At 69.6% G+C, this 55,367-nt stretch carries 48 protein-coding genes and 2 tRNA genes (1 of these 50 running past the window's edge); 20 read left to right on the top strand and 30 right to left on the bottom strand.

Annotated features, from left to right (window positions below):
- From ACE3UN_RS15385 to ACE3UN_RS15375, 3 genes are all read right to left on the bottom strand, one after another.
- Positions 1-486 carry the 5' portion of a hypothetical protein gene (locus ACE3UN_RS15385; RefSeq protein ID WP_374675856.1) on the bottom strand. The gene continues 285 nt to the left of window position 1, outside the view, so the window shows 486 of its 771 coding nt (coding positions 1-486); the start codon lies at positions 484-486; its stop codon lies beyond the left edge, outside the window.
- 107 nt (positions 487-593) lie between these two features.
- Positions 594-670, bottom strand: a tRNA-Arg gene (locus ACE3UN_RS15380).
- Between the two features lie 20 nt (positions 671-690).
- Positions 691-1,383: a glutathione S-transferase N-terminal domain-containing protein gene (locus tag ACE3UN_RS15375; protein ID WP_374675855.1), complete on the bottom strand. Its 693-nt coding sequence runs from the start codon at positions 1,381-1,383 to the stop codon at positions 691-693.
- Between the two features lie 50 nt (positions 1,384-1,433).
- On the opposite strand from ACE3UN_RS15375, the gene ACE3UN_RS15370 reads away from it, so the two are divergent.
- On the top strand, positions 1,434-2,111 hold the full coding sequence (locus ACE3UN_RS15370; protein WP_374675854.1) for a hypothetical protein: 678 nt from the start codon (positions 1,434-1,436) through the stop codon (positions 2,109-2,111).
- Positions 2,112-2,120: 9 nt separating this feature from the next.
- On the opposite strand, the gene ACE3UN_RS15365 is transcribed toward ACE3UN_RS15370, so the two are convergent.
- The 3 genes from ACE3UN_RS15365 to ACE3UN_RS15355 all read right to left on the bottom strand — a co-directional run bounded on the left by ACE3UN_RS15365 (position 2,121) and on the right by ACE3UN_RS15355 (position 5,249).
- Entirely contained in the window at positions 2,121-3,347 is a 1,227-nt protein-coding gene (locus ACE3UN_RS15365) for an acyl-CoA dehydrogenase family protein (RefSeq protein ID WP_374675853.1), read from the bottom strand.
- Between the two features lie 65 nt (positions 3,348-3,412).
- Positions 3,413-4,504: a phosphotransferase gene (locus ACE3UN_RS15360; protein WP_374675852.1), complete on the bottom strand. Its 1,092-nt coding sequence runs from the start codon at positions 4,502-4,504 to the stop codon at positions 3,413-3,415.
- A 40-nt stretch (positions 4,505-4,544) separates the two neighbouring features.
- Positions 4,545-5,249: a Crp/Fnr family transcriptional regulator gene (locus ACE3UN_RS15355; protein ID WP_374675851.1), complete on the bottom strand. Its 705-nt coding sequence runs from the start codon at positions 5,247-5,249 to the stop codon at positions 4,545-4,547.
- Between the two features lie 93 nt (positions 5,250-5,342).
- On the opposite strand from ACE3UN_RS15355, the gene ACE3UN_RS15350 reads away from it, so the two are divergent.
- The gene (locus ACE3UN_RS15350) at positions 5,343-6,116 is read left to right on the top strand and encodes a class II aldolase/adducin family protein (protein WP_374675850.1); all 774 of its coding nucleotides are present in this window, start codon (positions 5,343-5,345) and stop codon (positions 6,114-6,116) included.
- 17 nt (positions 6,117-6,133) lie between these two features.
- Here ACE3UN_RS15350 and ACE3UN_RS15345 read toward each other — a convergent pair whose 3' ends face one another.
- The gene (locus tag ACE3UN_RS15345; RefSeq protein WP_374675849.1) at positions 6,134-6,913 is read right to left on the bottom strand and encodes an oxepin-CoA hydrolase, alternative type; all 780 of its coding nucleotides are present in this window, start codon (positions 6,911-6,913) and stop codon (positions 6,134-6,136) included.
- A gap of 154 nt (positions 6,914-7,067) precedes the next feature.
- Here ACE3UN_RS15345 and ACE3UN_RS15340 point away from each other — a divergent pair, with 154 nt between their 5' ends.
- Positions 7,068-8,912: a FimV family protein gene (locus ACE3UN_RS15340; protein ID WP_374675848.1), complete on the top strand. Its 1,845-nt coding sequence runs from the start codon at positions 7,068-7,070 to the stop codon at positions 8,910-8,912.
- A gap of 18 nt (positions 8,913-8,930) precedes the next feature.
- Here the strand turns inward: ACE3UN_RS15340 and ACE3UN_RS15335 are convergent, their stop codons facing one another.
- From ACE3UN_RS15335 to lptF, 5 genes are read right to left on the bottom strand one after another with little or no spacing between them, the layout of a single operon-like run.
- Positions 8,931-10,103, bottom strand: coding sequence for a pyridoxal phosphate-dependent aminotransferase (locus ACE3UN_RS15335; RefSeq protein WP_374675847.1), 1,173 nt, complete (start codon positions 10,101-10,103; stop codon positions 8,931-8,933).
- Entirely contained in the window at positions 10,093-11,040 is a 948-nt protein-coding gene (locus ACE3UN_RS15330; RefSeq protein ID WP_374675846.1) for a CysB family HTH-type transcriptional regulator, read from the bottom strand. Before ACE3UN_RS15330 ends, ACE3UN_RS15335 begins: the two co-directional genes overlap by 11 nt.
- Positions 11,037-11,420: a sirohydrochlorin chelatase gene (locus ACE3UN_RS15325; RefSeq protein WP_374675845.1), complete on the bottom strand. Its 384-nt coding sequence runs from the start codon at positions 11,418-11,420 to the stop codon at positions 11,037-11,039. Before ACE3UN_RS15325 ends, ACE3UN_RS15330 begins: the two co-directional genes overlap by 4 nt.
- A gap of 8 nt (positions 11,421-11,428) precedes the next feature.
- Complete coding sequence (gene lptG, locus ACE3UN_RS15320) at positions 11,429-12,541, bottom strand: LPS export ABC transporter permease LptG (protein ID WP_374675844.1); 1,113 nt, start codon at positions 12,539-12,541, stop codon at positions 11,429-11,431.
- The gene (lptF, locus tag ACE3UN_RS15315) at positions 12,538-13,650 is read right to left on the bottom strand and encodes an LPS export ABC transporter permease LptF (RefSeq protein ID WP_374675843.1); all 1,113 of its coding nucleotides are present in this window, start codon (positions 13,648-13,650) and stop codon (positions 12,538-12,540) included. The genes lptG and lptF overlap by 4 nt, the downstream gene beginning before the upstream one ends.
- Positions 13,651-13,679: 29 nt before the next feature.
- Here lptF and ACE3UN_RS15310 point away from each other — a divergent pair, with 29 nt between their 5' ends.
- From ACE3UN_RS15310 to ACE3UN_RS15295, 4 genes are all read left to right on the top strand, one after another.
- The gene (locus tag ACE3UN_RS15310) at positions 13,680-15,143 is read left to right on the top strand and encodes a leucyl aminopeptidase (RefSeq protein ID WP_374675842.1); all 1,464 of its coding nucleotides are present in this window, start codon (positions 13,680-13,682) and stop codon (positions 15,141-15,143) included.
- A gap of 18 nt (positions 15,144-15,161) precedes the next feature.
- Positions 15,162-15,596, top strand: coding sequence for a DNA polymerase III subunit chi (locus ACE3UN_RS15305; RefSeq protein ID WP_374675841.1), 435 nt, complete (start codon positions 15,162-15,164; stop codon positions 15,594-15,596).
- Between the two features lie 241 nt (positions 15,597-15,837).
- Positions 15,838-16,980, top strand: a complete 1,143-nt coding sequence (locus ACE3UN_RS15300; RefSeq protein WP_374675840.1) for a branched-chain amino acid ABC transporter substrate-binding protein — start codon at positions 15,838-15,840, stop codon at positions 16,978-16,980.
- A gap of 115 nt (positions 16,981-17,095) precedes the next feature.
- Positions 17,096-18,079, top strand: a complete 984-nt coding sequence (locus ACE3UN_RS15295; RefSeq protein WP_374675839.1) for an MBL fold metallo-hydrolase — start codon at positions 17,096-17,098, stop codon at positions 18,077-18,079.
- Between the two features lie 81 nt (positions 18,080-18,160).
- On the opposite strand, the gene ACE3UN_RS15290 is transcribed toward ACE3UN_RS15295, so the two are convergent.
- From ACE3UN_RS15290 to ACE3UN_RS15280, 3 genes are all read right to left on the bottom strand, one after another.
- A tRNA-Ser gene (locus tag ACE3UN_RS15290) sits at positions 18,161-18,251 on the bottom strand.
- A 19-nt stretch (positions 18,252-18,270) separates the two neighbouring features.
- Positions 18,271-19,230 carry an SPFH domain-containing protein gene (locus ACE3UN_RS15285; RefSeq protein WP_374675838.1) on the bottom strand — a complete coding sequence of 320 codons (960 nt, stop codon included), beginning with the start codon at positions 19,228-19,230 and terminating at the stop codon, positions 18,271-18,273.
- A 45-nt stretch (positions 19,231-19,275) separates the two neighbouring features.
- On the bottom strand, positions 19,276-19,719 hold the full coding sequence (locus ACE3UN_RS15280) for an NfeD family protein (RefSeq protein WP_374675837.1): 444 nt from the start codon (positions 19,717-19,719) through the stop codon (positions 19,276-19,278).
- A gap of 71 nt (positions 19,720-19,790) precedes the next feature.
- On the opposite strand from ACE3UN_RS15280, the gene ACE3UN_RS15275 reads away from it, so the two are divergent.
- The gene (locus tag ACE3UN_RS15275) at positions 19,791-22,049 is read left to right on the top strand and encodes an Orn/Lys/Arg decarboxylase N-terminal domain-containing protein (protein ID WP_374675836.1); all 2,259 of its coding nucleotides are present in this window, start codon (positions 19,791-19,793) and stop codon (positions 22,047-22,049) included.
- A 129-nt stretch (positions 22,050-22,178) separates the two neighbouring features.
- Here the strand turns inward: ACE3UN_RS15275 and fabI are convergent, their stop codons facing one another.
- Positions 22,179-22,967, bottom strand: coding sequence for an enoyl-ACP reductase FabI (gene fabI / locus ACE3UN_RS15270; RefSeq protein ID WP_374675835.1), 789 nt, complete (start codon positions 22,965-22,967; stop codon positions 22,179-22,181).
- A gap of 304 nt (positions 22,968-23,271) precedes the next feature.
- Between fabI and rimP the strand changes: the two genes are divergently transcribed.
- From rimP to ACE3UN_RS15210, 12 genes are all read left to right on the top strand, one after another.
- Positions 23,272-23,820 (top strand): ribosome maturation factor RimP, encoded by a 549-nt coding sequence (gene rimP, locus ACE3UN_RS15265; RefSeq protein WP_374675834.1) that lies wholly within the window; start codon positions 23,272-23,274, stop codon positions 23,818-23,820.
- Positions 23,817-25,295: a transcription termination factor NusA gene (gene nusA, locus ACE3UN_RS15260; RefSeq protein WP_374675833.1), complete on the top strand. Its 1,479-nt coding sequence runs from the start codon at positions 23,817-23,819 to the stop codon at positions 25,293-25,295. Before rimP ends, nusA begins: the two co-directional genes overlap by 4 nt.
- Before the next feature lie 61 nt (positions 25,296-25,356).
- Positions 25,357-28,272 (top strand): translation initiation factor IF-2, encoded by a 2,916-nt coding sequence (gene infB / locus ACE3UN_RS15255; protein ID WP_374675832.1) that lies wholly within the window; start codon positions 25,357-25,359, stop codon positions 28,270-28,272.
- Between the two features lie 63 nt (positions 28,273-28,335).
- Positions 28,336-28,701: a 30S ribosome-binding factor RbfA gene (rbfA, locus tag ACE3UN_RS15250; RefSeq protein ID WP_374675831.1), complete on the top strand. Its 366-nt coding sequence runs from the start codon at positions 28,336-28,338 to the stop codon at positions 28,699-28,701.
- A 2-nt stretch (positions 28,702-28,703) separates the two neighbouring features.
- Positions 28,704-29,708, top strand: coding sequence for a tRNA pseudouridine(55) synthase TruB (gene truB, locus ACE3UN_RS15245; RefSeq protein WP_374675830.1), 1,005 nt, complete (start codon positions 28,704-28,706; stop codon positions 29,706-29,708).
- Positions 29,705-31,534 carry a translational GTPase TypA gene (typA, locus tag ACE3UN_RS15240; protein WP_374675829.1) on the top strand — a complete coding sequence of 610 codons (1,830 nt, stop codon included), beginning with the start codon at positions 29,705-29,707 and terminating at the stop codon, positions 31,532-31,534. Before truB ends, typA begins: the two co-directional genes overlap by 4 nt.
- 17 nt (positions 31,535-31,551) lie before the next feature.
- Positions 31,552-32,448: a DMT family transporter gene (locus tag ACE3UN_RS15235; RefSeq protein WP_374675828.1), complete on the top strand. Its 897-nt coding sequence runs from the start codon at positions 31,552-31,554 to the stop codon at positions 32,446-32,448.
- A gap of 28 nt (positions 32,449-32,476) precedes the next feature.
- The gene (locus ACE3UN_RS15230) at positions 32,477-33,601 is read left to right on the top strand and encodes an enoyl-CoA hydratase/isomerase family protein (protein WP_374675826.1); all 1,125 of its coding nucleotides are present in this window, start codon (positions 32,477-32,479) and stop codon (positions 33,599-33,601) included.
- A 41-nt stretch (positions 33,602-33,642) separates the two neighbouring features.
- Positions 33,643-34,644, top strand: coding sequence for a tRNA dihydrouridine(20/20a) synthase DusA (gene dusA / locus ACE3UN_RS15225; RefSeq protein WP_374675825.1), 1,002 nt, complete (start codon positions 33,643-33,645; stop codon positions 34,642-34,644).
- Between the two features lie 96 nt (positions 34,645-34,740).
- On the top strand, positions 34,741-35,832 hold the full coding sequence (locus tag ACE3UN_RS15220; RefSeq protein ID WP_374675824.1) for a hypothetical protein: 1,092 nt from the start codon (positions 34,741-34,743) through the stop codon (positions 35,830-35,832).
- A gap of 115 nt (positions 35,833-35,947) precedes the next feature.
- Entirely contained in the window at positions 35,948-36,514 is a 567-nt protein-coding gene (locus ACE3UN_RS15215; RefSeq protein WP_374675823.1) for a hypothetical protein, read from the top strand.
- Positions 36,504-37,091, top strand: coding sequence for a hypothetical protein (locus ACE3UN_RS15210; protein WP_374675822.1), 588 nt, complete (start codon positions 36,504-36,506; stop codon positions 37,089-37,091). The genes ACE3UN_RS15215 and ACE3UN_RS15210 overlap by 11 nt, the downstream gene beginning before the upstream one ends.
- On the opposite strand, the gene ACE3UN_RS15205 is transcribed toward ACE3UN_RS15210, so the two are convergent.
- The 14 genes from ACE3UN_RS15205 to ACE3UN_RS15140 all read right to left on the bottom strand — a co-directional run bounded on the left by ACE3UN_RS15205 (position 37,072) and on the right by ACE3UN_RS15140 (position 55,236).
- Positions 37,072-37,530 carry a hypothetical protein gene (locus tag ACE3UN_RS15205; protein ID WP_374675821.1) on the bottom strand — a complete coding sequence of 153 codons (459 nt, stop codon included), beginning with the start codon at positions 37,528-37,530 and terminating at the stop codon, positions 37,072-37,074. The two genes, ACE3UN_RS15210 and ACE3UN_RS15205, sit on opposite strands and share 20 nt — an antisense overlap.
- A complete protein-coding gene (locus ACE3UN_RS15200; RefSeq protein ID WP_374675820.1) occupies positions 37,530-40,598 on the bottom strand; it encodes a G8 domain-containing protein in 3,069 nt (1,022 codons plus the stop codon). The genes ACE3UN_RS15205 and ACE3UN_RS15200 overlap by 1 nt, the downstream gene beginning before the upstream one ends.
- Positions 40,599-40,690: 92 nt before the next feature.
- On the bottom strand, positions 40,691-41,578 hold the full coding sequence (locus ACE3UN_RS15195) for a DMT family transporter (protein ID WP_374675819.1): 888 nt from the start codon (positions 41,576-41,578) through the stop codon (positions 40,691-40,693).
- Positions 41,579-41,637: 59 nt separating this feature from the next.
- Positions 41,638-42,969 carry a type III glutamate--ammonia ligase gene (gene glnT, locus ACE3UN_RS15190; protein WP_374675818.1) on the bottom strand — a complete coding sequence of 444 codons (1,332 nt, stop codon included), beginning with the start codon at positions 42,967-42,969 and terminating at the stop codon, positions 41,638-41,640.
- A gap of 10 nt (positions 42,970-42,979) precedes the next feature.
- On the bottom strand, positions 42,980-44,467 hold the full coding sequence (locus ACE3UN_RS15185) for an aldehyde dehydrogenase (RefSeq protein WP_374675817.1): 1,488 nt from the start codon (positions 44,465-44,467) through the stop codon (positions 42,980-42,982).
- A gap of 74 nt (positions 44,468-44,541) precedes the next feature.
- Positions 44,542-45,906 (bottom strand): DUF3138 family protein, encoded by a 1,365-nt coding sequence (locus ACE3UN_RS15180; protein ID WP_374675816.1) that lies wholly within the window; start codon positions 45,904-45,906, stop codon positions 44,542-44,544.
- Positions 45,907-45,935: 29 nt separating this feature from the next.
- Positions 45,936-46,793 (bottom strand): ABC transporter permease, encoded by an 858-nt coding sequence (locus tag ACE3UN_RS15175; protein WP_374675815.1) that lies wholly within the window; start codon positions 46,791-46,793, stop codon positions 45,936-45,938.
- A gap of 58 nt (positions 46,794-46,851) precedes the next feature.
- Entirely contained in the window at positions 46,852-47,781 is a 930-nt protein-coding gene (locus ACE3UN_RS15170) for an ABC transporter permease (protein WP_374675814.1), read from the bottom strand.
- A 10-nt stretch (positions 47,782-47,791) separates the two neighbouring features.
- On the bottom strand, positions 47,792-48,889 hold the full coding sequence (locus ACE3UN_RS15165) for an ABC transporter ATP-binding protein (RefSeq protein ID WP_374675813.1): 1,098 nt from the start codon (positions 48,887-48,889) through the stop codon (positions 47,792-47,794).
- 48 nt (positions 48,890-48,937) lie between these two features.
- Complete coding sequence (locus tag ACE3UN_RS15160; protein WP_374675812.1) at positions 48,938-50,056, bottom strand: polyamine ABC transporter substrate-binding protein; 1,119 nt, start codon at positions 50,054-50,056, stop codon at positions 48,938-48,940.
- Positions 50,057-50,136: 80 nt separating this feature from the next.
- Positions 50,137-51,546 (bottom strand): aspartate aminotransferase family protein, encoded by a 1,410-nt coding sequence (locus ACE3UN_RS15155; RefSeq protein WP_374675811.1) that lies wholly within the window; start codon positions 51,544-51,546, stop codon positions 50,137-50,139.
- Between the two features lie 83 nt (positions 51,547-51,629).
- On the bottom strand, positions 51,630-52,997 hold the full coding sequence (locus tag ACE3UN_RS15150; protein WP_374675810.1) for a glutamine synthetase family protein: 1,368 nt from the start codon (positions 52,995-52,997) through the stop codon (positions 51,630-51,632).
- A gap of 113 nt (positions 52,998-53,110) precedes the next feature.
- Positions 53,111-53,929 carry a gamma-glutamyl-gamma-aminobutyrate hydrolase family protein gene (locus ACE3UN_RS15145; protein ID WP_374675896.1) on the bottom strand — a complete coding sequence of 273 codons (819 nt, stop codon included), beginning with the start codon at positions 53,927-53,929 and terminating at the stop codon, positions 53,111-53,113.
- 5 nt (positions 53,930-53,934) lie between these two features.
- Entirely contained in the window at positions 53,935-55,236 is a 1,302-nt protein-coding gene (locus ACE3UN_RS15140; protein WP_374675809.1) for an NAD(P)/FAD-dependent oxidoreductase, read from the bottom strand.
- Positions 55,237-55,367: the final 131 nt, after the last annotated feature.

Raw genomic sequence — 55,367 nt, 5'->3', positions numbered from 1 at the left:
CCGAGAACGCGCGGTGGCGCGGTTGTCGATGCCCACGCCGGGGCTGCCGCGGAAGTTGCGGATCGAGGTGTTCTCGATGTGGACGTCGCCACTCAGCACGATCACCCCGGCGAGTCCCGTGCCCGCGCCTTCGATCTGCAGCCCGCGCAGGTAGACCATGCTGCCCGTGGGCGCGTTCACGGTGACCCCGTTGCTGGACGGCGCCAGGACGCCGGCTTCACCCGATCCCTCCGAGACGATGGTGATCGCCTTGGTGATGGTGACGGCACCGTAGCCGCCAGGGTCCAGCGTGCTGATCTGGCCGCCCGTGGCCGTCTTGGAGATGGCGCCTGCGAAGGTCTTGCACGGCGCCGTGCGGCTGCACGGGTTGGCGTCGTCGCCGACACCGGACACCCATGTGCGCGTGGCTTGGGCGTGCGCGGCACCGGCCGCGGACACGGCGATCGCCCAGGTGAGGACACGAAGGTGGGACTGCAGGCGCGACATCGGCGGCTCCATGGACAACATCGCCGCGAGCGTACCTCGTGCCGCCGTGCCCGTGCTGGGCAGAGGGGCACGGCGCGCACGTGGGCATGACGCACCGCACGCCGATCTGGCCTGCCCGGAGGGACTCGAACCCCCGACCTGCTGCTTAGAAGGCAGCTGCTCTATCCAGTTGAGCTACGGGCAGCGCGGGCGCGATTCTACGGATCAGCGCCGGGCGAACTGGCGGGCGCCGAACAGCACCTCGCGTGCCTTGTCGTCCGTGATGGGCTTGCGCCGGTCTGCCAGCACCTCCACGCCACGCTGCACGGCCGGCCGCTTGGCGATTTCGTCGAACCAGCCCTTGAGGTGCGGGAACTCGTCCCAGGCGATGCCCTGGTTCTTCCACGAGCGCAGCCAGGGGAAGACGGCGATGTCGGCGATGGAGTAGTCCGGGCCGCCCAGGTAGCGCGACTGCGCCAGCCGGCGGTTCATCACTCCGTACAGCCGTCGCGCCTCGTTGGTGTAGCGGTCGACGGCATAGGGGATCCGCTCGGGCGCGTAGATGCGAAAGTGGTGCGCCTGCCCCAGCATGGGCCCCACGCTGGCCATCTGGAACATCAGCCACTGCAGCACCTCGTACCTGCCTCGGGTGCCTGCGGGCAGGAAGCGGCCGGTCTTGCCGGCCAGGTACAGCAGGATCGCGCCGGATTCGAACAGCGAGATGGGTTCGCCATCGGGTCCATCGGGGTCGACCAGCGCCGGGATCTTGTTGTTCGGGCTGATGGCCAGGAACCGCGGCTCGAACTGGTCCCCGGCGCCGATGTCGACAGGAATGGCGCGGTAGGGCAGGCCACACTCCTCGAGCATGATGTGCACCTTGTGCCCGTTGGGCGTGGCCCACGAATACACTTCGATCATGACCTTGGCTCCTCGACAGTGGCCCCTGGTGGCACTCTAAACCAGCCGACATGCTGAAGCTCCTGCGGCGCTGGATCCGAGGCGGCCCCGACGCGGGCCGGGAGGCGTTGCAGGCCTGGTGCGAGAGCACCGGATGGGCATTGCGCGGCATCCGCGACGAGCCCGGCTTCGTCATCGAGACACGGCCCGGCGAGCTGGCGGGCCGCATCGAATGGGGCCCGTCGCATCGCCACTACCTGGGTGCGCACGAGCTGCGACTGCGTGGCGAGCTGGTGATGCCGGCCGACATGCATGCCGTGGTGATGCCCAAGGCGCTGATGGACACGGTGGAGAGCGAGCTGTTCGCGCAGGCGGTGGGGCGGGTGCGCACCCGCATCGACGACACCCTGCCGGAGGAGGTGCGCTGGCTCGCGGTGTCGCCTCGGCTCAGTGGCGCCCTGATGGGCGGGCTGAAGGTCGACTATGCCGCCGCGAGCAGCCATGTGCCGTGGCTGGCCCATTGGGTGCAAGGCCCGCTCGGCGATGCGCTGGCGGCCCGCGCGAAGCTGCCGCCCGCCGATGCGCCGCCGTTCGCGCTGATCGCCCACCGCGGCCGGCTGACGCTGCGCGTGGCCATGCCCGATCCGGACGTGGCCGGCGTGCAGGCGGCCATGAACCTCTTCGACCTGGCGCTGGAGCAGGCGCGGCTGTCGCCGCCGCCCCCGGATGCGGAGGACGACGGCGGCTGATCCGGCCGCTCAGTGCCGCGGCGGCAGGTGCTTGCCGAGCTCGATCTTGGCGATCGCGTTGCGGTGCACCTCGTCCGGGCCGTCGGCGAAACGCAGGGTGCGCGCCTGGGCGTAGTAGAAGGCCAGCGGGAAGTCCTGGCACATGCCGGCGCCGCCATGCACCTGCATGGCCCAGTCGATCACCTGGCAGGCCATTTGGGGCGCCACCACCTTGATCATGGCGATCTCCGCCTTGGCCGCCTTGTTGCCCGCCACGTCCATCATCCAGGCGGCCTTCAGCGTGAGCAGGCGGGCCTGCTCGATGCGGCAGCGGGCCTCCGCGATGCGCTCCTGTGTCACGCCGTGCTGGGCGATGGGCTTGCCGAAGGCCACGCGCTGCAGGGCGCGCTGGCACATCAGGTCGATGGCGCGCTCGGCCAGCCCGATCAGGCGCATGCAGTGGTGGATGCGGCCCGGGCCCAGGCGTCCCTGGGCGATCTCGAAGCCGCGGCCCTCGCCCAGCAGCAGGTGGCTGGCCGGCACACGCACGTCGTCGAACTGGATCTCCATGTGGCCATGCGGTGCGTCGTCGTAGCCCATCACGCTGAGCGGGCGGATGATCTTCACGCCCGGCGCGTCCATGGGCACCAGGATCATGGACTGCTGCGAATGGCGCGGCGCCTCGGGGTCCGTCTTGCCCATGAAGATGAGGATCTTGCAGCGCGGGTCGCCACCGCCGCTGGTCCACCACTTGCGGCCGTTGATGACGAACTCGTCGCCGTCGCGCCGGATGCTTGCCTCGATGTTGGTGGCATCGCTGGAGGCCACCGCCGGCTCGGTCATGGCAAAGCCCGACCGGATCTCCCCGGCCAGCAGCGGCTCGAGCCAGCGCTTCTTCTGCTCGGGCGTGCCGTAACGCACCAGCACTTCCATGTTGCCGGTGTCGGGGGCGGAGCAGTTGAACACCTCGCTCGACCACAGCACCCGGCCCATCAGCTCGGCCAGGGGGGCGTACTCCTGGTTGCTCAGTCCCGCGCCGTACTCGCTCTCGGGCAGGAACAGGTTCCACAGCCCGGCGGCCCGGGCCTTGGGCTTGAGTTCCTCGATCACCTGCAGCGGCGTCCAACGACGTCCGGCCTGCGTGTTGGCCTCCAGCTCGGCCCAGTAGCGGCCCTCGGCCGGGAAGATGTGCTCGTCCATGAAGGCCGAGACGGCGGCGCGCAGTTCCTGCGTGCGAGGGGAGTAGCCGAAGTCCATGGCGTGTCCTTGGGGCGTGTGCCCGGTGATCGAGAAATGAACGCGGTGCGCGGCCCTGGGGCCGCTCAGGCCGCCTGGGCGAACTGCCAGGCCAGCGCAGCCAGCCGGGGAGCCATGTCGCCCGTTGCGCGGGCGGAGGCACTCGAGGCCGTGCCGTCCACCACGCGCTTGGCAATGCCCTGCGCGATGGCGGAGAGACGGAACAGGTTGTAGGCGAGGTAGAAGTTCCAGTCGGCCATGACGGCATCCACGTCCATGCCGCGGCCCGTGCGCTCGGCCACGCGCTCGCAATAGCGGTGCACGTAGTCGCGCTCGGCGGGGATGCCGAGCGCAGCGATGTCCAGCCCCGCGATGCCGCGGAACAGCCCGGCCGGGATGTGCCAGCTCATGCAGTGGTAGCTGAAATCGGCCAGCGGGTGCCCGATGGTGGACAGCTCCCAGTCGAGCACGGCCGTGATGCGGGGCTCGGTGGGATGGAAGATCAGGTTGTCCAGCCGGTAGTCGCCGTGCACGATGCTCACCTGGCTCTCGTCACGTGCACTGGCCGGGATGTGCGCGGGCAGCCAGGCCAGCAGCTCGTCCATGGCCGGGTTGGGGCCGGTCACCGAGGCCAGGTACTGCTTGCTCCAGCGGCCGATCTGGCGCTCGAAGTAGTTGCCGGGCTTGCCGTAGTCGGCCAGGCCGACCGCGGCCACGTCCACGCTGTGCAGCGCGGCGATCACCCGGTTCATCTCGTCGTAGTGGACGGCACGCTCGGCCGGCGTCATGCCTGGCAGGGCCTGGTCCCACAGCACACGCCCCTGCACGAACTCCATCACGTAGAAGGCGCGTCCGATGATGGCCTCGTCCTCGCACAGCAGGTGCATCTGCGTCACCGGCACGGCGGTGTCACGCAGTGCCGACATGACGCGGAACTCGCGCTCGATCGCGTGCGCCGACGGGAGCAGCCTGGCCGCCGGGCCGGGCTTGCTGCGCATCACGTAGGCACACCCGGGCGTGACGAGCTTGTAGGTCGGGTTGGACTGCCCGCCCTTGAACTGCTCCACGCTCAGCGGCCCGGCGAAGCCCGGCAGGTGGTCGGCCAGGTAGGCCTCGAGGGCCGCCACGTCGAAGGCGTGGCTGGCGGCGACGGGCTTGGTGCCGGTGTACTGTTCCATCGGTCGGTTCATCCCCGCGGCGGGATGAGCCGCCGGGCAGTCAGCGGTCGGTCACCGCCATGAGTTTCTCGCGCGACAGCACCACCAGCCGCGTGGGCTCCACGCGCAGCACGCCGTCGCGTTCCAGCTCCTTGAGCTCCTGGTTCACGCGCTGGCGAGAGGCACCGAGCAGCTGGGCCAGGTCTTCCTGCGCCAGCTGCAGGCCGATGCGGATCTCCTCGCCCTGCGCGATGCCGTAGCTCTTCGCCAGCAGCAGCAGCTGCTTGGCCAGGCGGGCGGCCAGCGGCTTGGTGTTCAGGTCCTCGATGAGGTTGAACATCAGCCGCAGCCGACGGCAGTTCAGGCGCAGCAGCGCGTCGTACAGCTCCACGTGCTGCGACAGCAGCTCCTTGAAATCGGCCTTGCGCACGACCAGCAGCGTCGTCGGGCCATGGGCGTGGGCATCGTGCGTGCGCGGCAGCCCGTCGAACAAGGCGATGTCGCCGAACCAGGTGCCGGGCTCCACGTAGGTCAGCGACACCTGCTTGCCCGAGAGAGACACCGAGCTCACGCGCACCGCCCCCTTGGCCACACCGGTCCAGTCCTCCGCGGGCGTCCCCTTGGCCGCCAGCGGTGCGCCGTCCGCCAGCCGCCGCACGTTGGCACGCGCCAGGATGGCGGCACGCAGTGCGGGGGAGAGCGAGGAAAACCATGCGCCTGAATCGATGTTGTGTCGCTCGTCGATTGTAAGAATGGGGGTATTCATCATTTGTCCCTGACGCGACAGCCAGCGCATCATCTGCCTCGGTATTGTCCATAAGCCGATCGCTCGGCTTCACCCCTTTGCAAGGAGGTCTCCATGGGCACCCCCACTGCGCCTGACACCGCCCCGCCTCCGGGCTGCCCGCCCGAGGAATGGCAGGTCCGTGTCGACCTCGCCGCGGCTTACCGTCTGGTGGCCCTGTTCAAGTGGGACGACCTCATCTTCACGCACATCAGCGCCCGCGTTCCCGGGCAGGGGCATGCCTTCCTCATCAACCCGTACGGGATGATGTTCGAGGAGATCACGGCGTCCAGCCTGGTGAAGGTGGACACCGAGGGCCGCAAGCTGGACGACTCACCCTTCCCGGTGAACCCCGCGGGCTTCACCATCCACAGTGCCATCCATGCCGCCCGCGACGACGCGCAATGCGTGCTGCACACGCACACGCTGAACGGCGTGGCGGTGTCCGCGCAGCGCGACGGCATGCTGCCCATCTCCCAGCATTCCATCTTCGTGCTGGCCAGCCTGGCCTACCACGACTACGAGGGCGTCGCGCTGCGGGACGACGAGAAGCCGCGTCTGGTGGCCGACCTCGGCGACCGCCGCCACCTCATGCTGCGCAACCATGGCCTGCTGACCGTCGGGCGCAGCGTGGCCGAGGCCTTCCAGGCGATGTACTTCTTCGAGGCCGCCTGCACGATCCAGGTGCGTGCGATGGCGGGCGGCACCCCGCTCAGCACGATCGAGCCGGAGATCATCCGCACGGCCATGGCCCAGGCGGCGCAGGTGACCAAGGGGCAGGGCGCCAACCTCGCCTGGCCCGGGCTCAAGCGCCGCCTCGACCGGCAGCTGCCGGGCTACGACCTCTAGCGGGGGCGCGGCGCGCCTCAGCGGAACTGCGGCGGCCGCTTGGCGAAGAAGGCGTCCAGGCCCTCGCCGCCGTTGTCATGGAATAGATTCGCCACGAAGGCATCTCGCTCGGCATCCATGTGCGCCTGCAGGCTGCGGCCGGGACCGGCCTGGACCAGCTCCTTCACGCTGGCCAGTGCATTGGGCGCCATGGCGGCCAGCTGCACGGCCAGGGCGAGTGCGGCCGCGTGCGCCTGGCCGGGCTCCGCCAGCCGGTTCACCACCCCCAGCGCATGCAGCCGCTCGGCCGACACCGGTTCAGCCAGCCACACGAGCTCCAGCGCGAGCGCGCGGGGCAGGGCGCGGGCCAGGTGCCAGGTGGCCCCGCCGTCGGGCGACAGGCCGACGCGGCCATAGGACATGACGAAGCGCGCATCGCGCGCCGCGACGATGAGGTCGCAGGCCAGCGCGAGCGACATCCCCCCGCCGGCGGCAAAGCCTTCCACGGCGGCGATCACCGGCTTGGGGAAGCTGCGCAGCGCGTCCACCAGGGTATGGAACAGGTCGATCGAGGCGGCCTGCGCCTCGGGCGGCCGCCCACGCGCCCCGCCGATGCGGCGCAGGTCGCCGCCGGCGCAGAAGTGTGCGCCGTCACCACGCAGCACCACGCTGCGCACCTCGGCGTTCGATTCGGCGGTGCCCAGGGCCTCGATGGCGGCCGTCACCGCCTGGGGCGACAACGAGTTGCGCGTCTCGGTGCCCGACAGGGTGAGGACCAGCGTCTGGTCTTCCTGGGCAGTGATGAGCTGTGAAGGCATGATGGGCGCGCACAGCCGACGGGGCCACGCGTCTGGGTCGGGACGGGAGCCATTCTTGCACCCGCCTGGGCGGCCGTTTCGTCCATAGCCTGAGCCCGTGTTCGTAAGCAAACGTGATAGAGTGCCCCGACCACCCCAACCAGTGCCACTCGGCATGCCCCCACGAGCGACCGCGCTGACACTTGCTTCCGCCCTCACGGCGTTGGCTCCCTCGGCGCAGGCGCTGGGCATCGGCCGGTTGCAGTCGGCGGTGACCCTCGGGCAACCGCTCGAGCTGGCCATCCCGGTCCGCCTGGAAGCGGGCGATGCGGTGGAACCCGGCTGCGTGCATGCCGAGGTGCTGGCAGGCGAGTCGCGCTGGGGGCAGGACCTGCTCCGCGCGCGCCTGGAGCCGGTGGCCGGCACCCGCTCCGCGCAGGCGGTGGTGCGGGCCGAGGGCCCGGGCCAGTGGCTGCTGCGTGTCACGAGCAGCCCCGTGGTCGACGAGCCGGTGCTGGAGGTGACTGTCGCGCTGGGCTGCGACCGCCGGTTCTCTCGCCGCTTCACCGTGCTGGCCGATCCGGCTGGCACCGGCCCGTCGGGCGGTGTTCCCCTGCCCGCGCCCGCCGCCCCCGCCCCGCCACCCTCAGCGGCTGACTCGCCGCCATCCCTGGGAGAGGCGCGGCCCGCCGCCCGCCCGGCGCGACCGGCACGCCCCCGCGCGGACCGCGCACCGGCCGCCCCGGGGGCCACCGTCGAGAGGCCGCTGCCGCCCGCCTCGACGCGCGCACAGGCACCCGGCACACGGCGGCCAGCCCCCACCGCGGCACCCGGCGCGCGCCTGCTGCTGGAGGTGGCGCCTCCGCAGCTCAAGCTGGACATCGAGGAGCCTGTCTTCATGCCGGCCCCGGCGGCCGAGCCCGCGGCCAGCGAGAGCGAGACCGTGTCCGATGCGCAGCGCCTTGCAGGGCTGGAGCGCACGCTGCGCGAGCTGCAGAAGGAACGGCAGGCCGGTCAGGACACCGCAGCGGCGCTGCGCGCCCAGATGCAGGCCGCGCAGACGCAGGGCCAGGCCGTGCCCTGGCTCGCCGTGGCACTCGCGCTCGCGATGGGGGTGGCCGGATGGCTGGCCTGGCGACTGCGCCGGCAGTCGCGCCTGGCGGCCGCCCGCGAGCCGGCGTGGTGGGCCGACGGTCGGACCGACGGTCGGGCCGGCGACGCCCGTGCGCCGGCCCCGGCCGTGGACGACCTGGGGCCGGTGGAGTTCGTCCCGCCGTCCGATCTGGGGCGGCTGGACGAGGCGCACACCGCGCCAGCCCGGCCCGACGAGGGCCCGCGCCCGTTCGCCGCTCCGACGCTGCCTCAGGCGCTAGCGCCCTCGGTGTCGGTCGACCTGCCGGCCGAGCGCACCGTGGCGGAGCTTCCCCGGCTGCCCGCAGAGCCGGACCCGGCGGCCACCGTCGAGGCCGCCTCCGAGGCGGGCACGGTGCGGGAGGTGTCGGTGGAGGAACTGCTCGATCTGGAGCAGCAGGCGGATTTCTTCATCGCGCTGGGCCAGGAGGACGCGGCCATCGACCTGCTGATGTCGCACCTGCGCAGCACGGGCGGCATGAGCCCGCTGCCCTACACGAAGCTGCTGGAGATCTACCACCGCCAGAACGATCCGGACGGCTACGAACGCATCCGCACGCGCTTCAACCGCCGCTTCAACGCCTACGCGCCCGACTGGGCGCAAGGCCCCGTGGCGGGCCGCCACCTGGAGGACTACCCCGAGGTCATCGAGCGCCTGCAGGCCTGCTGGGACGACCCGGTGGAAGCCATGGCGCTGCTGGAGGCGATGCTCTTCCGCCGTGCGGATGCGAACGAGCTGTTCGACCTGCCGGCCTACCGGGACGTGCTGCTGCTGTACGCGCTGGCGCGCGACGTGGCGCAGCACAGCGGCATCGCGCTGCCGTCGGTGGACGTGCTGCTGCCGCTGGCCTGCGACAGCCCCGACGAGGCCGACGGCCCGCTGCGCTGACGGCGCGGGTCGGGGGGCTCACAGCCGCGCCAGGCGGCGCAGGGCCTCGTCGAGCGTGGCCTCCTGCTTGGCGAAGCAGAACCGCACCACACGGCGCGCGGGCGGCGCCGCATGGAAGGCGGACAGCGGAATGGCGGCCACGCCCACTTCCGTGGTGAGCCATTCGCAGAACGCCTGGTCGGGCAGATCGCTCACCCGGCCGTACTCGACGCACTGGAAGTAGCTGCCCGCGCAGGGCAGCAGGTCGAACGCCGTGCCCGCCAGGCCGGCGCGGAAGCGGTCGCGCTTGCCCTGGTAGAAGGCGGACAGGCCCTCGTAGTGCCCCGGCTGCTGCAGCCAGGCGGCCAGGCCATGCTGCATGGGCGTGTTCACCGTGAACACGTTGAACTGGTGCACCTTGCGGAACTCCGCCATCAGGGCCGCCGGGGCGGCCACATGACCGACCTTCCAGCCGGTCACGTGGAAAGTCTTGCCAAAGCTGGACACGACCACGCTGCGCGCGGCGAGCCGCGGGTCGCCGCTGACGCTGGCGTGGCTGGCGCCGTCGAACACCATGTGCTCATACACCTCGTCGGACACGACCACCACGTCGGTGGGCGCCAGCAGCTCGGCCAGCCGCTGGCGGTCGTGCGCCGTCCACACCGTGCCGGTGGGGTTGTGCGGCGTGTTCACGAACAGCAGCCGCGTGCGCGGCGTCAGGGCCGCCTGCAGGCGGTCGAAGTCGATCCGGTAGGTGGCGCTGTCCAGCGGCACGCGCACCAGCCGGCCGCCGGCCAGTGCCACGGCGGGCGCGTAGCTGTCGTAGCAGGGGTCCAGCACGATGGCCTCGTCGCCCGGGTGGAGCAGCGCCAGCACCGTGGTGAGCAGCGCCTGGGTCGCCCCGGCCGTGACCGTGATCTCCGTGTCCGGGTCGTAGCGGTGGCCGTGCAGCCGCGCCATCTTGTCCGACAGTGCCTGGCGCAACGCCGGCACGCCGGCCATGGGCGGGTACTGGTTGTGGCCGGCGCGCATGGCCTGGTGCACCGCCTCCACCAGCCCGGGGTCGCAGTCGAAGTCGGGGAAGCCCTGGCCGAGGTTGACCGCCCCGTGCCGCTGGGCCAGCGCGGACATCACGGTGAAGATGGTGGTCCCGACCTCGGGCAGGCGGCTGGCCACGGCCGGCGTGCGCGGCGCAAGCAGCTCAGAGCTCATAGTGGTTCCCCTGGACACCCATGGCGCGCTCGATCAGCCCGCGGCTCAGCCGGTCGGACAGCAGCTCGGCGAAGGTGAGCACGAAACTGCGCAGGTAGGCGCCGCGACGGAACGCCACGCGCGCGGTGTTGCTGCCGAAGAGGTAGCCGGCCGGCTTCCACACCAGGTCGGCGTCCTGGCTGCCTTCGGCGCTCATCGCCATCTCGGCCACGATGCCGATGCCCAGGCCGCTGCGCACATAGGTCTTGATGACGTCGGAGTCGATGGCCTCCAGCGCGACGTTGGGCTTGAGCTGGCGCTGGGCGAACGCCTGGTCCACGCGCTTGCGGCCGGCGAACGCCGGGTGGTAGGAAATCAGCGGCTCGGCGGCCAGCTGCTCGAGCGAGGGCCGCTCCACCGAGGCCAGCGGGTGGCCGGCGGGCAGCACGATGACGTGCGACCACTCGTAGCAGGGCAGGGTGACGAGCTCGTCGTAATCCGCCAGCGATTCGGTGGCCAGGCCGATGTCGGCCTGGTCGGACAGCAGCATGGCCGCCACCTGGTCGGGCGTGCCCTGGTGCAAGGTGATCTGCACCTTGGGATGGCGGCGCCGCAGCTCGGCGATGGGCGTGGGCAGGATGTAGCGGGCCTGGGTGTGGGTGGCCGCGATCGACAGCCGGCCACTGTCCTGCTTGGAGAACTCCTCCCCGATGCGCTTCAGGTTGGCCACCTCGCGCAGGATGATCTCGACCGACTTGAGCACCTCCTGGCCGGGCTCCGTGACGCGCTTGAGGCGCTTGCCGTGGCGCACGAAGATGTCCACCCCCAGCTCCTCTTCCAGCTCGAGGATGGCCTTCGAGATGCCGGGCTGGGAGGTGAACAGGGCCTTGGCCGTCTCCGTCAGGTTGAGGTTGCGGCGCACCGCCTCCTGCACGAAGCGGAACTGGTGCAGGTTCATGCGGCCCCCGGCGCCGGCGGTGCGGGCTCGACGGCGATGCGGGCCAGCGCGTCGACCAGCACGGGGGACTCGCCGGCGGCGGCACGCAGTGTCCACTGCACGGCGGGGAAGGCCGCACGCAGGGCCTCCACCTGTGCGGGAAGGTCCTTGCGCACATGGCCGCCGGCACCCAGGAACAGCGGCAGCACCTCCACGGCGGTGCAGCCGGCCCCGGCCAGCGCCGCCCCGGCGGCCGGCAGATCCGGCGACATGAACTCCAGGAAGGCGAGGGACACGGGCTGCCCGGGGCGAAGCTCGCGCACGCGCGCCGCGACACGTTCGAACGGCTCGGCCCAGCGGGGATCACGCGCGCCGTGGGCAAACAGGATGAGGCCTTGCATCGGCTCCTCTATCGGTAACGGACCAGCCAGCCGAACGCGGCCAGCGACATGAGCAGGTACAGCAGGCTGGGCAGGGCCGAGGCGACCCAGGGCGTCCAGTCGCGCAGCAGGCCGAGGTGACCCACCACGTTGTTGAGCAGCACGAAGCTGATGCCCAGCATGATGCCGCCGAAGACCTTGAGGCTGATGCCGCCCGCGCGCGCGTGCAGGTAGGCGAAGGGCAGGGCGAGCGCCACCATCACGATGCAGGCGAAGGGATAGAACGCCCGGCGCCAGAACTGCAGCTCGTAGCGCTGGGCGGTCTGTTCCTGCAGCTCGAGGTGGCGGCTGTAGCGCCACAGGTCCACGGTCGACATGCTGCGGATCGGCGAAAGGGCCGCGGCCACCACGTTGTCTTCCAGCGTGGTGGGCCAGTCATAGGCCGCCAGCTGGCGTGTCGTGAGCAGCCCCTGTTCGCCCTGCGGCCATTCGGTGACCTGCACCTCCTGCAGGTGCCACACGGCGGTGTCGCCGCGGCGGCCGGCCTGGCCGCTGGCCGCCTGCAGCCGCCGCACGAGCACGCCCGCGGCATCGTGCTCGAAGATGCGGATGCCGCTCATCTGGCCGTCGGAACCGGTGGTCTGCACGTTGATGGATATGCTGCGCTCGCCCGGGCCGGTGCCTCGGCGTTCCTTCAGCCACGCGCCGGCCCGGCCCAGCGACGGGCTGCTGCGGAACTTGGCCTTGAGGGCGGCGGCCTGCTGCTCACCCAGCGGGGCAACGTACTCGCCCACGGCAAAGGTGAGCACGCCCATCACCACGCCCAGCGTCAGCAGCAGCCGCAGGGCACGGCCCGGGCTCAGGCCCCCGGTGCGCAGGATGGTGAACTCGGAGGACTGGGCGAGCCGGGCCATCGCGTAGATGGTGCCGATGAGCACCGCGATGGGGAACAGCTCGTAGAAGCGCCCGGGGAGTTCCAGCAGGGCCGACAACACGGCGTGGCCGACCGTGAAGCCGCGCTTGCCGACGTTCTCCAGCTCCTCGAGGAAATCGATGAAGAAGAACAGCGAGAGAAAGGCCACGGCCACGAAGACCACGGACCACACCACGTCCCGGTAGAGCAGGCGCCGCACGGTCCTCATGCCGCCGCCTCCGATCGGGCGGGGGCCGGCCGGTGCCAGGGCAGGCGGGCCACCGTGGCATGGTCGCGCCACCAGATGAGCCCCAGCGCCGCGGCGAAGGCCAGCCCGTGCAGGCCGGCCAGCGCACCGGCCATGCCGACCCGGCCGGCCGCCACCCAGGCCTGGCTCAGGTTGATCAGGTTGTAGTACACGACGAAGGCTAGCAGCGCGAACAGCAGGTTCCAGTTGCTGGCACGGCGCGGGTTGCTGGCGGCCAGGCCCACGCCGAGCAGCACGAGGTTGGCGGCACCGAACAGCAGCCCGATGCGCCAGGTGAGCTCGGCTTCGTGCCGGGGCTTGGGGTCGCGCAGCAGCGCCAGCGTGCCCATCGCCTTCGGCGGCGTCGTCTCGGTGGCGCGCGCCTTCCCCGGGTCGACCGCCATGCGCAGGTGCTCGAAGGTCAGGCGCACGTGCTCGCCCGTGCGGTTGTTCTGCTCGCTGCGGTGGCCCGAATCCAGCACCAGGACGCGCTCGCCGCCGTCCGTCTCCACGCGACCGGAGCGCGCGGTCGTCACGCTTTCGCGCTCCTCGCTGCGGCCCAGCAGGAACACGTTGCGCCCGACGCCGGCTTCCTCGCCGGCGCGCTCGATGAAGAACACCCGGCTGCCGTCCGCCGAGGCCTGGAAGCTGCCCGGCGCCACCCGCGCGAGGTCGGAGCGCTGCTCATAGCGCTGGCGCAGCTCGGTCGTCTTCTGGTTGCCCCAGGGCCAGACGAGCAGCGACAGCAGGCCGATGGCCAGCAGCACCGGCGAGCCCACCCGCAGCACCGGACGCACGAAGCGCGACAGCCCCACGCCACTGCTGAACCAGATGGCCATTTCGCTGTCGCGGTACATGCGGCCCAGGCTCACCACCGTCGCGATGAACAGCGACAGGGCGATCATCAGCGGCAGCTGGCCCAGTGCGGTATAGCCCAGCAGCAGCACCACGTCCTGAGGCGCCACGGCGCCGTTGGCGGCCAGGCCGAGCGTGCGGATCAGCATCATCGTCAGCACGATGGTCAGGATGACGACCAGCGTGGCCCCGAAACTGCGTGCCAGCTCTTTGCGAACAGTCGAATCGAATAACATCGAAAGATTGCTTTTCAACGAGACCGATTATGGACTTTCAAGCTCTTGCCACCCCGGCGGGCGGGCTTGGCGGCGTGGCCGCTGACGCCCTGCTCGTGGTGCTGCCCGCCGAGGGCGAGGCCGGTACCGGCGACAAGGCGATCGACGGCGCCGTCGCGGCGGCCCTGAAGGCGGGCGACTTCGAGCGCAAGGCCGGCCGCCAGCTGTACCTGCACCGCGTGGAGGGCGTGAAGGCCCGCGTGGTGCTGGCCGGCGCGAAGGACGGTTCGGCCAAGGCGTTCCGCGCCGCCGTGCTGCAGGGCCTGGCGGCACTGAAGGGCCGCGCCGTGCGCCACCTGGCGGTCTCGCTGGCCGGCGCGCCGCTGTCGGCCGCCCACGCCGAGGCGCTCGCCGTGGCGGCCGAAGGAGCGGGCTACAGCTACACCTACACCAAGCCCAGCGCCGAGACGGTCACCCTGCCCGGCAAGATCTCGCTGGTGGCCGACAAGGCGCTGGTCGGCGAGCTGCGTGCCGGCCTGGCGCAGGGCGCCGCCATCGGCGCGGGCGTGAACCTGGCACGCGAGTACGCCAACCGCCCGGCCAACGTGTGCACGCCCACCTTCCTGGGCGAGGAGGCCAAGCGGCTGGGCCGCGAATTCGGCTTCCAGGTCCAGGTGCTCGACCGCAAGGCGGTGGAGAAGCTCGGCATGGGCTCGTTCCTGTCGGTGGCCCGCGGCTCGGAGGAGCCGCTGCGCTTCATCGTCATGCAGTACAACGGCGGGGCCAAGAAGGCGGCGCCCGTGGTGCTGGTGGGCAAGGGCATCACGTTCGACACCGGCGGCATCTCGCTGAAGCCGGCCGCCGAGATGGACGAGATGAAGTTCGACATGGGCGGCGCGGCCAGCGTCTTCGGCACCATGCGTGCGCTCGGCCAGATCAAGCCCAAGGTGAATGTCGTGGCCATCGTGCCGGCCTGCGAGAACATGCCCAGCGGCATCGCCACCAAGCCGGGGGACGTGGTCACCAGCATGTCGGGCCAGACCATCGAGATCCTCAACACGGATGCCGAGGGCCGCCTGATCCTGTGCGATGCGCTCACCTACGCCGAGCGCTTCAAGCCGGCCGCCGTGGTCGACATCGCCACGCTCACCGGCGCCTGCGTGATCGCGCTGGGCAACCACCATGCGGGCCTGTTCTCGCCGGACGACGCCCTGGCGGACGAGCTGCTGGCTGCGTCACGGCGCGCCGAGGACCCGGCGTGGCGCATGCCGCTGGACGAGGAGTACGACGAGGCGCTGAAGAGCAACTTCGCCGACATGGCGAACGTCGGTTCGCGTGCCGGCGGCTCGATCACGGCGGCGAAGTTCCTGCAGCGCTTCACCAAGGCCTACCCGTGGGCCCACCTGGACGTGGCGGGCGTGGCCTACCGCGGCGGTGCCAACAAGGGGGCCACCGGCCGCCCGGTCGGCCTGCTGACGCACTTCGTGCTGGCGCGCGCCGGTCGCGGCGCCTGACGCTGCCGTCCGCGGTCCATGGCCGAGGTCGTCTTCATGACCGGGGTCGCCGACCCCCTCGGCCTGGCGGCTCGCCTGCTGCGCAAGAAGTGGCGGGAAGGCGCGCGGGTGGCGCTGTATGCGCCGCCACCGCTGCTGCAGCGGCTCGACCACCAGCTGTGGGCCGCGGAGCCGCTGGATTTCGTTCCCCATTGGGTGCAGCGCGCGGGAAGCGCGTTGCCGCCCGAGCCGGTGCGTGCGCGCACCCTGCTGTGGCTGCTGACGCGCCCGCAGCCCGAACTGGGCTGCGAGGCCGCAGTCAACATCGGCTGTGAAGCACTCGACCTGGGCGCCTGCCATGCGCGCATCGCCGAGGTGGTAGGCACCTCGCCGGACGAGCGTGCGGCCGGGCGTGCGCGGTGGCGCCAGTACGAGGCGGCCGGCCACAGCCTGGTGCATCGCCCCCAGTCCTGAGCTGGCCCCGGACTTGCATGACGACTTCCGGGCCCCGGTCATCCGGTCGGGTGTCCCATGCGTTGGGGGCCCACTGCGCGGGTTCGGCATGCCGGCCCGTGCGGCGCTGCGAGGGGTGCGTCCCCCGGGTTGTCCCGGGCGTCGGCCCATCGGTCAGCGGGGCAATTTGGAGTATCGTGTCTCGCCCGTTGAGAGCATTCCCACCACGTTTCTCAACACTACCTTCTGGAGGTCTCTTCTCATGCAAATCAAGCTGAATGTGGTCGTTGCGGCAGCTGCCGCCATGATGGCCGGCTCGCTGTACGCGCAGGACATGGTCGTCAAGATCGGCCACGTCGGTCCGACCAGCGGCGGCATTGCCCACCTGGGCAAGGACAACGAGAACGGTGCCCGCATGGCCATCGACGAGTTGAACGCCAAGGGCGTGACCATCGGCGGCAAGAAGGTGAAGTTCGAGCTGCTGGCCGAAGACGACGCGGGCGATCCCAAGCAGGGCACGGCGGCGGCGCAGAAGCTGGTGGACAGCAAGGTCAACGGCGTGATCGGTCACCTGAACTCGGGCACCACGATTCCGGCGTCGAAGGTGTACTCGGATGCGGGCATTCCGCAGATCAGCCCGTCGGCGACGAACCCGAAGTACACGCGCCAGGGCTACAAGACCACGTTCCGCGTGGTGGCCGACGACGTGCACCTGGGCGGCACGCTGGGCAAGTACGCCGTGCAGCAGCTCAAGGGCAAGACGATCGCGGTGATCGACGACCGCACGGCCTATGGCCAGGGCGTGGCCGACGAGTTCGAGAAGGGCGTGAAGTCCGCCGGCGGCACGGTGGCCAAGCGCGAGTTCACGAACGACAAGGCGACGGACTTCACCGCCATCCTGACCAGCATCAAGGCGGCCAAGCCGGACGTGGTGTTCTACGGTGGCATGGACGCGGTGGCCGGCCCGATGATCCGCCAGATGAAGCAGCTGGGCATCACGGCCAAGTTCATGGGCGGCGACGGCATCTGCTCGGGCGAGCTGCCCAAGCTGTCGGCCGGCGCCATGGCCGATGGCCAGGTGGTGTGCGCCGAAGCCGGTGGTGTCGAGGGCAACCAGAAGGTCGCCATGGACAAGTTCAAGACCGACTTCAAGAAGAAGTTCAACGCCGACGTGCAGATCTACGCCCCGTACGTCTACGATGCCACGATGGTGATGGTGGACGCCATGGTCAAGGCCGGCTCCGCCGAACCGGCCAAGTACCTGCCGGTGCTGGCCAAGACCACGGGCTACAAGGGCGTGACCGGCACGATCGCCTTCGACGAGAAGGGCGACATCAAGAACGGTGCCCTGACGCTCTACACCTACAAGGGTGGCCAGCGCGAGCAGATCGCCGTGGTGCGCTGAGGTTCCCGGCGGGCTCGGCGCGCATGGCGCGACGTGCCCCGGCGAGTGCACGAGGCCCCGCTTGGCGGGGCCTTTTTCTTTTCGGTACCGTCACGTCTTCCCTGACAGGAGTCCCATGCGCACCTCTTCCTTCGTTCCCCGGGCCGCTAGATCGCTGGCCATGATGCTGACCCTTGGCCTGGGCGCCGCGGTGGCCGCGCCGCCGGCACCCGTGGGCACCCAGGTGCCGGGCTTCTATCGCCATGCGGTGGGTGCGCTCGAGGTCACGGCCCTGTACGACGGCTTCGTCGACCTGCCGCCCCAACTGCTCAAGGGCATGGCCCCGGAGCAGGTGCAGAGTCTGCTGGCGCGGATGTTCATTGCCAACGACCAGGGCGTGCAGACGGCGGTCAATGGCTTCCTGGTGCACACGGGCAGCCAGCTGGTCCTCGTGGATGTGGGCGCTGCCCAGTGCTTTGGCCCGACGCTCGGCCAGATGGGCGCCAACCTCAAGGCCTCCGGCTATGGCCCGGAGCAGGTGGACGCGGTGCTGCTCACCCACATGCATGCCGACCACCTCTGCGGCCTGCTCGACGCGGGGGGAAAACCGGCGTTCCCGAACGCCACCGTCTGGGTGGCCCAGGCAGACGCCGACTTCTGGCTGGACGAGCGCACGGCGGAGAAGGCCCCCGAAGGTGTGCGCCCCATGTTCAAGATGGCACGTGATGCGGTGTCACCGTACCGCGCGCAGGGGCGATTCAAGACCTTCTCGCCGGGCCAGTCCCTGATGCCAGGCCTGGAGGTGGTCGACACCCGTGGCCACACGCCGGGCCACAGCTCGTACATGTTCCGCTCGGGCGCGAGCCAGCTGCTGGTGTGGGGCGACATCGTGCACTCGCATGCCGTGCAGTTCGCCCACCCCCAGGTCGCGATCGAATTCGACACCGATCCACGGCAGGCGGTGGCGACCCGCCAATCCGTTTTCGAGCAGATGGCGCGCACAGGGGCGTGGGTCGCGGCCGCGCACCTGCCGTTCCCTGGGATCGGGCACGTGCGCAAGGACCCGCAGGGCTACGCCTGGGTGCCCGTGGAGTACGGGCCGCTGCGGCGCGACCGCTGACGCGCCCCGCTGCAATGAAAAAGGCCACCGTCTGCGGTGGCCTTCATTCTGTGGCGCCTGCCCGGCACAGGCCGGTGGCGCTGGCGGAGGGAGCGGGATTCGAACCCGCGGTGGGCTGTTAACCCACACACGCTTTCCAGGCGTGCGACTTAAACCACTCATCCATCCCTCCGCAGGGATAGCCTTCCATTCTAGCCCACCGCAGCGGGGTTCTGTCCATCGCTTTTCGCGCGGCCGGGCAGGGTGACGTCGCTGCGCATCAGCGCCATGGCGCTGCCCACCAGGGCGCCCACCTCGCTGACGCTGGCGGGCACGATCATGGTGTTGTTCTTCTGGGCCAGCTGGGCGAAGGCGTCCACCGCGCGCTCGGCCACCTTGAGCTGCACCGCGTCCGCGCCGCCCGGCTCACGGATGGCCGCCGCGATCTGCCGGATGGCGCCTGCGGTGGCCTCGGCCACCGCCGAGATGGCCGCGGCCTCGCCCAGCGCCTTGTTGATCTCCGCCTGCTTCTCGCCTTCGGAGCGGGCGATGAACGCCTCCCGTTCGCCCGTGGCGATGTTGATCTGCTCCTGCCGACGGCCCTCGGAAGCCGCGATCAGCGCGCGCTTCTCGCGCTCGGCGGTGATCTGCGCCTGCATGGCGTGCAGGATGGCGGCGGGCGGGGTCAGGTCCTTGATCTCGTAGCGCAGCACCTTGACGCCCCAGTTCAGGGCCGCCTCGTCCAGGGCGGCCACCACCGAACTGTTGATGATCTCGCGCTCCTCGAATGTGCGGTCCAGTTCCATCTTGCCGATCACGCTGCGCAGGGTGGTCTGGGCCAGCTGGGTGATGGCCACGATGTAGTTGGACGAACCGTAGCTGGCGCGCATCGGGTCGGTGACCTGGAAGTACAGGATGCCGTCCACGGTGAGCTGGGTGTTGTCCTTGGTGATGCAGACCTGGCTGGGCACGTCCAGCGGGATCTCCTTGAGAGAGTGCCGGTAGGCCAGGCGATCAACGAACGGGATGATGATGTTCAGGCCGGGAGCGAGCGTGCCGTGGTAGCGGCCCAGGCGCTCGACGACCCACGCGTTCTGCTGGGGCACGACCTTGACGGCGCGTGCCACGAACAGCACGGCGATGACGAACAGGACGACGGCGGTGATTTCCATGGCAGGGTGGGTGAAGGGAGGAAGGGGGAGGGGGGTGCAGGGACGTCAGCGGCGCTCGGCGGACCGCAGCACCAGGCAGCTGCCCTGCACGGCGTCGATGACGTGCTCGCCGGGGTGGGGGATGCCCGGGCCGGCATTGCGCGCGTCCCAGGCGGCGCCACGGTAGTGCACGCGGGCACGGCCGTCCTCGCCCCAGTGCGCCACCCGCACGGTGGCGCCCACGTCGATCTGCAGGTCCGGGTTGGTGGCCACGGAGGCCGCGGCCGGCCGCCCGGTGCGGCGCAGGTGCCAGATGACGACCGCGCTGCCGCCCACGCCGGCGGCCGTGACCAGCTGGGCGGCGAGGCCCAGCCCGGTGTGTGCGGCCAGGGCGCCCGAGGCCGCGCCCAATGCCAGCATGAGCAGGTAGAACGTGCCGCTGGCCAGCTCCAGCGCCACCAGCAGGCCCGCGGTGATCCACCACAGGGTGGATGCGTCCCAGGTCATCATCTTGCCCTCCTCAACGGCTCTACACTTCGCCGTTTCCATTTTCCGCCTGCCACGCCACAGAGGCCCCCGCCATGCAGCGCTTTACTTTTCCCATCGTGATCATCGATGAGGACTTCCGCTCCGAGAACACCTCGGGCCTGGGCATCCGCGCGCTGGCCGACGCGATCCAGAAGGAAGGCTTCGAGGTGCTGGGTGTCACCAGCTACGGCGACCTGTCGCAGTTCGCCCAGCAGCAAAGCCGCGCCAGCGCCTTCATCCTGTCGATCGACGACGAGGAGTTCACCCCGGGACCCGAGCTCGACCCGGCCGTGCTCAACCTGCGCAAGTTCATCGAGGAGATCCGCTTCCGCAACTCGGACATCCCGATCTACCTCTACGGCGAGACGCGCACCTCGCAGCACATTCCCAACGACATCCTGCGCGAGCTGCACGGCTTCATCCACATGTTCGAGGACACGCCCGAGTTCGTGGCGCGCCACATCATCCGGGAGGCCCGCAGCTACCTCGATTCGCTCGCGCCGCCGTTCTTCCGCGCGCTGGTGGACTACGCGCAGGACGGGTCGTACTCGTGGCATTGCCCCGGGCACTCCGGTGGCGTGGCCTTCCTCAAGAGCCCCATCGGCCGCATGTTCCACCAGTTCTTCGGCGAGAACATGCTGCGGGCGGACGTGTGCAATGCGGTCGAAGAGCTGGGCCAGCTGCTGGACCACACCGGCCCCGTGGCCGCCAGCGAGAAGAACGCTGCGCGGATCTTCAACGCCGACCACTGCTTCTTCGTCACGAACGGCACGTCCACCAGCAACAAGATGGTGTGGCACCACAACGTGGCGCCCGACGACGTGGTGCTGGTGGACCGCAACTGCCACAAGTCCATCCTGCACTCGATCATCATGACCGGGGCGGTGCCGGTGTTCCTGACACCCACGCGCAACCACTACGGGATCATCGGCCCGATTCCCGAGAGCGAGTTCAGCCGCGAGTCCATCGAGAAGAAGATCGCTGCCCACCCGCTGCTGCAGGGCGTGGACCCGAAGACCGTGCGCCCCAAGATCCTCACCGTGACGCAGAGCACCTACGACGGCGTGCTCTACAACACCGAGACGATCAAGTCCAAGCTCGACGGCTGGGTGGACACGCTGCACTTCGACGAGGCCTGGCTGCCCCACGCCGCGTTCCACCGCTTCTACGGCACCTACCACGCCATGGGCAAGGTGCGGGCGCGTCCGCAGCAGGCCATGGTGTACAGCACGCAGTCCACCCACAAGCTGCTGGCCGGCATCAGCCAGGCCTCGCAGGTGCTCGTGCAGGAGTCCCAGACGGTGCGCCTGGACCGCGACCTCTTCAACGAGGCGTACCTGATGCACACCTCCACCTCGCCGCAGTACGCCATCATCGCCTCGTGCGACGTGGCGGCGGCCATGATGGAGCCGCCCGGTGGCACGGCGCTGGTGGAAGAGAGCATCCGCGAGGCGCTGGATTTCCGCCGCGCCATGCGCAAGGTGGACGAGGACTACGGCCAGGACTGGTGGTTCCAGGTCTGGGGCCCGGACCGCTTCGCCGAGGACGGCATCGGCCAGCCCGACGACTGGATCCTGCGCGCGAACGACAAGTGGCACGGCTTCGGCAACCTGGCCACCGGCTTCAACATGCTGGACCCGATCAAGTCCACCGTCATCACGCCGGGGCTCGACGTATCGGGCCAGTTCTCCACGCACGGCATCCCGGCGGCGATCGTCACCAAGTACCTCGCCGAGCACGGCGTGGTCGTGGAGAAGACGGGCCTCTACTCGTTCTTCATCATGTTCACCATCGGCATCACCAAGGGCCGGTGGAACACCATGGTGACGGCGCTGCAGCAGTTCAAGGACGACTACGACCGCAACCAGCCGCTGTGGCGCGTGCTGCCCGAGTTCTGCGCGGCGCACCCGCGCTACGAGCGCATGGGGTTGAAGGACCTGTGCCAGGGCATCCACGAGATGTACGCGCAGGGTGACATCGCGCGGCTGACGACCGAGATGTACCTGTCCGACCTGCACCCGGCCATGAAGCCGAGCGATGCCTTCGCCAACATCGCGCGCCGTCGCATCGAGCGGGTGGAGATCGACCGGCTGGAGGGGCGCATCACGACGTCGCTGCTCACGCCGTACCCGCCGGGCATCCCGCTGCTGATCCCGGGCGAGCGCTTCAACCGCAAGATCGTCGACTACCTGCGCTTCACCCGCGAGTTCAACAAGGCCTTCCCCGGCTTCGACACCGACGTGCACGGTCTGGTGGCCGAAGAGGGCCCGCACGGCGAGCGCAAGTACTGCGTCGACTGCGTCAGGGATTGAACGTCTGTCTTTGGCAGCGCGCCGCAGGCGCCGCTGCGCCGCCAGCCGCGCGCGCGGGTCCGGCTTTGCCGGCCCGCTGCGCGAGCCCCCTCGGGGGGCAGCCCCCTGGCAAGGGGGCGTGGGGCCCCATCAGGCCGGGACTTCGCCCATCATGACCTGGTTGAAGCCGCCGTCCACGTAGGTGATCTCTGCGGTGACGCCACTGGCCAGGTCGGACAGCAGGAAGGCGGCGACGTTGCCCACGTCCTCGATCGTCACGTTGCGGCGCAGCGGGGCGTTCTTGGAGAACGTTTCCAGCAGCTTGCCGAAGCCCTTGATGCCCGACGCGGCGAGCGTCTTGATCGGACCGGCGGAGATGCCGTTGACGCGGATGCCGCGCGGGCCCAGGTTGGCGGCCAGGTAGCGCACGCTGGCCTCCAGCGAGGCCTTGGCCAGGCCCATGGTGTTGTAGGCGGGCACGGCCCGCACGGCGCCCAGGTAGCTCAGCGTGAGCAGGGCGGCGTGGTCGCGCAGATGGGGCAGGGCGGCCTTGGCCATCGCAGGGAAGCTGTAGGCCGAGATCTCGTGCGCGATGCGGAAGTTCTCGCGCGTCAGGCCGTCCAGGAACTCGCCGGCGATGGCCTCGCGCGGGGCGAAGCCGATGGAATGCACGAAGCCGTCGAAGCCCTCGGGCCAGGCCGTCTTGAGGTCGGCGAACAGGCGTTCGATGGCGGCGTCGTCGCCCACGTCGCAGTCGAACACGAGCGTGGAGTCGAACTCCGCGGCGAATTCGGTGATGCGGTCCTTGAACCGCTCACCGACATAGCTGAACGCCAGTTCGGCGCCTTCGCGGCGGCAGGCCTGGGCGATGCCGTAGGCGATCGAGCGGTTCGACAGCAGGCCGGTGATCAGAAGGCGCTTGCCGGCAAGGAATCCCATGCGGTCTCCGTGGGTGAATGTTGGAACGGCGGCGATTCTCGCACTTCCCGACCGGGCGGCTTGCGGGCACGGGGCTTGCAAGATACAATCCGCGCTTCGCTAGGAATTGCGTGGCGAGCGCAGAAAACCTGAGTGGGCGCCAATTGGCGCTGAGTGGGCGGATTCATCCAGCCCATTTTTTTTGCTCATGTGTTGGCTGCATCGCGACGCGGCTGGCGAGTATGGAAGACGGGAGCGGGCCACGTGCCTGCGTGTGAGTCGGAGCGGGCGAAGGCCCGCCACCTTGAAGGATGACTGCCGCCTGATGAGCTGGAGCCAGGCCGTCGAGAAGACGGTGACCGGTTTGGGATATGAACTCGTTGATGTCGAGCGATCGGCAGGCGGGTTGCTGCGTGTCTACATCGACCGCGTGCCCGGCCATGTCTATCCCACCGGCGAGCATGAGTTCGTCACGGTCGAGGACTGCGAGGCGGTGACCCGCCAGCTGCAGTATGTGCTCGAGGTGGACAACGTCGACTACGCCCGGCTGGAGGTGTCCTCGCCGGGGCTGGACCGGCCGCTCAAGCGTGAAGCGGACTACACGCGCTTCGCCGGCCAGCAGGTGCAGCTGACGCTGAAGCTGCCCTTCCAGGGGCGCAAGAAGTTCCAGGGTGTGCTGCAGCCGGCCGACATTGGCGCCGGCTGGCAGCTCATCTTCCATGACGGCAAGGCCGAGCAGGTGCTCGGCTTCGCCTTCGACGAGGTTCGTGAAGCCCGGCTCCTGCCGGTGCTCGATTTCAAGGGCCGGCGCGGCAAGACCGCCCCGGCACCTGCGCAACCCGCCGGTGAAACTGACGGAGGTCAACAACAATGAACCGTGAAATGCTGATGTTGGTGGACGCGATCTCGCGCGAGAAGAGCGTGGACCGCGAGGTGGTGTTCGGCGCCGTGGAGGCGGCGCTGGCCCAGGCCACCAAGAAGCTGCACGGCGGCGAAGTCGACATCCGTGTGTCGGTGGACCGCGAGACGGGCGAATACGAGACCTTCCGCCGCTGGCTCGTGGTGCCGGATGCGGCCGGCCTGCAGAACCCCGACGCCGAAGAGATGCTGTCCGACGCGCTGGACCGCATTCCCGACATCGAGGAGGGTGACTACATCGAGGAGTCGATGGAGTCGGTGCCCATCGGCCGCATCGGTGCGCAGGCCGCCAAGCAGGTGATCCTGCAGAAGATCCGCGACGCCGAGCGCGAGCAACTGCTCAACGACTTCCTCTCGCGCGGCGAGAAGGTGATGGTGGGCACGGTCAAGCGCCTGGACAAGGGCGACATCGTCGTCGAGTCCGGCCGCGTGGAAGGCCGCCTCAAGCGCAACGAGATGATCCCGAAGGAGAACCTGCGCACGGGCGACCGCGTGCGGGCCTTCATCACCGGTGTGGACACCGCGGCGCGCGGCCCCCAGATCATGCTGTCGCGCTCGGCGCCCGGCTTCATGGTGGAGCTGTTCGCCCAGGAGGTGCCCGAGATCGAGCAGGGCCTGCTGGAGATCAAGAGCTGCGCCCGGGATCCGGGCAGCCGCGCCAAGATCGCCGTGATCTCGCACGACAAGCGTGTCGATCCGATCGGCACCTGCGTGGGTGTGCGCGGCTCGCGCGTCACCGCGGTGACGAACGAGCTGGCCGGCGAACGCGTGGACATCGTCCTGTGGTCCGAGGACCCGGCCCAGTTCGTCATCGGTGCGCTGGCGCCGGCGAACGTGCAGTCCATCGTGGTGGACGAGGAGAAGCACGCCATGGATGTGGTGGTGGACGAGGAGAACCTCGCCATCGCCATCGGCCGCGGCGGGCAGAACGTGCGCCTGGCTTCCGAGCTGACCGGCTGGCGCATCAACATCATGACCGCCGAGGAATCGGCCGCCAAGCAGGCGCAGGAGAGCGACTCCATCCGCAAGCTCTTCGTCGAGAAGCTCGACGTGGACCAGGAAGTGGCCGACCTGCTGATCGACGAGGGCTTCACCAGTCTCGAGGAAGTGGCCTACGTGCCGCTGCAGGAGATGCTGGAGATCGAGGGCTTCGACGAGGACACGGTGTCCGAGCTGCGCAATCGGGCCAAGGACGCCCTGCTGACCATGGAGATCGCCCGCGAGGAGAAGGTGGAGGAGGTGTCGCAGGACCTGCGTGACCTCGACGGCCTGAACCCCGAGCTGATCGCCAAGCTCGCCGATGGCGGCGTGCACACCCGAGACGACCTGGCCGACCTGGCCGTCGACGAACTCGTCGAGATGACCGGGGTGGACGACGCGCAGGCCAAGGCGCTGATCATGAAGGCGCGCGAGCACTGGTTCAACGCCTGAACGTCACGTCATCCCCGAACCAGCGCCCACGACCCGGCATCAAGATCAAGGAACATCCCACATGGCAGTGACTACCGTCGCCCAACTCGCCTCGGAGCTGAATCGCCCTGCGGCGACGCTGCTCGAGCAGCTGCAGTCGGCCGGCGTCGCCAAGAAATCGCCGGACGACGCGCTGACCGAGTCGGACAAGGAACGTCTGCTCGACTACCTGCGCAACGCCCACGGCACGGCCGGCGGGGACCGCAAGAAGATCACGCTGACGCGCAAGTCCACGAGCGAGATCAAGCAGGCCGATGCCTCGGGCAAGGCCCGCACCATCCAGGTGGAGGTCCGCAAGAAGCGGGTCTTCGTCAAGCGCGACGACACCCCGGGTGCGGTGGCGCAGGAAGAGATCGCCCCGAGCGCGCAGGCGATCGAGGAGGCCGAGCTCGCCCGCCGCGAGGAAGAGGCGCGCCACCAGGCCGAGCTGATCCGCCAGCAGGAGGAAGAGCTGGCCGAGAAGCGCCGTCAGCGCGAGGAGCGTGAGCGCGCCGAGCGCGAGGCGGCCGAGAAGGCCGCCGCGGAAAAGGCCGCTGCCGAGAAGGCCGCTGCCGAGAAGGCCGCCGCCGAGGCAGCTGCGCAGGCGCAGGCCGCGCTGGCCAAGGCAGCCGCGCAGCCGGCCGCGTCCGAGGCGCCGGCCCAGCCGGCGGCACCCGCCGCACCGGCACCGGCCGCAGCGCCTGCCGCACCGGCCGCACCGGCCGCACCGGCCAAGCCCGCGATTCGCGTGGTCAAGGCGGCGGATGCGGACGCCGAGGAAAAGCAGCGCATGGCCGACCTGGAGCGTCGCCGCAAGGCGGCCGAGGCCGAGGCGGCTGCCATTCGCGACATGATGGCCCGCAAGAGCAAGGTCATGGTCGCCAAGAAGCCCGAGGAGCCCAAGCCGGCGGAAGCCGCCAAGGAGGGCATCAAGGGCACGATCCACAAGGCCAAGGCCGCGCCGGGTGCCACGCCGGCCACGACGTCCACGGCCGCCAAGCCCGGCGACAAGAAGTCGGTCAAGTCCGAGAAGCTGTCGTCGAGCTGGGCGGATGACGCCAAGAAGCGCGGCGCCGCGGCCAAGGGCCGCCCGGACACCTCCGCCGGCCGCCCTGGCTGGCGCGCGCCGCGCGGCGGCCGCCGTGGCGACAGCCGTGACGGCGACCGTGGCAGCAACTTCCAGGCGCCCACCGAGCCGGTGATCCAGGAGGTCCACATCCCCGAGACCATCTCGGTGGCGGATCTCGCGCACAAGATGTCGGTGAAGGCGTCCGAGGTCATCAAGCAGATGATGAAGCTGGGTCAGATGGTCACCATCAACCAGCAACTGGACCAGGAAACGGCCATGATCCTCGTGGAGGAGATGGGCCACAAGGCGTTCGCCGCCAAGCTGGACGACCCCGAGGCCTTCTCCGAGGAGGAGCAGGCCGCCGCCACGGCAGGCGAGATGCTGGACCGTGCGCCGGTGGTCACCGTGATGGGCCACGTCGACCACGGCAAGACCTCGCTGCTGGATTACATCCGCCGCAGCCGGGTGGCCGCGGGCGAGGCCGGCGGCATCACGCAGCACATCGGCGCTTACCACGTCGAGACGCCGCGCGGCATGATCACCTTCCTGGACACCCCGGGCCACGCGGCCTTCACGGCCATGCGTGCGCGTGGTGCCAAGGCGACCGACATCGTCATCCTGGTGGTGGCGGCCGACGACGGCGTGATGCCGCAGACCAAGGAAGCCATCCACCATGCCAAGGCGGCGGGCGTGCCCATCGTCGTGGCCATGACCAAGATCGACAAGCCGGACGCGAACGCCGAGCGGCTGAAGAGCGAGCTGGTGGCCGAGCAGGTGGTGCCCGAGGAGTTCGGTGGTGATTCGCCCTTCGTGGGCGTGTCGTCGAAGACCGGCCAGGGCATCGACGACCTGCTGGAGCAGGTGCTGCTGCAGGCCGAGGTGCTGGAGCTGAAGGCGCCGACGGAAGCGATGGCCAAGGGCATCGTGATCGAAGCGCGCCTGGACAAGGGCCGCGGCCCCGTGGCGACCGTGCTGGTGCAGTCCGGCACGCTCAAGCGCGGTGACGTGGTGCTGGCCGGCGCCAGCTACGGGCGTGTGCGCGCCATGCTGGACGAGGACGGCCGCAACACCGCCGAGGCCGGCCCCTCCATCCCGGTGGAGATCCAGGGCCTGACCGAGGTGCCCCAGGCGGGCGACGACTTCATGGTCCTGGGCGATGAGCGCCGGGCGCGCGAGATCGCCACCTTCCGCCAGGGCAAGTACCGCGACGTGAAGCTGGCCAAGCAGCAGGCCGCCAAGCTCGAGAGCATGTTCGACAACATGGGCGAGGGCCAGGCCCAGACCCTGCCGCTGATCATCAAGGCCGATGTGCAGGGCTCGCAGGAGGCGCTGTCCACCTCGCTGCTCAAGCTGTCGACCGACGAGGTCAAGGTGCAGATCGTGCACGCCGCGGTGGGCGGGATCAGCGAATCCGACGTCAACCTGGCGATCGCCTCCAAGGCGATCATCATCGGCTTCAACACGCGGGCCGAGGCCGGTGCGCGCAAGCTGGCCGAGAACAGCGGCGTCGACATCCGCTACTACAACATCATCTACGACGCCGTGGATGAGGTGAAGGCGGCGATGGGCGGCATGCTGGCCCCGGAGCAGAAGGAAGAGGCGCTGGGCACGGCCGAGATCCGCAAGGTGTTCGTGGCGTCCAAGATCGGCACGGTGGCCGGCTCGATGGTCACCTCCGGCCTGGTGCGCCGTGGTGCCAAGTTCCGCCTGCTGCGCGACAACATCGTCGTCTACACCGGGGAGGTGGAGTCGGTGCGACGCGAGAAGGACGACGTGCGCGAGGTCAAGGAAGGCTTCGAGTGCGGTATCAAGCTCAGGAACTACAACGACATCGCCGAGGGCGACCAGCTGGAGTTCTACGAGGTCAAGGAAATCGCCCGAACCCTCTGAGCCCCACCGCTCCCTGACGGAGCCCCGCCCTGGCGGGGTTTCGTTCTTTTGGAGGCGAACGCCATGCGACACAAGAAGAGCATTCCCAACCGCAGCCACCGGGTGGCCGACCAGATCCAGCGCGATGTCGCGGAGCTGATCCGCGACCTGAAGGACCCCCGCATCGGCATGGTGACGATCAACGCCGTGGAGGTGACGCCCGACTACGCGCACGCCACGGTGTTCTTCTCGCTGCTGGTCGGCGAGCCGGCCGAGTGCGAGCAGGCGCTCAACGAGGCGGCGGGCTTCCTGCGCAACGGCCTGTTCAAGCGCCTGGCGATCCACACCGTGCCCACGCTGCATTTCCGCTTCGACAAGACCACCGAACGGGCGGCAGACCTCAACGCGCTCATCCAGCAGGCGAACGCCACGCGCGCCAAGGACGACTGAGCATGACGACGACCGACCCCGTGGCGGGCCGCCCTGCGCTGGCTCGCGCCCCCCGCGGGGACGGTGCCGGCGGGCGGACGCGGGTGCCGCGCCGCGCCGTGCATGGCGTGCTGCTCCTGGACAAGCCCGTGGGGCTGTCCAGCAACGACGCCATGCTGCGCGTGCGGCGGCTGCTGCGCGCCGAGAAGGCCGGCCACACCGGCACGCTCGACCCACTGGCCTCGGGCCTGCTGCCCATCTGCCTGGGCGCGGCGACGAAGTTCGCGCAGGTCAGCCTGGAAGCGGACAAGCGCTACACGGCCGTCCTGCGGCTGGGCCAGCGCACCGTGGGCGGGGACCGTGAAGGGGCGGTCGTCGATGAACGGCCGGTGCATGTGACGCCGGCCTCGCTGGCGCAGGCCTGCGCGGCGTTCGTCGGGCCCATCGAGCAGGTGCCGCCGATGCAGTCGGCCCTGAAGAAGGACGGCAAGGCGCTGTACGAGTACGCCCGGGCCGGCCTGGAGGTCGAGCGCCCCGCACGCCGCGTCACGGTTCACGCCATCGACATCCTGCGCTGGGACGATGCCGCCCTGGAGCTCACGGTGGACGTGCGTTGCAGCAAAGGCACCTATATCCGGGTGCTGGCCGAGGACATTGGCGAGCGGCTGGGTTGCGGCGCGCACCTGGCCGCCCTGCGCCGAACCGGCACCGGGCCATTGACGCTGGACGGCGCCATCTCGCTGGATGCACTGGCCGAGATGGACGAGCCGGCCCGCGACGCGCTGCTGCATCCCCCGGACCGGCTGCTCGCCGACTGGCCGCTGCTGAGGCTGGCCGAGAGCGAGGCGCTGCGCTTCCTCTCCGGTCTGCGCCGGCGGGTCCAGGAGGCCGACCAACCGGCCGTGCGCGTGTACGGCCCCGAACCGGCTGCCTTCCTCGGCAGCGCCCACATCACCGCTGGCGAACTGATCGCCGACCGCCTGCTGAGCCCCCTGGAAGTGCAGGCCCTGCTGAAAGAGACCCCATGAGCCGCCAGATCCGCAACATCGCCATCATCGCCCACGTCGACCACGGCAAGACCACGCTCGTCGACCAGCTCCTGCGCCAGAGCGGCACCTTCCGCGAGAACGAGAAGGTTGCCGAGCGCGTGATGGACAGCAACGACATCGAGAAGGAACGGGGCATCACCATCCTGGCCAAGAACTGCGCGGTCAGCTGGCAGGACACGCACATCAACATCGTGGACACCCCGGGCCACGCGGACTTCGGCGGTGAGGTGGAGCGCGCGCTGTCCATGGTCGACGGCGTGGTCCTGCTCATCGACGCCCAGGAAGGCCCGATGCCGCAGACCCGCTTCGTGACCAAGAAGGCGCTGGCGCTGGGCCTCAAGCCCATCGTCGTCGTCAACAAGGTCGACAAGCCCGGCGCCCGCTGCGACTACGTCATCAACGCGGCCTTCGAGCTGTTCGACAAGCTCGGTGCCACCGACGAGCAGCTGGACTTCCCCGTGGTGTACGCCTCGGGCCTGAACGGCTGGGCCTCGCTGGACGAGGGCCCCGCGGGCGAAGCCTGGGGCACCGACATGACGCCGTTGTTCGACACCGTGCTGCGGCATGTGCCGGTGCACCAGGGCGACCCGACCGCGCCGCTGCAGTTGCAGATCTCCTCGCTCGACTACTCCACCTATGTGGGCCGGATCGGCGTGGGCCGCGTGAATGCGGGCACGCTCAAGCCGGCGATGGACGTGCTGGTGATGGAGGGCCCTGACGGCCGCAGCTTCAAGGGCCGGATCAACCAGGTGCTGAAGTTCGAGGGCCTGGAGCGAGTGCAGGCCGACGAGGCCGGCCCGGGCGACATCGTGCTCATCAACGGCATCGAGGACATCGGCATCGGCGTCACCATCACCGACCCGCTGGATCCGAAGCCGCTGCCCATGCTGAAGATCGACGAGCCGACGCTCACGATGAACTTCTGCGTGAACACCTCGCCGCTGGCCGGCCGGGAGGGCAAGTTCGTCACCAGCCGCCAGATCTGGGACCGCCTGCAGAAGGAACTGCAGAGCAACGTCGCGCTGCGGGTGAAGGAAACCGACGAGGACGGCATCTTCGAGGTGTCCGGCCGCGGCGAGCTGCACCTGACCATCCTGCTGGAGAACATGCGCCGCGAGGGCTATGAGCTCGCGGTGTCCAAGCCCCGCGTGGTGTTCCGCGAGATCGACGGCGAGCGCTGCGAGCCGATCGAGCTGGTGACCGCCGACGTCGAGGACACGCACCAGGGCGGCGTGATGCAGGCACTGGGCGAGCGCAAGGGCGAGCTGGTCAACATGGAGACCGACGGCAACGGCCGCGTGCGCCTGGAGTACCGCATTCCCGCCCGCGGCCTCATCGGTTTCTCCAACGAGTTCATGAACCTGACCCGCGGCACCGGCCTCATCAGCAACATCTTCGACAGCTACGAGCCCTACAAGGGCGAGATCGGCAGCCGCAAGAACGGTGTACTGATCAGCATGGACGACGGCGAGATCTTCACCTACGCGCTGGGCAAGCTGGACGACCGCGGCCGCATGTTCGTGAAGGCGGGCGACCCGGTGTACGAGGGCATGATCATCGGCATCCACAGCCGGGACAACGACCTGGTCGTCAACGCCACCCGCACCAAGCAGCTGACCAACTTCCGCGTCAGCGGCAAGGAAGATGCGATCAAGATCACGCCCCCGATCGACCTGACGCTGGAGTACGGCGTCGAGTTCATCGCCGACGACGAGCTGGTCGAGATCACGCCCAAGAGCATCCGCCTGCGCAAGCGCTTCCTGAAGGAGCACGACCGCAAGCGTGCCTCGCGCGAAGCGGCATGACCCCCGCCGGCGGCGCCATGACGCACCGCCGTGCCGTCGCCGTGATGGTGGCGGTGACGCTGCTGTGGAGCACGGCAGGCGTGGTCACGCGGCAGCTCGAGGCCGCCCGGTCCTTCGAGGTCACCTTCTGGCGCAGCCTGTTCAATGCGGTCGGGCTGCTGGCCATCCTGATGGCCCTGCGCGGGCCGGCGGCGCTGGTCGCCCGCGTGCGCCAGGGGGGCCTGCCCCTGTGGTTGTCGGCGGTGTGCTGGAGCGTCATGTTCACCGCCTTCATGGTGGCGATCACGCTCACCACCGTGGCCAACGTGCTGGTGGTCATGGCCACCGCGCCGCTGTTCACGGCGCTGCTGTCGCGCTTCCTGCTCGGGCACCGGCTGCCCACGCGCACCTGGACGGCCATCCTCGTGGCCGGTGCAGGCATCGCGTGGATGTATGGCGCCGAGATCAGCGGCGCCGAGCCGCGCCACCTGCTGGGCACGGCCATCGCGCTCGGCGTGCCCACGGCCGCGGCCATCAACTGGACGCTGATCCAGCATGCCTCGCAGCGTGCCGGCGCCGGCCGTCCGCCCGACGACATGCTCCCGGCCCTGCTGCTGGGTGCGCTGCTGTCCGCCGCCGTCACGCTGCCCCTGGCCTGGCCGCTGCAGGCCTCGTCCGCCGATGTGGCGTGGCTGGCCGCGCTGGGCGTGTTCCAACTGGCCGTGCCCTGCGTCATGGCGGTGACGGCCGCCCGCACCCTGGCCGCGCCCGAGGTGGCCTTGCTGGCCCTGCTGGAGGTGCTGTTCGGCGTCGCCTCGGCCTGGCTGTGGGCGGGGGAGCAGCCGTCGTCGTCCGTGCTCGCGGGTGGCGCGCTGGTGCTGGGCGCGCTGGCCACCAATGAACTCCTGGCGCTGCGCCGCCCCGCCGGTGCCTGACCCTTCCCCTGTGCTTGCCCCCATCGACATGTCGCACCCCCACCTCCCTTCCCACGACACCTCCGTGCTCGCGGAGCGCCGCGGCCGCCTGGGCGTCATCACGCTCAACCGCGCGCCGGCACTGAATGCCCTGTCGCTGGCGATGGTCCGCGAGATCGCGCGGCTGCTGCAGGCCTGGGCCGCGGACGACGGGGTGGAGGCGGTGTTCATCCACGGCGCGGGCCGGCCCGGCAAGGCGCCGGCCTTCTGCGCTGGCGGCGACATCCGCTTCTTCCACCAGGCGGCGCTGGCGGGCGACCCTCGGCTGGAGGACTTCTTCACCGAGGAATACGCCCTCAACCACCTCATCCACGCCTACCCCAAGCCCTACATCGCCTGGATGGACGGCATCTGCATGGGCGGCGGCATGGGGATCACGCAGGGTGCGTCCCACCGCGTCGTCACCGAGCACAGCAAGCTGGCGATGCCCGAGACGCACATCGGGCTGTTCCCCGATGTGGGTGGTGGCTGGTTCCTCTCACGCTGCGAGGGCCACCTGGGCGAGTACCTCGCACTGACCGGCCAGGTCCTGGGCGCTGCGGACGCCATGGCGGTCGGCCTGGCGGACATCGCCGTGCCGGCGGCGACGCTGGCCGAGGTGCTGGACGAACTCGCCGCGCTGCCGCGGCTCACCGTGCAGCGCGTGGGGGATGTGCTGCGGGGGCATGCCCTTGGCGATGCCGGCGCGGCCACCGTGGTGGCGCATCGGGACGACATCGACCGCCATTTCGGCCTCGCCGACATGCCCGCCATCGAGCGTTCGCTGCAGGCGGCCGTCGAGGGCGGCAGCGACTGGGCGCGGCGCACGCTGGACACGCTGCACCACCAATCCCCGCTGATGTGCGCGGTGACGCTGGAACAGGTGCGCCGCGCGCGTTCCATGACGCTGGCCGACGACCTGCGCATGGAGCGCGACCTGGTGCGCCACTGCTTCCATCTGCGCCCGGGCACGGCCAGCGAGACGGTGGAGGGCATCCGCGCCCTGGCGGTGGACAAGGACCATGCGCCGCGCTGGAACCCACCCAACGCCGGCGAGGTCCAGCGCGCGGACGTGGAGGCCTTCTTCGTGAGCCCCTGGCCCGCGGCCGCGCACCCGCTGGCCCACCTGCGCTGAGCACCGCACCGGCCCCCACCCCCAGCGCGCACGCCGCACCGATGTCCCCCGTGGCCGACGCTGACCGCACCGTCTCGCCCTGGCGCCTGAGCGTCGCGCCCATGCTCGACTGGACGGACCGGCACTGCCGCTACTTCCACCGGCAGGTCACCCGCCGCACGCGGCTGTACACCGAGATGGTCACCACGGGGGCCCTGCGGCACGGCGACCAGGCACGTCACCTCGACTTCGACGCCACGGAGCACCCGCTGGCGTTGCAGGTGGGGGGCAGCGAGCCGGCGGAGCTGGCGCACGCCGCCACGCTGGCGCGCCGCTGGGGCTACGACGAGATCAACCTGAACTGTGGCTGCCCCAGCGAACGGGTGCAGCGTGGTGCGTTCGGCGCCTGCCTCATGAACGAGCCGGCCCTGGTGGCCGACGGCGTGAAGGCGATGTGCGACGCGGCCGATGGCCTGCCCGTGACGGTGAAGCACCGCATCGGCATCGACCGCGAGGAGAGTTATGCCTTCGTGCGCGATTTCGTGGGCACGGTGGCCGAGGCGGGCTGCCGCGTGTTCATCGTGCATGCCCGCAATGCCTGGTTGAAGGGCCTGTCGCCCAAGGAGAACCGCGACATCCCGCCCTTGCGGTACGAGGTGGTGTACCGGCTCAAGGCCGAGTTCCCCGCGCTGACCATCGTGCTGAACGGCGGCGTGCACACGAACGACGAGATCACCGATCACCTGGCGCGCGTGGACGGCGTGATGGTGGGCCGGGAGGCCTACCACAACCCCTGGGTGATGGCCGACTGGGACCGCCGGTTCCTCGGTGCAGACGAGGGGGCCACGCCAAGCCGGGATGCGGTGGAGGCCGCCATGGTGGCCTACATGGCGGGCCCGGCCTCGGGCGTGAGGTGGTCGCACGTGGCGCGTCACATGCTGGGTCTGCGCCATGGCGAGCCGGGCGCCAGGCGCTGGCGGCAGGTGTGGTCCGACCACACCCTCGCCGGCGAGCCGCCGGCCGCTGTCTCGGCCCGGGCGAGTCGAGCGCGGTCGGGCGCCTAGGCATATTCGCCACACTGGGCCGGTGGCGCCCCTGCTAGGGATGGGCTCGGCAAGGACCCGGCGCTTTACTTCCCTCACATGACGAGGGAGAAGCACATGCAAGTTGTCGGACCGTGGTCCCGTGTCCTGATGGTGGCCGCACTGGCCGTGTCGCCCTGGCTCTCGGCGCAGGCCGCCGCCCCGGCCTACCGGGTCGTGGAGCCCCCGTTCTTCGGAAACCCGGACGACGTCTGGACCGAGGCGGCGGCCGTGGGCATCAACCGCCAAGGAGGGGTGCTGCTGCAGCAGTACAGTGCCTGGGGCAGCGGCGCCTTCCTGTGTGACCGCCAAGGTGCCTGCGACGGCGTGCCGGCGCTGTACGTGCCGCACCGGGCGGGCCTGTTCGGGCGGGGCATCAACAATGCCGGCCACGTGACGGCGACGTCGCCCGACATCGCCTACGCCACCCACGCCATCCTGTGGACGGGTGAGGGCAATCCCGTTCGCATCCACGGCCTGGCGGACGACTACTGCGGCGGTTGCGACAACGACAGCTACGCCGCCGGCATCAACAACCATGACCAGGTCGTGGGCACGGCCTGGGGCGTCGACGGCCGCGCGCGCGCCTTCCTCTGGCACAACGGCACCACGCAGGAGCTGGGTACCCTCGGCGGCGCCCGCAGCGACGCCCTGGGCATCAACGACCACGGCCACGTGGTGGGCTCGGCCACCAACGCCGCCGGGGTCACGCGGGCCTTCCTGTACCGGGGCGGTCGCATGCGCGACCTGGGCACGCTGGGCGGCGCCGCTGCCGAGGCGTATGCCATCAACGACCTCGGCGAGGTGGTTGGCCCATCGCAGCGGGCCGATGGCAGCGGGAGCGGCTTCCGCGACAGCCGGGACAGGGGCATGCAGCCCTTGCCGGGGGTCGGCTCGGGCACGGGCCGCGCGGTGGCGATCAACAAGGCCGGCCAGGCGGTCGGCGAGGCCGTCGCGGCGGATGGCACGGTCGTCGCCTACTACCACGACGCGGATGGCGCGGTGGACCTGAACACCCGCATCGCCGGGCAGGCGGCCAGCCGCTGGCACATTGCGCGGGCCTACGCGATCAACGAGCGCGGGGACATCGCCGCGCAGGCGATTCGCCGCGAGGATGGGGCGTCTCGCGCGGTGGTGCTGAAGGTGCGCACGCCGGCGACTGCCCGCTGAACCCTGCGCCGGGCCGATCCGGACGGCCCAGGCCTGGCGCTCGGGCGAGCCAAGGGCCCCCCAGGCTGGTGATCCCGCTAGGGATGGGAGGTGCCGGCGCACGAGGCGTGTACTCATGGCGACTTCCACCCTTGCCTCGGAGTCCACCAGGGCCATCCTGCCCCCTCTGCGACCCGCTGCCCTCGCTGTCACGCTGTGCCTGTCCAGCCTGGGCGCGCATGCGGCGGCGCCACGCTACCAAGTGATCGAACTCCCCGTGTCCGGCTGGCACCTGGATCCCAACATCGATACCGTGCCGGTCGGCATCAACCGCGCGGGCACGGTCCTCATGATGACCACCAGCCCGTGGGGAAGCGGCGCGGACCGCTGCGATCGCCACGGGACGTGCACCGGTGTGCCGGCGCTGTGGGTGCCTCACCGTCCCACGCTGCACGCGGTGGCGATCAACAACGCCGGTCATGTCGCGGCGACTTCGCCGGACGTCGTCGAGCGCACCCACGCGATGCTGTGGACGGGAGATGCCGAGCCCATCGGCATTCCTGGCCTGGGCGACGATGACTGCGATGGCTGCCGCAACAACGGCCAGGCGGCCGACCTCAACAACCGGGGCCAGGTGGTCGGCACGGCATGGGGTGCAGACGGCCGCGCGCGGCTTTGTCTGGCATGCGCAAGTGGGCCTTGAAGAGCTGGGCACGCTCGGCGGCAGCCGCAGCGATGCCGCCGGCATCAACGACCACGGTCACGTGGTGGGCAGTTCCACGAACGCCGCGGGCGTGCAGCGCGCTTTCCTGTACCAGACCGGCGCCATGCGAGACCTGGGCACGCTGGGTGGGCCCTCCGCCGTGGCGTCCGACATCAACGGCCACGGTGTGGTGATTGGCCGTGCCCAGGCGGTCGACGGCACATGGCACGGCTTTCGGTACACGGACGCAACGGGGAAGCAGACGCTGCCGGGCCTGCTGCCGGGCCGATCTGCCACGGCCTGGGCGCTGAACAACGCCGGCCAGTTCGTCGGCAGCGATAGGGCGGCCAACGGGGAGTGGCACGCGTACTACCTGGACGCGGACGGGCCCGTGGATCTCAACGACCGCATCGATCGCCAGTCGGCGTCGCACTGGCTGCTCACCGGTGCCACGGGCATCAACGAGCGTGGGGACATCGTCGCCGAGGCCATCACGCGCGCGGAAGGCCTGGTTCGCGCCGTGGCGCTGCGGGTCCGCCGGGCGGCGGACGTCACGCTCAGCCCGCCTGCCCGCTGAGGGGCCACAGCGTGCGGGCGGTGCGGCAGGACGCGCTGTCCCATCCGCCGGCGCAGCGCTGGCGCACCACGCCGCACATCGCCTCGCCCGCCTGGCGGATCTCGTCGTAGGCGCTGGCGTCGATGACGCCGGTCCCTGCGACGAAGACCTCGCTGCTGGCCGGCCGGCTGGCCGCAGGGCCGTCGCCAGCGTCCTTCTTCACACCGCACACGTCCTGCAACATGGCTTGAACGCAGCGGCCGACCAGGGCCTCCACTTCCGGCTCCGCCGGGGCCGACGGCGCCACGGCCGGGGCACCCTGGGCGACCGCGGCGGCCGTCGCGTCGGCCGCCGCGGGCTGGCAGCCACTCACCAGCAGGCCGCCGGCGCAAGCCAGGGCGAGCGCGGCCAGCCGCAGGATGGGGCGGCTGGTGCCGCTGGGGCAAGGAGACAGCCCCATCACTTCAGGCCCAGCCGCTCGATGCGGTCCAGGCAGGCGGGCAGGCTGCCGGCGCCGGTGCAGGTGTCCTTCGGGTACACCACCGCCGAGTAGACGCGGTAAAGGTCGTCGTCGCTGTTGGCCTCCATGCCGTCCAGGCCAGGGAAGGGCATGTTGCCCACATGCTTGAACCACACCCGGTTGTTGGCCTTGTCCTGCCAGAACTTCTCGCCATTGCCCGACTGCACCGCTGCCAGGCTGGACACCGGCGTGAGCGTGCGGACGTTCGTGCGCTTGAGGTAGTTGGGGTCGAAGCTGCCTTGCTCCCGGTCCCACTGCGAGCCCGCCACCGTGTAGGCAGCCGCGGTCAGACGCCCGTCGAATGCCACCGACATGAGCACGGTATCGCTCGGCGTGGCGGCGTTCGTGATGTTGAGCGCCAGCCACTTGGCCGGGCCCCAGCCGGGGAAGCTCAGCGCATAGCGGCCGCCGCTGAGCGCCGCGAAATGCCGCATGTGGCCGAGTTTCCAGGAACAGTAGTTGCCGGAAGGGGGGGTGACACCCGGCGTGCACGCGTACCGCTGGGCGACTTCAGGTTTGACATAGTGGTTGTAGCCGTTCTCCACCCGCCAGGTCGCGATCTCGTTGCCGTTGTTGTCCTGCCGCGAGGCATGGATGGCCGCGGCGAACTCGAAGCGCGACGGGTCGAAATCCGTCTGGATCGATTCGACGCCGTGGTAGTTGCCCTGGCAGGTCTTGCCGTTGCGGCCGGCCGGTTTGGCGTCCTGGCAGTTCGCGCCAATGGTGAGGAAAGGCGTGTTCGGCACGGTGTACCAGTTCTTCGGGCCCCAGAAGCCCTCCGTGTCCCACACGGCGCCTGCCAGCGCCCAGTTCTCGCTCGGCAGGTGGTTGTCCGTCAGGCCGGGCTGCAGGTTGCGGTAGCCGGCCGAGCCGGAAATGACGCGGTTGCTCCGGTTGCGCGCCTTGCCGCGCTCCACCGCGGCGGTGTAGTAGTCCTCCGCGCTGAATGCGCCGCTGGTCTTGCCCTCGACGAAGGGAAACTCGATGAAGGTGTTCGCGATGACGGACACCATCGAGTGGTAGGTCGCCAGACCGGCCGGCAGGTCGGCACCGGCGGGGTACTTGTTGGGGTCGTGGTTCAGGCTGGTGCCCACCATCAGGCCGCGCTGGATCGTGCCGTTCATCGCGGCGCCGCCGAAGGCCAGGCCCACGTTGTCGGCCACGGCCCATTCCAGGTAGTCGGGGTCGGTGACGCGGTTGCGGTAGGCGCCGTCGTTGTTCTTGAAGCTGGTGGTGCGCTTGATGGTCAGGCGCAGCTGGTCGTTGGGACAGAAGTCGTACGGGTTGCCGCCGCCATCCAGGCACGGCTTGCCGTTGCGCATGGGCACATAGCGCTGGGACGCCAGGCTGCCAGGCGTGGTCTCGGGGTTGGGCACATTGTCGTCCACCGGCACCCACTCCAGCAGCATGCCGGGCCCGCGCGAGGTGTGCACGGTGTTGTTCTCAATCTGTGCCAGCGGCGTGTAACGGGGCCAGGTCGACACCTTGCGCGACAGCCCCAGCGGGCGCAGCGGGTAGGCCATCCAGATGCCGTTGCCGTGCGCGTCACCGGCGTGGTTGTTCACCATCACGTTGTCTGGGTTGGTCATCCAGAAGCCCGAGGGGCCGGCCTGGTAGGGCTCGCCCTCGTGCACCTTCATCAGGTGGCGCTCCTGCGGCATGCGCATCTTGAGCGCCAGGTTGCCGTCGAACACGTTGCGTCGCTCCACCGCGTCTTCCAGGAAGAATGCGTGGCCCTTGATGTCGTAGCAGATGTTGTTCTGCACCGAGACGCCGTTGGTGGCGTGCAGCACCACGCAGCGGTTGGCGGAGTTCCAGATCGCGCTGTTGCGCACGTAGTGCTCGGTGGTGTCGCCGAGGAAGGCCCCGGTGCCCGGGTCATAGCTGAGCAGGTGCCAGTGGATGGGGTAGCGGCCGAGCTGGCCGGCCTGGCCGGCGCGGCGGAACTCCACGCCGTCGACCTGCACCTTGGACTTCAGGCCCATCACCATGACGTGGGCGCCGTGCCCCTGGTTGCGCCAGGCGTCGTCGTCGGCGCCCTGGATCACGATGCGGCGGCTCAGGTTGCCCACGGCGGCGCGCTCGTCCAGTTGGGCGGGCGCCGGCGTGGCGGGCGGGCGGTAGTCGCTGTCCTGGGTCAGGGACAGCCCGGTGTCGGTGGGGTACTGCAGGCGGCCCCAGTGGAACTTGTTCAGTCCCGAGCCGAGGGTCACGCTGCTGCCGGACACGGTGCTCACCGCGCGCAGCTCCGTCTCGCTCACGCCATAGTGGTCGGTGGGCGCCACGATGATCTGGTCACCGGGCTTCCAGTTGACGCTCTGCTTGAGCGTCAACTGGCGTGCGCCCGCGGCGGCGTGCGCATTCAGCTTCGTCCAGGCGGGCTGCGGGGCGGCTGCGTACAGCAGCAGCTTGCCACCCACCACCCGCAGGCCGCGCGAGACACCGTCATTGCTGCCCGAGGGCGCCCCGGTGAGGGTAATGGTGGCACGGCGCGTGTACGGCGCGGTGCCGGTGCCCGCCTGCAGCAGGCCGGACACGGTGATGGCACCCGCGGTCAGCGAGACGTCCTTGTCGGCGAAACGCAGGCTGCCGTCGATGCGCAGGTCCGCCAGCTTGCGGGTGTCCGTGTCCAGCACGATGGTCTTGCCCGCGGGAATGACGACCGTCGCGCCGTCGCCGGGCACGCGGCCCCCCCAGGTAGCCGGGTCCGACCAGTTGGTGGCGTCAGCGGGCAGCGGCGTGTCGGGCAGCGGCGCGGGAGGCGGCGGCGCAATGCCGTCGTTGCCGTCCGGGGCCGGAGCCGGTGCCGGAGCGGGCGCAGGAGCTGGGGCGGGGACAGGCGCGGGTGCGGGACCACTGCCGGAGTCGCCCCCGTTGTCCGACTGGATAGGGGGGGGCGTCGTGGGTTCATCACCGCCGCCACCGCCGCACGAGGCAAGCAGGATGGAAAAGGCGGCAGCAATGAAGTGATGTGAGGCGGGCGGCGGCAGGTATCGGTCGCGATTCATGGGCGGTGCAGGAGGGTCCACAGCAAGAGGCGGGCGGATCCTACGGCACCCCTGTGTGACAAAGTTCGCAAATGACCGAGCCTGACCACCCGTTATTCAGGATATACGCGGGCACGTGCATTGCCGGTGTTTCCGCTGGGCCAGGTGGCCAGGAGCAGGCCCGCCAGCGCCAGGCCGAGCGCGCCGGCCTGGGCCGCCCCCAATGGTTCGCCAAGAAAGAGCACGCCCACGGCGGTGGCAGCCAGGGGCAGCATCACGCTGAATACGCCGGCCTGCGGTGCGGGCACGTCCTGCAGGCCCCGCATCCACAGCCACACTGTGATCACACTGGCGGCCAGTGCATAGAACACCAGCAGGGCCCACTCCTGCACCGCGACGCCAGGAAAATCAAAACGCAGGGCCTGCCAGACGCCAAAGGGCGTCACCAGCACCAGCCCCCAGAGATTGATCAAGGCACTGATGCGTCGGGGCGACACATTCGCCGCCAGGCGCTTGCCGATGACCACGTACGCGGCCTCACAGAAGACGGCTGCGATGAGCAGCGCATAGCCCCACCATGGGTGGTCTTTCACCGCTGATTCCGGGCCGGCGGGATGGCCACCGAGCCCCAGTGACGCGACGCCCGCGACGGCACAAACGATACCGACGCTCACACGGCGGGTGACGGGCTCTTGCAGAAACAGCCAGGACAGCACGGCCACCGCGGCTGGAATGCACGCCATGACGACGCCCGCGGCCACCGCGGACGTCGCCGCCACCCCAAAAAGCATACACACAGAAAACAGAAAGTTACCAAGGAAACTTTCCCAGAACAGAAGAACACGTTCATGGGACAGCAGTGCAGGCTCCCCAGGGCGCCGCCGCACCCAGCCCGCCATGGCCACAGCGGCAATGCCGAAGCGCATCCATGCCAGCAGGAACACCGGGAAGACAGCCACGAGGCTGCGCGACAGGCCCACGTAGCTGCCCACCAGCGCCATGCTGGCGGCCAGGCAGCCATAGGCCAGCCAGGGCGCACGGGGAGCAGGATGCACCGGCGTCAGAAGGCGGCGCCGTAGCGCTGCAGTTCCCACGCGCTGACATGGCGAGCGAACTCGATCCACTCCATGCGCTTGAGGCGAAGGAACTCGTCCGAGAGCGACTCGCCGAGGGCGGCGCGCACGACGCTGTCGCCCGCCAGCGCGTCCAGCGCGCTGTCCAGTGACTGGGGCAGCAGGGAATGACCGCGCTCCTGCACCTGCGCCGGTGAGAGCCGGAAGAGGTCGTCGGCGCAGTCCGGTCCCGGGTCCAGCGCACGGTCGATGCCGTCCAGGCCCGCCGCGATGAGGGCCGCGGTCGCCAAGTAGGGGTTGGCGCTGGCGTCGGGCAGTCGCCACTCGAAGCGGCCCGGCAGGGTGCGCAGGGTGGCCGTCCGGTTGTTGGGCCCATGGGCGACGTAGGCCGGTGCCCACGAGGTGCCGGAAAGCGATTCGCCCACCACCAGACGCTTGTAGCTGTTCACCGTGGGGGCGGCCAGCGCGCACAGGGCAGGGGAATGGGCCAGCACGCCGGCCAGGAACTGCCGGCCGAGCGGCGACAGGCACCCCGGCTGCCCGTGCGCCGGCGCGAACACGCAGCGGCCGTCGGTGTCCCACAGCGAGACGTGGAAGTGCATGCCACTGCCCGGCTGGTTGGCGAAGGGCTTGGGCATCATCGAGAAGACCATGCCATGCCGCTCGGCCAGCGCATGGGCGGCAAGCTTGAACAGCATCAGGTGGTCCGCGCTGGCCAGCGCCTCGTCGAAGGCGAAATTCACCTCGTACTGGCCGTGCGCATCCTCATGATCGAGCTGCAACACGTCCAGGCCGCAGCGGGCCAGCGCCTCGTGCAGGTCGTGCAGGAAGCCGGCCTGCCGCGGCAGCGACTTCAGGTCGTAGGACGGCTTGTCCAGGCGGTCGTCGTCGTCCGCGGGGACCCAGGTGCCGCTGGCGGAGCGGCGCAGCAGGAAGAACTCCGGCTCGATGCCGGTCTTCAGTGTCCAGCCGCGCCCGGCCAGGCGGGCCGTGGCGCGCTGCAGCACCTGCCGCGGGCAGGCGTCGAAGGGCTGGCCGTCCACGAAACCGCTGCACACGGCGCGCGCGTAACCCGGCATCCACGGCATGGGTTGGATGCGTGCGGCGTCCGCCCGGGCGTAGTACTCGGCCCGCGGGCCCGTGCGGGGCAGGCCGGTACCCCAGATGGACGGCCCGGCGAAGCCGGCGCCGGTCTCCACGAGCTCGTCCAGCTTGCCCAGGGGTACGTACTTGCCCTTGGCGACACCGTGCATGTCGGTGAACTGGGCGAGCACCGTGTGCACGCCCTGCGCGGCCAGACGCTGCTGCAGTTCGGTCATGCGGGTCGCCTCAGTCGATGCGAAGCCAGGTGGTCTTCAGCTCGGTGTACTTGTCGAAGGCGTGCAGCGACTTGTCCCGTCCGTTGCCGCTTTGCTTGTAGCCGCCGAAGGGGACGGTGATGTCGTCCTCGTCGTACTGGTTGACGTGCACCGTGCCGGCCCGCAACGCGCGCGCCACGCGGTGGGCGCGGTTGATGTTGTCGCTCCACACGCTGGCCTGCAGGCCGTAGCTGGACCGGTTTGCCAAGGCGATGCCCTCGGCCTCGGTGCCGAACGGGATGATGCCCATGACCGGTCCGAAGATCTCTTCGCGGGCGATCTTCATGTCGTTGTTCACCCCGGCGAACACGGTGGGCTCCACATAGAAGCCGCCGGTCTCCGCGCGCGCCTGGCGCCCGCCGGCCAGCACCTGAGCACCCTCGTCGCGCCCGGCGTCGATGTAGCCCATCACCGTCTTGAGCTGCGTCTCGTCCACCAGCGCGCCCAGCTCGGTGGTGGGGTTCAGCGGATCACCGGGCGCGTACTTGGGGGCCTCGGCGGCCACCAGGCGCGCGAACTCGTCCGCGATGCCGGCCTGCACGAGCACGCGCGAGGGCGCATTGCAGCTCTCGCCCTGGTTGAAGAACATGCTGCCTGCCACCGTGCGCGCGGCCCGCTGGATGTCGGCGAAGTCGTCGAACACCAGGAAGGCCGACTTGCCGCCCAGCTCGTTGTAGACGCGCTTGAGGTTGCTGCGGCCGGCGTAGTCCAGCATGCGGCGGCCCACGCGGGTGGAGCCGGTGAAGCCGATGGCGTCAACCTCCATGTGCAGGGCCAGCGCCTCGCCGGCCTCGTGGCCGTAGCCCGGCACGACGTTGAACACACCGGGCGGCAGGCCGGCCTCCAGCGCCAGCTCGGCCAGCCGCAGGGCGGTGTAGGGGCTCTTTTCGCTCGGCTTGAGCACCACGGAATTGCCGGCCGCCAGGGCCGGGCCCAGCTTCCAGGCGGCCATGATCATGGGGTAGTTCCAGGGCACGATGGCCCCGATGACGCCCATGGGCTCGCGCGTGATGAGGGCCAGGGCCGAGTCGCCGGTGGGGGCGATCTCGTCGTAGATCTTGTCCACGGCCTCGGCGTACCACGCGATGCAGCGGGCGGTGGAGGGCACGTCCACGGCGAGCGAGTACTGGATGGGCTTGCCCATGTCCAGCGTTTCCAGCAGGGCGAGCTCCTCCTTGGCCGCAAGGATCTTCTCGGAGAAGCGCTGCAGCACGCGCTTGCGCTGCGCCGGGGGCTTGCCCGCCCACCGGCGGTCCTCGAAGGCGGCGCGGGCGGCGCGCACCGCCAGGTCGACGTCGGCGGCCTGGCCGCGCACCACGGCGCCCAGGCGGCGGTTGTCGATGGGCGAATGCTTGTCGAAGGTCTGGCCGTCCTGCGCGGCGACCCGCTGGCCGTCGATCAGGCTGCGCCCGTCGGGGCGCAGTGCGGTGGCACGTTGGGTCCAGTCGATGGTGGACATGGGCTTGTCTCCTGCAAAAAGGAAGTGGCCGCCCCCCCGGCGGCCCCCCGGGGGGCAGGCGGGCGGGCGGCGCGTCAGAACGCCACGACCGCGGACGCCGCGAGCATCGAGTTGTTCTTCTTGTAGGTGCCGTCCGCGACGTCCCAGAACACGGGGCGGTCGGCGCCATCCAGACGGTACTCGACCTTGAAGGTCGTGCTGATGTCGTAGGCGTACTTCATGCCGAGCGTGAGGGCATAGCGGTTCGCACCGCGGTTGAGGTCGCCGTTGAGGTCCGGGCCGATGCCGTTGCGGTCGTCGTTGCCGTAGACCAGTTCACCGGTCTCCTCGTCCACGGTCGTGTAGCCGTTGTAGGCGAACAGGCCGCCGCCATTGGCCTTGTTCTGGATGTAGTCGGCGCGGGCCAGCGCCTGCAGGCGCGGGGTGACCATGTAGCCGGCCAGGCCGGACACGCCCCACCAGCGGGAGTCGCGCCAGCTGCCGTCGGCCGCCGGCGTGATGGCGCCTTCCTTCTGCGTGCCGTAGGACATCTGGCCCTGCAGCGTCCAGTCGCCGCGGATGTAGTAGCCGTCGACCTCGAACAGGTGGGCCATGGTGTTGTAGCCCGTGTTGAAGTTGGGGGCCTTGCCGTGCAGGCCGGCGAAGCCCCAGCCGTCGAACTCGCCCTTGGAGTAGTCGACACGGTAGACCAGCGACGGCGACTTCTCGCCGGCGCCGCGCATGGTGGCGTTCACGTTGGCGATGGCGCCGCGCAGCCACCACTTGCCCTCGGTGTGCGAGATGCCGATGCCCGTGTAGCCGACGGGCAGCGTGAAGTCGTACAGCAGGTTGTGGGAGGTGAACGGGTTCAGCGTGGGTTGCTGGTACTCGTAGCCGGACCAGTCGGGGATCTGGCCGATCACCAGGCGCGTCTGCAGCGACTGCAGCGGGATGGCGACCGTGGCCTCCTGGACGATGCTGGCGCCATCGATGGCGGCGCCCACGCCACGGTTGGGCGTGAGCGTGAGCTTGAAGATCGTGCCGCCTTCGACTTCCTTGGTGAAGTCGATCGAGGCCGAGCCCATGTACGAGGTGTCGTAGGCGTAGCCGTCGGCCTGCTGGTTCAGGAACTGGAAGCCGGCGCGGTCCTGGCGCTGGTTATAGACGAACACCGGCTCGATGTAGCCCGAGACCTTCAGCCCCTTGTAGCCCTGGCTCTCCAGCTGGTCCTCCAGGGCCTCGGTCTTGACCGCCACGCGGTTGAATTCCTGCACCTGTTCGGGCGTCATGCCCCACTTGGGCTCGGTGGGCGCGGCGAGCTTCTTCTCCAGCTCGGTCACGCGGTCACGCAGGGCCTTGAGCTCCTTCAGGAGTTCCTCGTTGCTCTGCGCCAGCGCGCCCGGGGCGGCGAAGGCGCCGGCCAGGGCCAGCGCAAGGGCGGTCGGACGAATGTGCTTCATGGGTGCCTCTCCGGTACTGGTTGTCGTCGTCAGGGGTGGGATCGTTGGGCGGCGCTGATCTCGGCGGCGCGGCGGCGCTCGGCGCGTGCCAGCCAGATGCTGGCGATGGTGACGCACACCGCCACCGCGACGATGATCAGCGTGGCCACTGCGTTGATGCTCGGGCTCAGGCCCAACCGCGCGCGGGAAAAGATGACCAGCGGCAAGGTGGTGGAGCCCGGCCCGTTGAGGAAGGCAGTGATCACCACGTCGTCGAGCGACAGGCTGAACGTCAGCAGCCAGGCCGACGCGAGCGACTGCGCGATCATCGGCAGCGTGACGAGATGGAACACCTGCCAGGGCCGGGCGCCCAGGTCCATGGCCGCCTCTTCGAGCTGCGGCGGCAGGTCCTGCAGCCGCGCGCTGATGACCACCGCCGCGTAGGCCAGGCCCATCACCGAGTGGCCGAGCAGGATGGTCATCATGCCGCGCTCGGGAAAGCCCACCGCCTTCTGCACCGAGACCAGCAGCAGCAGCAGCGAGACGCCCTGGATCACCTCGGGCATCACCAGCGGCGCATTCACCATGCCGGAGAACAGCGTGCGGCCGGTGAAGCGCTTGTACTTCACCAGGGCGAATGCGGCGAGCAGCCCGAAGACCACCGACAGGCAGGCCGACAGGAAGGCGATCTTCACCGACAGCCACAGGCCGGCGAGGATCTCCGAGTCGTCCAGCAGCTTGGCATACCACTCGAACGTGAACCCGCCCCACACCGACGGCAGCGGCGAGGCGTTGAACGAGTAGAGGATGAGCGTGAACATCGGCAGGTAGAGGAACAGGAAGCCCCCCACCAGCCAGCCCTTGCCGAACATGCCGGCGAACCGGCTCGAGAACAGCGCCTTGCTCATTGGACGACCCTTCGCACTTCGCGCTGCGGGATTCGCGCTGGGGAGCGGCCGGGCGCGCTCATGCCCGCTTCTCCTGCGCCTCGGCCTGGTACTTGTTGAAGATGGCCAGGGGCACGACGATGAGCAGCACCAGCACCACCGCCACCGTGGAGGCCATGGGCCAGTCGTTGTTGCTGAAGAACTCGTCCCACAGCACGCGCCCGATCATCAGCGTGCGCGGCCCGCCAAGCAGTTCCGGCGTGACGAACTCGCCCACGCACGGAATGAACACCAGCATGGAGCCGGCAATGATGCCGGCCTTGGACAGCGGCACGGTGATCTTCCAGAACGCCACCCACGGGGTGGCGCCGAGGTCGGCCGCGGCCTCCAGCAGGCGCAGGTCCATCTTGCTGAGGTTGGCGTACAGCGGCAGCACCATGAAGGGCAGGTAGGTGTAGGTCATGCCCACCACGAGCGAGAAGGGCGTGTGCATGTAGCGGTCGGCGGCCTCGATGGCCCCCATGGCCAGCAGCAGCTTGTCCACGCCGAGCGTGGTGAGCACGTCGGCGACCCACCCGCCCTCGCCCAGCAGGCCTTTCCAGGCGTACACGCGCAGCAGGAAGGACGTCCAGAACGGCAGCATGACCAGCATCAGCAGCGTGGGCTGCAGCGACGCCTTGGCCCGCGCCATGAAGTAGGCGAAGGGGTAGCCGATGAACAGGCAGCAGGCCGTGGTGATGGCCGCGTATTTGACGCTGGTGAGGTAGGCGCCCAGGTAGCGCTCGTCCTCGGTGAGGTACAGGTAGTTGCTGTACTTCAGGGCGATCTTCACCACGCCGTCGGCGACGGTGAGCACGTCCTCCACGGCCACCACGCCCATCTCCGACATGGAGATCTTCAGCACGACGAGGAAGGGGGCGAGGAAGAACAGCCCCATCCACAGGAAGGGTGCGCCGATCACCAGGCTGCGGCCGCGCCACCAGCGTGGCTTGCGATGCGTGAGGCTCATGGGCAGGCCTTCACTGGGTGAGCACCACGTGGGCGGTGTCGGACCACTGGGCCCAGACGCGGTCGCCCCAGGTGAAGTCGTGTTCGCGCTGCCGGCTGGTGTTGGCCTGGCTCACGGCCAGCACCTGCCCGCTGGCGAGCTTGATGCGATAGACCGTGTAACTGCCGAAATACGAGAGCTCCTCGACGGTGCCTTCGACGCAGTTGTAGTCGCCCGGTACCGGCTGCTCGGCGCTGAGCTGTATCTTCTCGGGCCGCAGCGCCACGGCCACCGGCATGCCGAGCGTGCCGGTGATGCCGTGGCCCACGTAGTGCCGGCAGTCGGGGCTGGCCACCACGACGTGGTCCGGCTCGTCTTCCTCCACCGTCCCGTCCATGAGGTTGACGTTGCCGATGAAGTCGGCCACGAACCGGGTGGCGGGGGTCTCGTAGATCTCGCCGGGCGAGCCCACCTGCAGGAAACGGCCCTCGCTCATCACGGCGATGCGCGAGGCCATGGTCATGGCCTCTTCCTGGTCGTGCGTCACCATGACGCAGGTGACGCCCACCTGCTCGATGATGTTCACCAGCTCGATCTGCGTCTGCTCGCGCAGCTTCTTGTCCAGGGCACCCAGCGGCTCGTCCAGCAGCAGCAGCTGCGGCTGCTTGGCCAGGCTGCGGGCCAGGGCCACGCGTTGCTGCTGGCCGCCCGACAGCTGGTGCGGCTTGCGCTTGGCGAACTTGGCCAGCTGCACCAGCTTGAGCATGGCGTCCACCCGCTCGGCCACCTGGCCGGCGGGCAGGCCGTCGCGTCGCAGGCCAAACGCGATGTTGTCCCACACGCTGAGGTGCGGGAACAGCGCGTAGGACTGGAACATCATGTTCAGCGGCCGCTCGTAGGGCGGCATGCCCGCAAGGTCCACGCCGTTGAGGATGATCTGGCCGGAGGTCGGCGTCTCGAAGCCCGCGAGCATGCGCAGCAGGGTGGTCTTGCCGCAGCCGGACGAACCCAGCAGCGCAAAGATCTCACCCTGGGCAATGTCCAGGTTCACATGGTTGACGGCCCGGTAGCCGCCGAAGTCCTTCACCACATCCTTGATCTGAAGGAACTTCTTGTTGTCGTTCGCCATGGTGGTCCGCCCCTCCGGCGGTGTCTCCTCAAGTGGATTGCGCGGGAATCAGAGCCCGGTCTTGAACGAAGTGAAGACGCGGTTCTGCTGGCGCCGGATCTCGTTGTTCAGGATCTCCGCCGTGCCGATCATCTTCTTGGTGTTGTCCTCCGAGAGGAACACCGTGGGGTTGTTGGCCACCTCCGGCTTGATGAACTGCTTCGACGAGGCCACGGCGTTCGCGTAGAAGACCTTGTTGGTCAGCGACGCGGCGACTTCCGGGCGCAGGATGTAGTTGATCCACTTGTGCGCGTTGCCGGGGTGCGGCGCGTCGGCCGGGATCGCCATCACGTCGAAGAACAGCAGGCCGCCGGTCTTGGGAATGAGCGCCTCGATCTTCTGGCCGGTCTTGCCGTCGATGGCCCGCTGGCGGGCGATGTTGATGTCACCCGACCAGCCGAGTGCCAGGCAGATGGAGCCGCTGGCCATGTCGTTGATGTAGCCGGAGCTGCTGAACAGCGTCACGTACGGCCGCACGGACTTCAGCAGGTTGAGCGCCGCGGTGTAGTCCGCCGGGTTCTTGGACACGCGCCCCTTGCCCAGGTAGTGCATCGCCGAGGGCACCACCTCGTCGGCCGAATCCAGCACCGACACGCCGCACGACTTCAGCTTGCTGATGTACTCGGGCTTGAAGAACAGGTCCCACGCGTTCTCGGGCATGGGCGTGCTGCCGAGCGCCGCCTTCACTTTGTCCACGTTGATGCCCACCGTGGTGTAGCCCCAGAGCCAGTCCACCACGTGCTGGTTGCCCGGGTCGATCTTGGCCAGCTGGGCGGCGACGGCCGGGTCCACGTTCTTCAGGTTCGGGATCTGCGACTTGTCCAGCTTCATGAACAGGCCGCCCAGGATCTGCAGGCCCGCCCAGTTGGACGAAGGCACCACGATGTCGTAGCCCGTCTTGCCTGCCACCAGCTTGGCGTGGACGATCTCGTTGTTGTCGAAGTTGTCGTACCGGACCTTGATGCCGGTTTCCTTCTCGAAGTTCTTGATCGTGTCGTCAGCGATGTAGTCCGACCAGTTGTAGATGTTGAGGACCTTCTCTTCCTCCTGCGCCTGCGCCACGCCGGTCAGGGCAAGCAGCGAAGCGGCAGCAAGGGACAGGGCCGAGCGGACGAGGGTGAGCTTCATGGACAGGTCTCCGGGTGGCGAGGATGAAGTGCGGTCAGCGTGCAGCGTGGAAAGAAAACACCGCGCAGTCTAGAGGGTGGTCACAGCCAGCCCTTGGCCTGCACGTCGGCGAGCGTGCGGTCCAGCGCCAGGCGGATGAGCGACATCATCTCGTCGACCTCGGCGCGGCTGATGACCAGTGGCGGTGCGATGATCATGCGGTCGCCCACGGCGCGCATGATCAGGCCGTTGCCAAAGCAGTGGCCCCGGCAGACCATGCCGACTTCCAGCTCGGGCGCGAAGGGCTGCGCCTTCGCCTTGTCTTTCACCAGCAGGATCGCGCCCATCAGACCGCATGTTTCGGTGCTGCCGACCAGCGGATGGTCGCGCAGGCTCGCGAACTGCTCCGCAAGATACGGGCCAACGTTGTCGCGCACATGCTCCACCAGCTTCATCTGCTGGATGAGCCGGATGTTCGCCACCGCCACGGCGCAGGCCACCGGGTGGCCCGAGTAGGTGTAGCCGTGGTTGAAGTCGCCGCCCTGCTCGATGAGCACCTTGGCCACCCGCTCGCCCACCATCACGCCGCCCAGCGGCACGTAGCCCGAGGTGACGCCCTTGGCGAAGGTCATCAGGTCGGGCCGCGTGCCCATGGTCTGGCAGCCGAACCAGTTGCCGGTGCGGCCAAACCCGCAGATGACCTCGTCGCTGACCAGCAGGATGCCGTACTGGTCGCAGATGCGCTGGACTTCGGGCCAGTAGGTGGCCGGCGGCACGATGACGCCGCCGGCGCCCTGCACCGGCTCGCCGATGAAGGCGGCCACCTTCTCGGGGCCGACCTCGAGTATCTTGGCCTCCAGCCAGCCGGCGGCCACCCTGCCGAACTCCTCGGGGCTCATGCCGTGCCCGTTTTCGTACCAGTAGGGCTGGTCGATGTGCACGATGTTGGGGATCGGCAGGCCCCCCTGAGCGTGCATGTAGCTCATGCCACCGAGCGAGGCGCCGGCCATCGTCGAGCCGTGATAGCCGTTCTTGCGACCGATGATGACCTGCCGCTCTGGCTGGCCGAGGATGTCCCAGTAGCGGCGCACCATGCGCACCACCGTGTCGTTGCCCTCCGAGCCCGAACTGGAATAGAAGACGTGCTCGAAGCCGGGGGGCGATACCTGCGCCAGCAGTTCCGCCAGCTCGATGGCGGGGGGCGTGGCCGTCTGGAAGAACGCGTTGTAGAACGGCAGCTCCTTCAGCTGGCGGGTGGCCGCGTCGATGAGCGACTGCTGGCCGTAGCCGACGTTCACGCACCACAGGCCGCTCATCGCGTCGAGGATCTTCTGCCCCTCGCTGTCCCAGAGGTAGATGCCCTCGGCCTTGGTGATGATGCGCGAGCCCTTCCTGGCCAGGGCGCCGAAGTCCGTGAACGGGTGCAGAAAGTGCGCCGCGTCGGCCTGCTGCCACTCGCGGGTGCTGCGCTTGGCGGCCACGGCGGGCGCCTGGACGGTGATGTTGCTCATGGTGTGCCTCGTGTGCAGGGGGCGGGCGCGGCGCTGGCCGATCGCCCGCGGAAGTGACGGGTCAGACGGGGGTCAGCAAGGCGTCACACGTGAAGGAGCAGGTGCTCCCGCTCCCACGGCGAGATGACCTTCATGAACTCCGCGTATTCGGTCTCCTTGACCTCGGTGTAGACCGTGACGAAGCGCTCGCCGAGCACACCGGCCAGGTCCTTCTCGTCGCGCAGCAGCTGCAGCGCCTCGCCCAGGCTGCGGGGCAGCTGGTAGTCGCCGAGGTAGGCGTCGCCCTTGCATTCGGGCGAGGGCTGGATCTTGTGCTTGATGCCGAGGTAGCCGCAGGCGAGCGTGGCCGCCAGCGCCACGTACGGGTTGGCGTCCGCGCCAATGACACGGTTCTCGATGCGGCGCGCGTTGGGGGAGGCCACCGGCGAACGGATGCCCACGGTGCGGTTGTCGGTGCCCCACTGGATGTTGATGGGGGCGGCCGTGAAGCGCGCCAGGCGCCGATAGCTGTTGACGTAGGGAGCGAACAGCGCCATCGCGGCGGGGATGTACTTCTGCAGGCCGCCGATGTACCAGTAGAACTCGTCGCTGGGGCTGCCGTCCGCATTGCTGAACAGGTTGCGCCCGGTCGCGCGGTTCACCACCGACTGGTGGATGTGCATGGCGCTGCCCGGCTCGCCGGCGATGGGCTTGGCCATGAAGGTGGCGAACATGTTGTGGCGCAGCGCGGCTTCGCGCACGGTGCGCTTGAAGAAGAACACCTCGTCGGCCAGCCCCAGCGGATGGGCGTGGAAGAAGTTGATCTCCATCTGGCCGGCACCGATCTCGTGGATCAGCGTGTCGACGTTGAGCTCCATTTTCTCGCAGTAGTCGTAGACGTCCTCGAACAGCGGGTCGAACTCGTTGACCGCGTCGATCGAGTACGCCTGGCGGGAGGTCTCCGAGCGGCCGCTGCGGCCCACGGGCGGCTTCAGCGGCATGTCGGGATCGGTGTTGCGGGCGACCAGGTAGAACTCGATCTCGGGCGCCACCACCGGGTCCCAGCCCTCGGCGTCGAAGAGGTCGCACACCCGGCGCAGCACCGAGCGCGGCGCGAAGGGCACGAGGTTGCCGTCGCGGTCGAAGCAGTCGTGCACCACCTGCGCCGTGGGGTCGGTGGCCCAGGGCACGATGCGCACCGTGGTGGGGTCCGGCCGCAGGTGCATGTCCTGGTCGGTCGGGCTGATGACGTCGTAGTACGGCCCCTCTTCGGGGAACTCGCCCGTGACGCCCATGGCGACCACGGCCTCGGGCAGCCGCATGCCGCGGTCCTCGGTGAATTTCTCGCGCGGCAGGATCTTGCCGCGGGCGACGCCGGTGAGGTCGGGCACGAGGCACTCGATCTCGGTGACGCGGTTCTGGTTGAGCCAGTGTTCCAGCTCGGCGAAGTTATGGAGTTCTCTGCTGGCCATGATGGCACCTGCTTTCGTTTCTTCGTGTCGCGCACGGGGGGCGCCCGGCGGGGCCGGGCCGCGGGCCGCGCGGGCCCCGCGGGGTGGGCCAGGCCGGCCCGGGATCTGCAGCGTCAGGGATGGGGGCCGCGCCGGCCCTGGCCACGGGCGTGGTGGCGGTGGCGGCAGGCCTCGCCGAAGGCCTTGAGCAGCTTCATCGAGACGGGGTTGTCGGCGGCCAGCCATTCGGGGTGCCACTGCACGCACAGCGAGAAGGCGGGCGAGCGCGGAATGGAGAAGGCCTCGATCACGCCGTCGGGCGCGCGGGCCTCGACGCGCAGGCCATCGGCCAGGCGGTTGACGGCCTGGCCGTGCACCGAATTCACCTGGAAGCGGGGCTGGGCCACGATGGACGCCATCACGCCGCCGGGGCTCACCAGCACGTCGTGCTTGGGGCCATAGACCTCCGCGGCGGGGGCGGTGTCCGGGCCGCCGCGGTGGTCCTCGTGGCCATCGACGGCATGCACCGCCTGGTGCAGCGAGCCCCCCAGGGCCACGTTGGCCTCCTGGGTGCCGCGGCAGATGGTGAACAGCGGGATGCCGCGTTCGACCACGCGGCGGATCAGGGGCAGCGTCCAGCCGTCGCGCAGCGGGTCCAGCGGCAGCGAGGGGTCGAGCACGTCCTCGCCGAAGTGGCTGGGGTGCACATTGGACGGCGAGCCGGTGAGCAGCACGCCGTCGGCCATGTCGAGCAGCGTGTCGATTTCCGCGGGCTCGGCGGCCGGCACCACGAGCGGCAGCGCGCCAGCCAGCCGCACCGCGTCGATGTACTTCTTGCCGGCGATGTGGAAGGGATGTTCGCCCAGCAGGCGGTTGCACGCCGGCACGAGCACCACAGGCTTGTCGGCAGCGCCCGCCGCGGCGGACGCGTCAACGGAAGTGGGCAGGGTCATGTCGTTCATCCGAGGAGATCTCTCAGGCGGTACCAGGCCATGCCGAGCACGAGCGCGGGCGTGCGCAGCCAGCGGCCTCCCGGGAACGCATGGTGCTCAAGCCGGGCGAAAACGTCAAAGCGCGAGGCGTCGCCGGTCATGGCTTCAGCCACGAGCTTGCCCGCCAGCCCCGTGAGCGCCAGGCCGTGGCCGGAGAAGCCCTGCAGGTAGTAGACGTTGCGCCCCAGCCGGCCGAAGTCCGGCGCGCGGTTCATGGTGATGTCCACGAAGCCGCCCCAGGCGTGGCTGATGCCCAGGCCGGCCAGCTGCGGGAAGGTGCCCACCATGCGGCGCTGCATGCTCTCGGCCAGGTGGCGAGGCGTCATGGTGCTGTAGCTCACCCGGCCGCCGTAGAGCATGCGGTGGTCTCGGGTGGGGCGGAAGTAGTCGAGCACGAAGTTGGTGTCGCAGACGGCCGAGCGGCTGGGGATGAGCGAGTCGCACAGCGCCGCGTCCATGGGCTCGGAGCACACGATGTAGGTGCCGACCGGCATGATGCGCGACTCGAGCTGCGGCGCCATGCCCTGGAGGTAGACATTGCCCGCCAGCAGCGCCTGGGTGGCACGCACCTCGCCGTGTTCGGTGCGCAGGCGCACGCTGGTGCCGCTGTCTTGCAAGAACGAGACCACGGCCGAGTTCTCGTGCAGCATGGCGCCGGCCCGGGCGGCGGCGTCGGCCAGGCCGAGCGAATACTTCAGGGGATGCAGGTGGCCGGAGCCCGCATCATGGATGCCACCGTGGTAGCGCGGGCTGGCGATCCACTGGCCCACCTCGGCTGCGCCGATGCGCGTGAACCGTGCGCCGTACACCCGCTCCATGCGGTCGGCCCAGCCGGCGAGGGCGCGTGCCTTGGCGGCCGTGGTGGCCAGGCCCAGGTAGCCCTCGCACCAGTCACAGTCGATGCCGTGGGCGGCCATGCGTTCGCGCAGGAGATCCAGCGCCTCGAGCGACATCGCCCACACGCGCCGGGCGTCCTCGATGCCCAGCTGCGCCTCGATGGTTTCCTGGTCGCAGGCGAGGCCGTGGATGGCCTGGCCGCCGTTGCGCCCGCTCGCACCCCAGCCCACCTGCTTGGCCTCCAGCAGCACGACGCGTCGGCCACGTTGCGCCAGTTCCAGCGCCGCGCTGAGGCCGGCCAACCCGCCGCCCACCACGGCCACGTCGCAGTCGACGGCGCCTTGCAGGCTGGGAAACCCCGGCCCGCGCCGCGCAGTGGCGGCGTAGTAGGAGTCACGGGCGAGATCGCGGTCGATGCTCAGGAAACCCATACGTATGCGCTAGGCATGCCCTCGGTTCGTCAATCGGCGTCGGCGTGCGTGGCCTGTCGGTCAGGCCACGCGCCGGATGGCGTCGGCGAGCGTGCCGACGATCTGGTCGATCTGCGCACGCTCGATGATCA

Origin of the sequence: Ideonella sp. (assembly GCF_041918995.1) — a bacterium.
Classification (GTDB): domain Bacteria; phylum Pseudomonadota; class Gammaproteobacteria; order Burkholderiales; family Burkholderiaceae_C; genus Ideonella.
The sequence above is the reverse complement of the archived record's forward strand: the minus strand, read 5'-3'. Positions and strand labels throughout refer to the sequence as shown.

Excerpts from the sequence above, each read along its gene's own strand:
- ACE3UN_RS15375 (WP_374675855.1), bottom strand. The coding sequence starts at position 1,383 with ATGATCGAAGTGTATTCGTGGGCCACGCCCAACGGGCACAAGGTGCAC.
- ACE3UN_RS15370 (WP_374675854.1), top strand. The coding sequence starts at position 1,434 with ATGCTGAAGCTCCTGCGGCGCTGGATCCGAGGCGGCCCCGACGCGGGC.
- ACE3UN_RS15365 (WP_374675853.1), bottom strand. The coding sequence starts at position 3,347 with ATGGACTTCGGCTACTCCCCTCGCACGCAGGAACTGCGCGCCGCCGTC.
- ACE3UN_RS15360 (WP_374675852.1), bottom strand. The coding sequence starts at position 4,504 with ATGGAACAGTACACCGGCACCAAGCCCGTCGCCGCCAGCCACGCCTTC.
- ACE3UN_RS15355 (WP_374675851.1), bottom strand. The coding sequence starts at position 5,249 with ATGAATACCCCCATTCTTACAATCGACGAGCGACACAACATCGATTCA.
- ACE3UN_RS15350 (WP_374675850.1), top strand. The coding sequence starts at position 5,343 with ATGGGCACCCCCACTGCGCCTGACACCGCCCCGCCTCCGGGCTGCCCG.
- ACE3UN_RS15345 (WP_374675849.1), bottom strand. The coding sequence starts at position 6,913 with ATGCCTTCACAGCTCATCACTGCCCAGGAAGACCAGACGCTGGTCCTC.
- ACE3UN_RS15340 (WP_374675848.1), top strand. The coding sequence starts at position 7,068 with ATGCCCCCACGAGCGACCGCGCTGACACTTGCTTCCGCCCTCACGGCG.
- ACE3UN_RS15335 (WP_374675847.1), bottom strand. The coding sequence starts at position 10,103 with ATGAGCTCTGAGCTGCTTGCGCCGCGCACGCCGGCCGTGGCCAGCCGC.
- ACE3UN_RS15330 (WP_374675846.1), bottom strand. The coding sequence starts at position 11,040 with ATGAACCTGCACCAGTTCCGCTTCGTGCAGGAGGCGGTGCGCCGCAAC.
- ACE3UN_RS15325 (WP_374675845.1), bottom strand. The coding sequence starts at position 11,420 with ATGCAAGGCCTCATCCTGTTTGCCCACGGCGCGCGTGATCCCCGCTGG.
- lptG (WP_374675844.1), bottom strand. The coding sequence starts at position 12,541 with ATGAGGACCGTGCGGCGCCTGCTCTACCGGGACGTGGTGTGGTCCGTG.
- lptF (WP_374675843.1), bottom strand. The coding sequence starts at position 13,650 with ATGTTATTCGATTCGACTGTTCGCAAAGAGCTGGCACGCAGTTTCGGG.
- ACE3UN_RS15310 (WP_374675842.1), top strand. The coding sequence starts at position 13,680 with ATGGACTTTCAAGCTCTTGCCACCCCGGCGGGCGGGCTTGGCGGCGTG.
- ACE3UN_RS15305 (WP_374675841.1), top strand. The coding sequence starts at position 15,162 with ATGGCCGAGGTCGTCTTCATGACCGGGGTCGCCGACCCCCTCGGCCTG.
- ACE3UN_RS15300 (WP_374675840.1), top strand. The coding sequence starts at position 15,838 with ATGCAAATCAAGCTGAATGTGGTCGTTGCGGCAGCTGCCGCCATGATG.
- ACE3UN_RS15295 (WP_374675839.1), top strand. The coding sequence starts at position 17,096 with ATGCGCACCTCTTCCTTCGTTCCCCGGGCCGCTAGATCGCTGGCCATG.
- ACE3UN_RS15285 (WP_374675838.1), bottom strand. The coding sequence starts at position 19,230 with ATGGAAATCACCGCCGTCGTCCTGTTCGTCATCGCCGTGCTGTTCGTG.
- ACE3UN_RS15280 (WP_374675837.1), bottom strand. The coding sequence starts at position 19,719 with ATGATGACCTGGGACGCATCCACCCTGTGGTGGATCACCGCGGGCCTG.
- ACE3UN_RS15275 (WP_374675836.1), top strand. The coding sequence starts at position 19,791 with ATGCAGCGCTTTACTTTTCCCATCGTGATCATCGATGAGGACTTCCGC.
- fabI (WP_374675835.1), bottom strand. The coding sequence starts at position 22,967 with ATGGGATTCCTTGCCGGCAAGCGCCTTCTGATCACCGGCCTGCTGTCG.
- rimP (WP_374675834.1), top strand. The coding sequence starts at position 23,272 with ATGAGCTGGAGCCAGGCCGTCGAGAAGACGGTGACCGGTTTGGGATAT.
- nusA (WP_374675833.1), top strand. The coding sequence starts at position 23,817 with ATGAACCGTGAAATGCTGATGTTGGTGGACGCGATCTCGCGCGAGAAG.
- infB (WP_374675832.1), top strand. The coding sequence starts at position 25,357 with ATGGCAGTGACTACCGTCGCCCAACTCGCCTCGGAGCTGAATCGCCCT.
- rbfA (WP_374675831.1), top strand. The coding sequence starts at position 28,336 with ATGCGACACAAGAAGAGCATTCCCAACCGCAGCCACCGGGTGGCCGAC.
- truB (WP_374675830.1), top strand. The coding sequence starts at position 28,704 with ATGACGACGACCGACCCCGTGGCGGGCCGCCCTGCGCTGGCTCGCGCC.
- typA (WP_374675829.1), top strand. The coding sequence starts at position 29,705 with ATGAGCCGCCAGATCCGCAACATCGCCATCATCGCCCACGTCGACCAC.
- ACE3UN_RS15235 (WP_374675828.1), top strand. The coding sequence starts at position 31,552 with ATGACGCACCGCCGTGCCGTCGCCGTGATGGTGGCGGTGACGCTGCTG.
- ACE3UN_RS15230 (WP_374675826.1), top strand. The coding sequence starts at position 32,477 with ATGTCGCACCCCCACCTCCCTTCCCACGACACCTCCGTGCTCGCGGAG.
- dusA (WP_374675825.1), top strand. The coding sequence starts at position 33,643 with ATGTCCCCCGTGGCCGACGCTGACCGCACCGTCTCGCCCTGGCGCCTG.
- ACE3UN_RS15220 (WP_374675824.1), top strand. The coding sequence starts at position 34,741 with ATGCAAGTTGTCGGACCGTGGTCCCGTGTCCTGATGGTGGCCGCACTG.
- ACE3UN_RS15215 (WP_374675823.1), top strand. The coding sequence starts at position 35,948 with ATGGCGACTTCCACCCTTGCCTCGGAGTCCACCAGGGCCATCCTGCCC.
- ACE3UN_RS15205 (WP_374675821.1), bottom strand. The coding sequence starts at position 37,530 with ATGGGGCTGTCTCCTTGCCCCAGCGGCACCAGCCGCCCCATCCTGCGG.
- ACE3UN_RS15200 (WP_374675820.1), bottom strand. The coding sequence starts at position 40,598 with ATGAATCGCGACCGATACCTGCCGCCGCCCGCCTCACATCACTTCATT.
- ACE3UN_RS15195 (WP_374675819.1), bottom strand. The coding sequence starts at position 41,578 with ATGGCGCTGGTGGGCAGCTACGTGGGCCTGTCGCGCAGCCTCGTGGCT.
- glnT (WP_374675818.1), bottom strand. The coding sequence starts at position 42,969 with ATGACCGAACTGCAGCAGCGTCTGGCCGCGCAGGGCGTGCACACGGTG.
- ACE3UN_RS15185 (WP_374675817.1), bottom strand. The coding sequence starts at position 44,467 with ATGTCCACCATCGACTGGACCCAACGTGCCACCGCACTGCGCCCCGAC.
- ACE3UN_RS15180 (WP_374675816.1), bottom strand. The coding sequence starts at position 45,906 with ATGAAGCACATTCGTCCGACCGCCCTTGCGCTGGCCCTGGCCGGCGCC.
- ACE3UN_RS15175 (WP_374675815.1), bottom strand. The coding sequence starts at position 46,793 with ATGAGCAAGGCGCTGTTCTCGAGCCGGTTCGCCGGCATGTTCGGCAAG.
- ACE3UN_RS15170 (WP_374675814.1), bottom strand. The coding sequence starts at position 47,781 with ATGAGCCTCACGCATCGCAAGCCACGCTGGTGGCGCGGCCGCAGCCTG.
- ACE3UN_RS15165 (WP_374675813.1), bottom strand. The coding sequence starts at position 48,889 with ATGGCGAACGACAACAAGAAGTTCCTTCAGATCAAGGATGTGGTGAAG.
- ACE3UN_RS15160 (WP_374675812.1), bottom strand. The coding sequence starts at position 50,056 with ATGAAGCTCACCCTCGTCCGCTCGGCCCTGTCCCTTGCTGCCGCTTCG.
- ACE3UN_RS15155 (WP_374675811.1), bottom strand. The coding sequence starts at position 51,546 with ATGAGCAACATCACCGTCCAGGCGCCCGCCGTGGCCGCCAAGCGCAGC.
- ACE3UN_RS15150 (WP_374675810.1), bottom strand. The coding sequence starts at position 52,997 with ATGGCCAGCAGAGAACTCCATAACTTCGCCGAGCTGGAACACTGGCTC.
- ACE3UN_RS15145 (WP_374675896.1), bottom strand. The coding sequence starts at position 53,929 with ATGACCCTGCCCACTTCCGTTGACGCGTCCGCCGCGGCGGGCGCTGCC.
- ACE3UN_RS15140 (WP_374675809.1), bottom strand. The coding sequence starts at position 55,236 with ATGGGTTTCCTGAGCATCGACCGCGATCTCGCCCGTGACTCCTACTAC.